This window comes from Parasedimentitalea nitratireducens (assembly GCF_057444295.1).
On record NZ_JBYAXC010000016.1, the window covers coordinates 1 to 53,710 of the forward strand.

48 protein-coding genes, 1 tRNA gene and 1 pseudogene are annotated in these 53,710 nt (G+C 54.2%); 32 read left to right on the forward strand and 18 right to left on the reverse strand.

Annotation, left to right across the window (positions count from 1 at the left end; translation table 11 throughout):
• Nucleotides 1-77 (forward strand) — tRNA-Met (locus tag AC2T28_RS22820).
• Here the strand turns inward: AC2T28_RS22820 and AC2T28_RS22825 are convergent.
• The 6 genes from AC2T28_RS22825 to AC2T28_RS22850 form a co-directional block, all read right to left on the reverse strand.
• Complete coding sequence (locus AC2T28_RS22825) at nucleotides 34-1,737, reverse strand: recombinase family protein (protein ID WP_486750961.1); 1,704 nt, start codon at nucleotides 1,735-1,737, stop codon at nucleotides 34-36. The genes AC2T28_RS22820 and AC2T28_RS22825 overlap by 44 nt on opposite strands.
• A 435-nt stretch (nucleotides 1,738-2,172) precedes the next feature.
• A complete protein-coding gene (locus AC2T28_RS22830) occupies nucleotides 2,173-5,130 on the reverse strand; it encodes a type I restriction endonuclease subunit R (RefSeq protein WP_486750914.1) in 2,958 nt (985 codons plus the stop codon).
• A gap of 15 nt (nucleotides 5,131-5,145) precedes the next feature.
• Nucleotides 5,146-6,027 carry a restriction endonuclease subunit S gene (locus AC2T28_RS22835; RefSeq protein WP_486750915.1) on the reverse strand — a complete coding sequence of 294 codons (882 nt, stop codon included), beginning with the start codon at nucleotides 6,025-6,027 and terminating at the stop codon, nucleotides 5,146-5,148.
• A 398-nt stretch (nucleotides 6,028-6,425) separates the two neighbouring features.
• Nucleotides 6,426-8,261 carry a DUF262 domain-containing protein gene (locus AC2T28_RS22840; protein WP_486750916.1) on the reverse strand — a complete coding sequence of 612 codons (1,836 nt, stop codon included), beginning with the start codon at nucleotides 8,259-8,261 and terminating at the stop codon, nucleotides 6,426-6,428.
• Nucleotides 8,262-8,264: 3 nt separating this feature from the next.
• On the reverse strand, nucleotides 8,265-10,592 hold the full coding sequence (locus AC2T28_RS22845) for a type I restriction-modification system subunit M (protein ID WP_486750917.1): 2,328 nt from the start codon (nucleotides 10,590-10,592) through the stop codon (nucleotides 8,265-8,267).
• A gap of 10 nt (nucleotides 10,593-10,602) precedes the next feature.
• On the reverse strand, nucleotides 10,603-11,019 hold the full coding sequence (locus AC2T28_RS22850) for a helix-turn-helix domain-containing protein (RefSeq protein WP_486750918.1): 417 nt from the start codon (nucleotides 11,017-11,019) through the stop codon (nucleotides 10,603-10,605).
• Between the two features lie 132 nt (nucleotides 11,020-11,151).
• Between AC2T28_RS22850 and AC2T28_RS22855 the strand changes: the two genes are divergently transcribed.
• A complete protein-coding gene (locus tag AC2T28_RS22855; RefSeq protein WP_486750919.1) occupies nucleotides 11,152-11,349 on the forward strand; it encodes a helix-turn-helix domain-containing protein in 198 nt (65 codons plus the stop codon).
• A gap of 20 nt (nucleotides 11,350-11,369) precedes the next feature.
• A complete protein-coding gene (locus tag AC2T28_RS22860) occupies nucleotides 11,370-11,666 on the forward strand; it encodes a hypothetical protein (RefSeq protein WP_486750920.1) in 297 nt (98 codons plus the stop codon).
• A 307-nt stretch (nucleotides 11,667-11,973) separates the two neighbouring features.
• Here the strand turns inward: AC2T28_RS22860 and AC2T28_RS22865 are convergent, their stop codons facing one another.
• Complete coding sequence (locus AC2T28_RS22865) at nucleotides 11,974-12,138, reverse strand: hypothetical protein (protein ID WP_486750921.1); 165 nt, start codon at nucleotides 12,136-12,138, stop codon at nucleotides 11,974-11,976.
• Nucleotides 12,139-12,179: 41 nt separating this feature from the next.
• Between AC2T28_RS22865 and AC2T28_RS22870 the strand changes: the two genes are divergently transcribed.
• The 3 genes from AC2T28_RS22870 to AC2T28_RS22880 are packed head-to-tail and all read left to right on the forward strand — an operon-like array spanning nucleotide 12,180 to nucleotide 13,780.
• Nucleotides 12,180-12,458 (forward strand): hypothetical protein, encoded by a 279-nt coding sequence (locus tag AC2T28_RS22870; protein ID WP_486750922.1) that lies wholly within the window; start codon nucleotides 12,180-12,182, stop codon nucleotides 12,456-12,458.
• 28 nt (nucleotides 12,459-12,486) lie between these two features.
• Nucleotides 12,487-13,485, forward strand: a complete 999-nt coding sequence (locus AC2T28_RS22875; RefSeq protein ID WP_486750923.1) for a hypothetical protein — start codon at nucleotides 12,487-12,489, stop codon at nucleotides 13,483-13,485.
• Nucleotides 13,486-13,543: 58 nt separating this feature from the next.
• Nucleotides 13,544-13,780: a hypothetical protein gene (locus AC2T28_RS22880; protein WP_486750924.1), complete on the forward strand. Its 237-nt coding sequence runs from the start codon at nucleotides 13,544-13,546 to the stop codon at nucleotides 13,778-13,780.
• On the opposite strand, the gene AC2T28_RS22885 is transcribed toward AC2T28_RS22880, so the two are convergent.
• Nucleotides 13,767-14,321 carry a recombinase family protein gene (locus AC2T28_RS22885; RefSeq protein WP_486750925.1) on the reverse strand — a complete coding sequence of 185 codons (555 nt, stop codon included), beginning with the start codon at nucleotides 14,319-14,321 and terminating at the stop codon, nucleotides 13,767-13,769. The genes AC2T28_RS22880 and AC2T28_RS22885 overlap by 14 nt on opposite strands.
• 241 nt (nucleotides 14,322-14,562) lie before the next feature.
• Here AC2T28_RS22885 and AC2T28_RS22890 point away from each other — a divergent pair, with 241 nt between their 5' ends.
• From AC2T28_RS22890 to AC2T28_RS22900, 3 genes are all read left to right on the forward strand, one after another.
• The gene (locus tag AC2T28_RS22890) at nucleotides 14,563-16,260 is read left to right on the forward strand and encodes an RNA-directed DNA polymerase (protein ID WP_486750926.1); all 1,698 of its coding nucleotides are present in this window, start codon (nucleotides 14,563-14,565) and stop codon (nucleotides 16,258-16,260) included.
• Nucleotides 16,261-16,741: 481 nt separating this feature from the next.
• The gene (locus AC2T28_RS22895) at nucleotides 16,742-16,999 is read left to right on the forward strand and encodes a hypothetical protein (protein WP_486750927.1); all 258 of its coding nucleotides are present in this window, start codon (nucleotides 16,742-16,744) and stop codon (nucleotides 16,997-16,999) included.
• A 167-nt stretch (nucleotides 17,000-17,166) separates the two neighbouring features.
• Entirely contained in the window at nucleotides 17,167-17,538 is a 372-nt protein-coding gene (locus AC2T28_RS22900) for a hypothetical protein (protein WP_486750928.1), read from the forward strand.
• A gap of 126 nt (nucleotides 17,539-17,664) precedes the next feature.
• On the opposite strand, the gene AC2T28_RS22905 is transcribed toward AC2T28_RS22900, so the two are convergent.
• Nucleotides 17,665-18,330, reverse strand: coding sequence for a sensor histidine kinase (locus tag AC2T28_RS22905; RefSeq protein WP_486750929.1), 666 nt, complete (start codon nucleotides 18,328-18,330; stop codon nucleotides 17,665-17,667).
• Nucleotides 18,331-18,464: 134 nt separating this feature from the next.
• Here AC2T28_RS22905 and AC2T28_RS22910 point away from each other — a divergent pair, with 134 nt between their 5' ends.
• From AC2T28_RS22910 to AC2T28_RS23015, 22 genes are all read left to right on the forward strand, one after another.
• Entirely contained in the window at nucleotides 18,465-18,605 is a 141-nt protein-coding gene (locus tag AC2T28_RS22910; protein WP_486750930.1) for a hypothetical protein, read from the forward strand.
• Between the two features lie 111 nt (nucleotides 18,606-18,716).
• A complete protein-coding gene (locus tag AC2T28_RS22915) occupies nucleotides 18,717-19,106 on the forward strand; it encodes a response regulator (protein WP_486750931.1) in 390 nt (129 codons plus the stop codon).
• Between the two features lie 249 nt (nucleotides 19,107-19,355).
• On the forward strand, nucleotides 19,356-20,993 hold the full coding sequence (locus AC2T28_RS22920) for a TadE/TadG family type IV pilus assembly protein (protein ID WP_486750932.1): 1,638 nt from the start codon (nucleotides 19,356-19,358) through the stop codon (nucleotides 20,991-20,993).
• A 262-nt stretch (nucleotides 20,994-21,255) separates the two neighbouring features.
• Nucleotides 21,256-21,714 (forward strand): TadE/TadG family type IV pilus assembly protein, encoded by a 459-nt coding sequence (locus tag AC2T28_RS22925; protein WP_486750933.1) that lies wholly within the window; start codon nucleotides 21,256-21,258, stop codon nucleotides 21,712-21,714.
• Nucleotides 21,708-22,343 (forward strand): TadE/TadG family type IV pilus assembly protein, encoded by a 636-nt coding sequence (locus tag AC2T28_RS22930; RefSeq protein WP_486750934.1) that lies wholly within the window; start codon nucleotides 21,708-21,710, stop codon nucleotides 22,341-22,343. The genes AC2T28_RS22925 and AC2T28_RS22930 overlap by 7 nt, the downstream gene beginning before the upstream one ends.
• Nucleotides 22,344-22,524: 181 nt before the next feature.
• Nucleotides 22,525-25,422: a beta strand repeat-containing protein gene (locus AC2T28_RS22935; protein ID WP_486750935.1), complete on the forward strand. Its 2,898-nt coding sequence runs from the start codon at nucleotides 22,525-22,527 to the stop codon at nucleotides 25,420-25,422.
• A gap of 68 nt (nucleotides 25,423-25,490) precedes the next feature.
• Nucleotides 25,491-26,291, forward strand: coding sequence for an Ig-like domain-containing protein (locus AC2T28_RS22940; RefSeq protein ID WP_486750936.1), 801 nt, complete (start codon nucleotides 25,491-25,493; stop codon nucleotides 26,289-26,291).
• 374 nt (nucleotides 26,292-26,665) lie between these two features.
• Nucleotides 26,666-27,055, forward strand: a complete 390-nt coding sequence (gene speD / locus AC2T28_RS22945) for an adenosylmethionine decarboxylase (RefSeq protein ID WP_486750937.1) — start codon at nucleotides 26,666-26,668, stop codon at nucleotides 27,053-27,055.
• 124 nt (nucleotides 27,056-27,179) lie between these two features.
• Nucleotides 27,180-28,355 (forward strand): GNAT family N-acetyltransferase, encoded by a 1,176-nt coding sequence (locus tag AC2T28_RS22950; protein ID WP_486750938.1) that lies wholly within the window; start codon nucleotides 27,180-27,182, stop codon nucleotides 28,353-28,355.
• Between the two features lie 29 nt (nucleotides 28,356-28,384).
• Complete coding sequence (locus tag AC2T28_RS22955; RefSeq protein ID WP_486750939.1) at nucleotides 28,385-28,972, forward strand: hypothetical protein; 588 nt, start codon at nucleotides 28,385-28,387, stop codon at nucleotides 28,970-28,972.
• Nucleotides 28,973-29,050: 78 nt separating this feature from the next.
• Entirely contained in the window at nucleotides 29,051-30,601 is a 1,551-nt protein-coding gene (locus AC2T28_RS22960) for a polyamine aminopropyltransferase (protein WP_486750940.1), read from the forward strand.
• A gap of 257 nt (nucleotides 30,602-30,858) precedes the next feature.
• Complete coding sequence (locus tag AC2T28_RS22965; RefSeq protein ID WP_486750941.1) at nucleotides 30,859-33,051, forward strand: ATP-binding protein; 2,193 nt, start codon at nucleotides 30,859-30,861, stop codon at nucleotides 33,049-33,051.
• A gap of 345 nt (nucleotides 33,052-33,396) precedes the next feature.
• Nucleotides 33,397-34,347 (forward strand): Bug family tripartite tricarboxylate transporter substrate binding protein, encoded by a 951-nt coding sequence (locus tag AC2T28_RS22970; protein WP_486750942.1) that lies wholly within the window; start codon nucleotides 33,397-33,399, stop codon nucleotides 34,345-34,347.
• A gap of 62 nt (nucleotides 34,348-34,409) precedes the next feature.
• Nucleotides 34,410-34,892, forward strand: a complete 483-nt coding sequence (locus tag AC2T28_RS22975; RefSeq protein WP_486750943.1) for a tripartite tricarboxylate transporter TctB family protein — start codon at nucleotides 34,410-34,412, stop codon at nucleotides 34,890-34,892.
• Between the two features lie 6 nt (nucleotides 34,893-34,898).
• A complete protein-coding gene (locus AC2T28_RS22980; protein WP_486750944.1) occupies nucleotides 34,899-36,398 on the forward strand; it encodes a tripartite tricarboxylate transporter permease in 1,500 nt (499 codons plus the stop codon).
• Between the two features lies 1 nt (nucleotide 36,399).
• The gene (locus AC2T28_RS22985; RefSeq protein WP_486750945.1) at nucleotides 36,400-37,572 is read left to right on the forward strand and encodes an L-rhamnonate dehydratase; all 1,173 of its coding nucleotides are present in this window, start codon (nucleotides 36,400-36,402) and stop codon (nucleotides 37,570-37,572) included.
• On the forward strand, nucleotides 37,569-38,483 hold the full coding sequence (locus AC2T28_RS22990; RefSeq protein WP_486750946.1) for a dihydrodipicolinate synthase family protein: 915 nt from the start codon (nucleotides 37,569-37,571) through the stop codon (nucleotides 38,481-38,483). The genes AC2T28_RS22985 and AC2T28_RS22990 overlap by 4 nt, the downstream gene beginning before the upstream one ends.
• Nucleotide 38,484: 1 nt before the next feature.
• The gene (locus AC2T28_RS22995; protein ID WP_486750947.1) at nucleotides 38,485-39,198 is read left to right on the forward strand and encodes a GntR family transcriptional regulator; all 714 of its coding nucleotides are present in this window, start codon (nucleotides 38,485-38,487) and stop codon (nucleotides 39,196-39,198) included.
• A 2-nt stretch (nucleotides 39,199-39,200) separates the two neighbouring features.
• Nucleotides 39,201-40,199 (forward strand): 4-hydroxythreonine-4-phosphate dehydrogenase PdxA, encoded by a 999-nt coding sequence (locus AC2T28_RS23000; RefSeq protein WP_486750948.1) that lies wholly within the window; start codon nucleotides 39,201-39,203, stop codon nucleotides 40,197-40,199.
• A gap of 16 nt (nucleotides 40,200-40,215) precedes the next feature.
• Nucleotides 40,216-41,721, forward strand: coding sequence for an aldehyde dehydrogenase (NADP(+)) (locus AC2T28_RS23005; protein ID WP_486750949.1), 1,506 nt, complete (start codon nucleotides 40,216-40,218; stop codon nucleotides 41,719-41,721).
• Nucleotides 41,722-41,946: 225 nt separating this feature from the next.
• On the forward strand, nucleotides 41,947-43,224 hold the full coding sequence (locus tag AC2T28_RS23010) for a molybdopterin molybdotransferase MoeA (RefSeq protein ID WP_486750950.1): 1,278 nt from the start codon (nucleotides 41,947-41,949) through the stop codon (nucleotides 43,222-43,224).
• Nucleotides 43,225-43,237: 13 nt separating this feature from the next.
• Nucleotides 43,238-43,762 carry a DUF2478 domain-containing protein gene (locus tag AC2T28_RS23015; protein WP_486750951.1) on the forward strand — a complete coding sequence of 175 codons (525 nt, stop codon included), beginning with the start codon at nucleotides 43,238-43,240 and terminating at the stop codon, nucleotides 43,760-43,762.
• On the opposite strand, the gene AC2T28_RS23020 is transcribed toward AC2T28_RS23015, so the two are convergent.
• The 8 genes from AC2T28_RS23020 to AC2T28_RS23055 all read right to left on the reverse strand — a co-directional run bounded on the left by AC2T28_RS23020 (nucleotide 43,759) and on the right by AC2T28_RS23055 (nucleotide 51,593).
• Complete coding sequence (locus tag AC2T28_RS23020; RefSeq protein ID WP_486750952.1) at nucleotides 43,759-44,892, reverse strand: M56 family metallopeptidase; 1,134 nt, start codon at nucleotides 44,890-44,892, stop codon at nucleotides 43,759-43,761. The genes AC2T28_RS23015 and AC2T28_RS23020 overlap by 4 nt on opposite strands.
• A complete protein-coding gene (locus AC2T28_RS23025; RefSeq protein ID WP_486750953.1) occupies nucleotides 44,882-45,277 on the reverse strand; it encodes a BlaI/MecI/CopY family transcriptional regulator in 396 nt (131 codons plus the stop codon). Before AC2T28_RS23025 ends, AC2T28_RS23020 begins: the two co-directional genes overlap by 11 nt.
• A gap of 331 nt (nucleotides 45,278-45,608) precedes the next feature.
• The gene (locus AC2T28_RS23030) at nucleotides 45,609-45,887 is read right to left on the reverse strand and encodes a DUF2160 domain-containing protein (RefSeq protein ID WP_486750954.1); all 279 of its coding nucleotides are present in this window, start codon (nucleotides 45,885-45,887) and stop codon (nucleotides 45,609-45,611) included.
• Nucleotides 45,887-46,684 (reverse strand): carbohydrate ABC transporter permease, encoded by a 798-nt coding sequence (locus tag AC2T28_RS23035; protein ID WP_486750955.1) that lies wholly within the window; start codon nucleotides 46,682-46,684, stop codon nucleotides 45,887-45,889. The genes AC2T28_RS23030 and AC2T28_RS23035 overlap by 1 nt, the downstream gene beginning before the upstream one ends.
• Nucleotides 46,685-46,698: 14 nt before the next feature.
• Nucleotides 46,699-47,562, reverse strand: a complete 864-nt coding sequence (locus tag AC2T28_RS23040) for a carbohydrate ABC transporter permease (protein ID WP_486750956.1) — start codon at nucleotides 47,560-47,562, stop codon at nucleotides 46,699-46,701.
• Entirely contained in the window at nucleotides 47,559-48,644 is a 1,086-nt protein-coding gene (locus tag AC2T28_RS23045; protein ID WP_486750957.1) for an ABC transporter ATP-binding protein, read from the reverse strand. Before AC2T28_RS23045 ends, AC2T28_RS23040 begins: the two co-directional genes overlap by 4 nt.
• A gap of 9 nt (nucleotides 48,645-48,653) precedes the next feature.
• Nucleotides 48,654-49,718: an ABC transporter ATP-binding protein gene (locus AC2T28_RS23050; protein ID WP_486750958.1), complete on the reverse strand. Its 1,065-nt coding sequence runs from the start codon at nucleotides 49,716-49,718 to the stop codon at nucleotides 48,654-48,656.
• Between the two features lie 141 nt (nucleotides 49,719-49,859).
• Entirely contained in the window at nucleotides 49,860-51,593 is a 1,734-nt protein-coding gene (locus AC2T28_RS23055; RefSeq protein ID WP_486750959.1) for an ABC transporter substrate-binding protein, read from the reverse strand.
• 262 nt (nucleotides 51,594-51,855) lie between these two features.
• Between AC2T28_RS23055 and AC2T28_RS23060 the strand changes: the two genes are divergently transcribed.
• Complete coding sequence (locus AC2T28_RS23060; protein WP_486750960.1) at nucleotides 51,856-52,974, forward strand: THUMP domain-containing class I SAM-dependent RNA methyltransferase; 1,119 nt, start codon at nucleotides 51,856-51,858, stop codon at nucleotides 52,972-52,974.
• Nucleotides 52,975-53,360: 386 nt separating this feature from the next.
• Here the strand turns inward: AC2T28_RS23060 and AC2T28_RS23065 are convergent.
• Nucleotides 53,361-53,710: pseudogene (locus AC2T28_RS23065) on the reverse strand (hypothetical protein); the annotation flags it as partial.

A 53,710-nucleotide genomic window follows, 5' to 3' on the forward strand; every position in this document is an offset into this window, starting at 1 on the left:
CGCGGGATGGAGCAGCCCGGTAGCTCGTCAGGCTCATAACCTGAAGGTCGTAGGTTCAAATCCTACTCCCGCAACCACTGAAAGAGTACGCCCGGTCCCATCCAGGACTGGGCGCTCTTCTTTTTGATTGCCTCGGTGTGTGGGAGCCCCCGCAACCACCGATAGCGAACGCCCCGACACGTCTGTGCCGGGGTTTTTGCGTTTCTGGTCCATGATGGTGAGGATCGCCCCCAATTCACCGTTCAGTTCGATGTCAAACCCATCTCCATCAGGAAGAGGTGTGACAGTGATGCTGTCGATCATGGATTGGATCAGGCCAATGGCTTCAGAACGTAGGTCTGGGGACGTAATGCTGCTCATTAAGGATTGGACACGATCCCTGTACAACTGATGAAGGTTGGGCAGAGGGATTATGTCCTGAGTTGCCGTATCGCCTTGTCGGCTCAATTCAGCCTGTTCAGCTTCCAGCCTTGCAAGCTTGTCGTTGATGTTGGCAGGACTGGCTCCTTCCGCGATGGCATCTATCAATCGCTCAATTTGGCGATCTACTTCCGCCAGGCGTTTCCGCCTTAAATGTTCAGTCCGATTGGCTTGTTCACGCGCTTGCTTGAGTTCCAACTGATAGGCTTCCAGGAATACTTCTACCATTTCTGCATCCAGCAGATATGCCTTCAGCCCCGTCAGAACACGCCCTTCGACGTGTTGGCGTGTAGTGGTACGGGAATTGCAACACGTCCTGGATGTTCTGTATGTGGAGCATCCGTATCGGTCCTTGGCCACGATAGACATAGGACCTCCACATTCCCCGCACTTGATAACGCCAGAGAGTAAATGCTTCTTCCTATGAAGCCGGTTTAGCGGGTTACCATCACCATCCCTTGGCATGATGGTTGCCACGGCATTCTGTTGATCCTTAACAGCCTGCCACAGTTCGTCGTCCACGATGCGAAGCTCAGATACTTCAACGACTTCCCACCGATCTTCGGGCTGTGGCCGAGCTACTCGTTTCCGGGTGGTGGGATCGGTTTGGTACTGCGTTTTGCCGAATGTGAGCCTGCCAACATAGGCGTGGTTGTTCAGGATGCCGGTGCCACGGTCTCTTTGGCCACGAATGGTGGTATCCTTCCATTCCCGCCCCTTCGGACCTGGTACACCGTCCCCATTGAGGCCCTGTGCGATAGACCTCGGGCTCATGCCGGATGCGTACTCACTGAAAATACGGCGTACTACTTCAGCTTCTTCAGGAACTACAGAGCGTTCGCCGAGACCTTCAACGCGGTAGCCAAACCCAAGACCTCCGGGTGTTTTACCTTTTAAGAACCGCCCTCGTTGACCGCGTTTGGTCTTCTCCCGGAGGTTGGTGACATATTGCTCGGCCATCAATCCCATCAGGGCGACACGCACTTTGTCGATCTCACCTTCGTCCTTAGTGTAGATGCGTACGCCTCTAAATTGAAGTTCATCAAAGATTTTGGCCGTATCAGACAAACGCCGAGAGAGACGATCCAATGCTTCAGCCACAATGATGTCAACCTGACCGGCGTGTGCTGCGGCCAGCATTTCCTGGAACTTGGGCCGGTGAAAGGAACCACCGCTCAATGCGTGGTCGGAGTATTCGCCGACAACTACCCATCCCTGGCGTTGTGCAAGCTCTCGGCATTCACGGATTTGATCCTCAGCAGATGCTTCACTCTGCATATCAGTCGAATAACGGGCATAAATTGCACAGCGAATCATTGGGAACCTCCACCGGTAATTATGGCACAGTTCTTCGCTTCATCTAACGCGGCCTGCCTGGCGAGAAGTCGCACCAGTTTTTTTGCGGTTTCCGTAGTGACTTCTTCACTGTGGAATGTGGTCTCTACCTTGATTTCTGGACCACGATGTTCAATTGCTTTGTTCATGTCGAACCCTGCTTTCAGGGCCCGGGTTATCCACCCCCGGTACCAGTTGCCGACGTACAGTATCCAGGCCGGTCAACATCATGATGCACCCGGTGCTAATTGCTTTACCTGGAAGTGTCGCGGCTCCGGCTGGTGGCCTAAGCAAATGGAACGTCACATTGAAAGTATTATTGAATTTGGGCGAAATGCGATTGGTTTCAACCCCTGAAACCATTTCCTTGCCGATTTTCTTTTTTCGTCACAAATAGACAGTGAAAATAGAAAAAAGTCACATCGCACTCGGTCTAGAGTTCGATTTCAACATCTGCTCCATCATCCGCATGAGTGCTTCGTGCAGTCCTGATTTGAAGTCTTCATCTGATGCGTATTTCTTGTATAGATCGATCTCTCTGCGACGCTCGTTACGCATTGCGTTTTCGAACAGAGCCTCACTGGCGATCCGGCGGTTCTGCTGATCAGGGTTGGATACCACCTTGTCCTGGAATGCAGGATCGTTCATGGCATGATTCAGAATGTTGATCAGCTTGATCCGCTGTTCTTCCGGCGTCGCATCCCAACCATTGAAGTACCTTTCGTTGAATGCAGCGATGATCATATCCAAAGGGTCGGTCTCCGGGTCGTCATGACCGCCCCTAGGGTTTGCATTTGGCGGATCAATCTCACTGTCACTGTCGTCCAGACCGATTGTATGCCCGATCTTCACTCGTTCTAAGCCGTAAGTGGTGAGGTCCACGCTGTCCAAGAGCCCATCGATCTCTTCTTGGTCTTTGTCTTTGACCTTTAATTCAGGAATCAAAAACTTCAGGAACCAGTGCAGCATTTCCCAATCTGCATTGGCAAACGGGATAATACAGGCCACCTGAGCGTAGATTTTCACAAACTGTTTGGCCTTGATCTTGATGTCGATCTTCTCGTCGTCCTCAAGCTCATCAAACCGGCCAGCCGCTGTATCAAGGATCGGTGATAGCTGATCCGCCTCCACGCCATCAAAGAACAGTTCATTGAACTGAAACACCTCGTCCCACTCATAGATGCCCGTGTCATCAAGGTGATCCTTCAGATCATGCAGGACATTCACGTCGGTCGGCTGGCTCAGTGCCGTTGAGGTGTAGAACGGATCGAAGGCATCCTTGATATCCTCAACCGAGTTGTGGAAATCGAGGATGAAGGTTTCCTCCTTACCAAGCTTCTTGTTGGCGCGATTAAGCCGGGACAGAGCCTGTACCGCCAATACGCCCTGCAACTTCTTGTCCACATACATGGTGGTGAGCATCGGCTCATCGAAGCCGGTGAGGAACTTGTTGGCCACGACCAGGATGCGGTACTCATCGTCTTTGAACTTCTTGGCGATATCGTTGCCTGGGAAGCCGTTCAGGCTGTCCTCAGTGTGCTCCATACCATCCACCAGCTTCTTGCCAGTAAAGGCCACCACGGCCTTGTAGGGGCTCCCTGCGGCGTTCAGAGCCTCTCTGATGGCCAGGAAGTATCGAATGGCTGACTCGATATTGCGGGTGACCACCATGGCCCGTGCCTTGCCCTTCAGCTTCTTGGGGCGAACCACATTGTCACGGAAGTGGTCGAGCATGATTGCAGCTTTGGTCTTGATCGTGTCAGGATGTGCCTCGACGTAGGCCCGCAGCTTGCCCTGGGCCTTCTTGGTATTGAACTCAGGGTTATCCTCGATGGACTTCTGAAGCTCGTAGTAGCTCTTATAAGTGGTGTAGTTCTTCAGCACATCGAGGATGAACTGTTCCTCAATGGCCTGTTTCATCGAATACAGATGGAAAGGTACGAACTTTCCTTCAGCGTTCTGCCGACCGAAGCGTTCCAGCGTGGTATTCTTCGGCGTGGCAGTAAACGCAAAGAACGAGGCATTGTTGCCCATCTTCCGGCGGGCCATCGCCGCCAGGATTTTGTCTTGCAGGTCCTCCGGTTCTTCCTCGTCACCACCACCGCTGATGGCTTCGTTCATCTTGTCTGCGGCACTGCCGGATTGCGAGGAATGGGCCTCATCGATGATCACAGCAAACTTGCGGTCGGATAGGTCAGAAATACCATCCAAAATCCACGGAAACTTCTGGATCGTGGTGATGATCAGCTTCTTGCCGTTCTCCAACGCACTCTTCAGTTCAGACGAATTGTAAGCATGGGCAACGACGTTCTTCACCTCAGAGAATGCCCGGATATTATCCTTCAACTGCTTGTCCAACACCCGCCGATCTGTGACGACAATCACACTGTCAAAGATGTTGGCGGTGCCCTCGGCATTGTAAGTTTCGATCAACTGATACCCGAGCCATGTGATGGAGTTCGACTTACCTGAACCCGCCGAATGCTGGATCAGATACCGTTGACCCACGCCGTTGGATTTCACATCGTTCAGCACCTGCCGCACCACATCCAACTGGTGGTAACGCGGGAAGAACAGGGTCTTGGTCTTCTTGCCGGTCTCTTTGTTCTCTTCCTCCACCATCTTGGCAAAATGTTCGATGATGTTGGTCAGGGACCGCTTCTCCAGCACCTCTTCCCACAGATATGCGGTCTTGTGGCCTATTGGGTTGATCGGGTTGCCCTTGCCGTGGCCATCACCCTTGTTGAACGGCAGGAAGAATGTGCTCTTTCCGGCCAGCTTGGTGGCCATGGATACTTCATGGGTATCCACGGCGAAATGCACCAGACAGCGACCAAATTCGAACAGCGGCTCACGGTGGTTTCGGTTTTGATACTGCTTGCGGGCGTGGTGGACGTTCTGGCCCTTCCACGGCTGCTTTAGCTCCATCGTCACGATGGGCAGGCCGTTGATGAAGAGCACCATATCGACCGAGTCCATCGGCGTGGCGTTGGAGAAATGTACCTGCCGTGTGACCGAGAAGATGTTGGCGTCGAACAGACGCTCCACCTCGGGGTTCAACGTGTTGTAGGGCAGACGGTAGAGCAGCTTGAGATGGGCACTCTCAACGCTCAACCCCTTCTTCAGAACGGTGAGGATACCATCCTTCTTGATCTTGTTGTTGAGACGGTTGAGCACACGGGCCTGCCAATCGGCATAGGGCCGCAGCTTGTCGAGTTCCTCAGATTGCGTAGCCTCAAGGAAAGCCCAGAACTGTTTTGTGTCCAGAGCCAGGTCCGGATCGTAATCCTTGTTGCTGCCCTGGACATAACCAGCCGATAGAAACGCCGCTTCGATTAAATCCTCTAAGGCTTTTTCACTCGTCTCACTGACCATGCCCTATACCCCTGCTTAAATCTTGATTTTCCCCGTGACCGCGTTTGCGATCAGGGTTTGTTTGAATTCGTTGAGTGCCGCTACTTCTCGTTCGGATGACGAAATCGCGTCATCGATCACCGCAGAACTTGCATTTACGGAACGCTCAATTTCGTCCTGTTCAGATTTGGGTGGGAACCCAATTTCCATCGCAAAGAACATATCGGCATATAGCCGCAACCTCGACGAATGCAGGCCGGTAGAACGTCGATTGTATTCCTGAACATAACCCCAGCTTCGCAACAGATGCTCCAGATACCAGTTGTTGAAGAGGTCTCTGCTTTTGGGGCGATACACGCCGTAAGATGGGCTAACGATCCCAACATACTCAGAAACACCTAGTGCCCCCATCCATGCCCACATGATGTTGAAAACAGCATCACCGGGGCGGCAAATTTTTGAACCCGTGTAGTCTTCTGCCATGAACATGTGGATGTTCTTTTCAGACCGAGGCGTAACGCCGGTCGTATGCGAAACGGACAGAAGCTCTTCGGTGCCCGTTTCCGAACGTTCATCGATTTCATTGAACAGGTACTTACCACGCTTCACATCCCAATGAGCCGGTATCTCGCCGATCCAGTCCACACCGCTGTCTTTCATAGGAGCATCGGGGTTGAGGCCCTTGGTCACGGCACGGTTGATTAGGGTGGCCTTTTGTTCGTTCAGCAGATCAATCAACCGCCGCTTCTTGGCAATCGCCGCATCAATCTCGGCAGTTTTTTCGTCAAGAAAACTCACGATGCGGTTCTGGGTATCGCGGTCGGGATGGAAGACCGGAACCCGCTTTAGCTTTGGCCAATAGAGGTTCCGCTGGATGGTTCCCACGCCCTTGGAGCAAACCAAGTAATGGGCGACCATTGAGCTATCTCGAAACAGGTAGTTGGCAAATCGTGGGCTTAGCTGATCAGACAATTCCAATACTATGTATGCTGGGCTTACGATCCCTTGGTGCTCTGAAACCCCGACGGAACCACGCCAAGCCTGCTGGTTGTTCAAGACAAAATCGCCGACCTCAACCACCTGATAATTGGACAGGTCCTCGCTTGTGGCATTCGTTCGTTTTTCATCGACGTCTGAGAATCTGATTACACCTCTATCAAGATAAACAGACAACAGTTCGTAATCAGGGTGCCCGCTGATGCTTCTCGGCTTTGCGAGTGCTATCAGAGGTGATGTAGACCAAGTGCTTGGGACGCTTCCTAACCACCTAACACCGCTGTCAGAATAGTCGTCGTATCTGGGTAGTTCGCCGAGCATCACGCAGCCTCCCCATCCAAAAGGCGATCCGGAGACCAGATCAGTGCGGCCAGTTGGCAATAGAGCCGTGAGCGTTCCTCCAGGTCGGCTTTGGCAAAGCTGTCATGGGACTGAAACGGCAGGTCGTGTTTGGCAATCGTCTGCCGGAAGCCGGGATTGTTGCTGTAGAATTCCTCGTGCAGCGACTGGACCAGGGCGTTCTGTTTCAGGTAGTGCGGCAGCTTCTCATCATAGGTCATATCGTTGAGGCTGGCGTTGATCTTCTTGGGCAACAACAGCAGCCCGCCAATGCGATTGCGATGCTGATCAAAGTCGTTCTGTTGATCGAATTCTTCAGTGAAACGGTCGTAGTGGTTCGCCCAAATATGCTCGACCTCATAGGCGTTCTTACCTGATCGGACGATGTAATCTTCGTAGTGACCAGGCTCGCCTGATTGCTGCTCCAACCAATCTGTGAAACGTGCCAGTTGCCTGTGGATCGTCTTACCGTTGGTCTTGTGCATGCCAAAGACCGATGTAAATCCAAGCGTCTCCATTTCACGGATAAGCCGAGCGTGAAGAATGGTTCGGACTTCTTGCAAATCCTTGCGACGAATTTCCTTCATGAAATTGAAGATCGTGTACTGCACTGTCGAATAGTCGTTCGACTTGTAGTTCCACTGCCGCATGTTGAGCCAACTGTCGAGAAAGTCTGTTACCACCCCCACCTTGGCTGTCGCGGTTTCTGTATCATCCGCCGGACTGATCGCCGCCATGGACACATGATGCTGCAATGTGAAGCCAGCATCAGCGTTGTACTTTACACTCTCTAGCCCCTCGGTGCGTGTGCCTGATGCTTCCAGAAGCCGCAAAAACAGGTCTGCAAAAATCCGCATTTCATTGATAACGAACCCGTAAAAATCATCACTGTTATTGAGGCCCAGGACTTTTTCGTTGTGGCGAACCCAGCGGTGGTATTCCGTGCCAATCTTGTCGAAATCCTCGGGCTTGGCGTCCTTCTTTCTCGCCCGAATTTCCTGCGCATGCTGCGACCTGAGCCAAGCCTTGAAGAAGTCGGCTTCGGTTTCTTTGCCGTACTCAGCAAACTTGCCCAGGTATTTCTTGATGAGCGTGTCCGCTTCCAGTCGTTTGGCGGGGTTCTCGATGTTGGCCAACAGATAGCCCTTGAGCATGTCTGTTGGTGACAGGGACAGGCCCCGGTCGTTCATGGTCTCGAAGATCGTGTAGGCATCGCCATCATCATGGGCGGTGATTTCGATCAGTTTCACATTGCGGATGATCCACCAAATGAACATGTGGAGGGCGTCGTCGTTCATGTCCTTGGGGAAGATTTCACCAAGGTCATCGTAGCGTTCGACCAGGTTGCGAACGGAGTCAGACTTGCCTTCGGGGTTGTAGCTTTCACCCTTCAGAAGAGCCGCCATGCAATCGTTGCGTTCAGGGATATCAAGCTTGAACTTGTAACCGCCTGGGTCCTCATCAAACACGAGTGACTCGATCTTTTTGACCTTCTTGTCCATGTCGTTTTGGAGGTGATTTAAGTAGATCAGGAGCAGAGTTAGCGTGGTGATGCGTTGCTGGCCATCAACGATGTTTCGTACATCGCCTGCCTTGCTGATCACTATGGAGCCGAGAAAATATCTGGATTGCTCATCCAGCGGCGCGTCCGGCTTGTTGGGGTTCCAGGTCTGGAGAAACTGCCCGTGGAGATCGTCCACCAATTCCTGAAGCTGTTTGCGTTCCCAGCGATATTCGCGTTGGTAATAGTCGATGCCAAAGGCAGCACCGGACAACAGGACTTCGAGTGTTTTGTCGTCGCCTTCAATGTTCTGCATCGATCAAGCCTCCTCACCAGTAAGGCTGACCAGCCGTTTCAACAGACCTTCGGTTTCTTTCTCAAGCTCCAGAATATCCTGTGCGACCTCGTTCAGATCACGCAGCGGTTTGTGCTGATAGAAATAGCGGTTGAAGCTGATCTCGTAGCCGATCTTGACCGATGTGATATCCAGCCAAGCATCGTCCACATGCGGACGCACCTCCCGTAGGAAGTAGGCGTGGATATCGTCCTTCAGCGGCACATTCTCACTGTCACGCAGATCGCTGTCGGCCTCGTACTCAATGTACTCACCGGCGTTATTTGTGGGCCAGTATCCGTGATCGGGCAACTCTTCTGCGGTGGTGTCGAGCTTGGTCAGCAGGTCATCCAGCTTGGAGCCGGTAAGTTTATGCACCTTCTTGATGACTTTGGCGGCATCCTCATCTCGCCAGGAGACTGCGTTCAGGATTTGGTTTTTCTGCGCAGCGACGAGCTTCACCTTCCGGGCCTTGAGATCGGCATCGACCTTGGCCTTGAAGATGTTGAAATCATCATAGAGGTCCTGCCCGATGGATGCCATCAGACGGTCAGCCTCTGCCATCAAGTCCCGCTGTGCGATCCAAGTCCTGGGATCAAGCAGGGCTTTGCGGTTTTTGGGCGATAGGGTGATCTCCTCCCGCTCAAGATAGTCCTGGATGGCTTGGTTGTGGTTTTTGAGGTTGGTGTAAACTTCATCACCATACTTGTCATAGACCCAGCCCATGACCGCCTGCATGCCGCTGGTGAAGCGTAGCGTGGCGATGCGTTCTGGCGTGAACTGTGCCTTCTTCCGCAACGGACGTTCGACGGTGACCTTGTAGTAGCCAAAGTCGGCATTATCGAAGACCTTGGATACGCCCTCATCGGCCAGTGACATGTAAAGATCGGTGATCGTATCGATGTGATCATCGCTCAGATCGCAGTTCTTCTCACCGAGGTTCTTGCGTCTTTTAGTGTACATCTCAGACGCATTGATCAGTTGGACCTTACCCTTGCGATGGGTGGGTTTGTTGTTGGTCAGGACCCAGATGTAGGTGGTGATGCCGGTGTTGTAGAACAGGTTGTTAGGAAGCTGGATGATCGCCTCAACCATGTCCTTTTCGATCAGGTGGCGGCGGATGTTGCTTTCACCCCCGCCAGCGTCGCCGGTGAACAGGGACGAACCGTTGTGAACCGACGCAAACCGCGAACCCTGCGGGTTGTTGGCGAGCTTACGCATCTTGTCGGCCATTTCCATAAGGAACAGAAGCTGACCATCGGATGAACGTGGCGTGGCATCACAGGTCTCGATGTCCCCATCATAATTGGCAAGCTCGACCTGGAAGCGGGTATCGAGAACGTCCTTACCATCCTTGATATACTTCTGGTCGGTCTTCCACGATTTGCCGTAGGGTGGATTCGACAGCATGAAGTCGAATTTCATGGTCGAAAAGTCGTTCGTGGCGAGGGTCGAGCCGAGTTTGATGTTTTCGGGATTGTTTCCCTTGATCATCATGTCTGACTTACAGATGGCAAAAGTTTCTGGGTTCACTTCCTTGCCGTAGATGTAGACATCAGCGGTAGATTTGATCCCGCCATCGGGATCGGTGATGAAGTTCTGTGCCTCAGTCAGCATACCACCAGAACCACAGGCAGGGTCATAGACCGTCAAAACCGGTGGCAGGTCATCTTTGACCGGATCGAACAACAGGTGGGTCATCAGCTTGATCACCTCACGTGGTGTGAAGTGTTCACCGGCTTCCTCGTTGTTCTCTTCGTTGAACTTCCGGATCAGTTCCTCAAACACATATCCCATGCCGAGGTTGGTCAGAGCAGGCTGGACACGGCCATCAGGGCCACGTTTGTCGTGAGGGGTAAGGTTGATGTCTTCGGAGACGTACTTCTCAATCACATCGAAGAGCACATCAGAAGCGATCATCTTACGTACCTGGGTCCGCAAATCGAAGTTGACGATGATCTCTTTCACGTTGTCGCTGAAGCCGTTCAGGTAGGCATCCATGTTGGCTTCTAGCTGCGAAGGATTGCCCAGCAGTGATTTCAGGGTCCATTCAGATGTGTTGTAGAACACATACCCAGATGCTTCACGTAGCCCCGCTGAATCCAGTTCAGTCAGACCCGCGTCTTCGGTCTGGAACTTTAACTCATCGCGGACTTCTTGCTTTGTTGGTTCCAGCAAACAATCCAAGCGACGCAGAACAAACATTGGAAGGATGACATCGCGGTATTTACCGCGAACAAAGACATCGCGGAGGCAATCATCCGCGATAGACCAAATGAAGCTTGCAATTTTGTTGTGGGATGTATGATCCATTATTCCTGCTCTATTTTTTCGTGATCAAAACGTTAATGAGATCGCGATATCGTTCTGGATTGAAGGCCGCACCAGTCTCCCACGCCGAAGCACTTTCCTGGCGAAAAATGGCCAGAATGGTGTCACGGATTACTTTTGGGGACGGACGTGGATTTTGAACCGCTGCGGAGCCTTCAACAAACTCTATCACAGCGCCAATCCGGTCGAGATCGGCTTCGGACATTGAGCGCACTACTGCGCCATCCAAAAGCTGACTGGGAGACACTCCGTAGGCTGCCGCAATTTCTACAAGACGTTGAGCGGTAACGGCTGTCTCACCAGTTTCTATTCGGCTCATGGTGCTCTGCGATAGGCCCACTTTTTCTGCGGCCTGATCCAATGTCAGCCCAGCCTCCAATCTGGCCCGTTTGATAAGTTCATTTAGCACAACATTGCCCGGTCATAGGTGAAGTCCTCACCCACATTGCACAAAATGCAAGATGCGAAAAGATCAATCAACTCGCGCAAGCAAAACATCCCATAGTTGCGAATCATGCAAATCCCGCATAATGGGATATTCATGACATTGGATGATTACCTGAAAAAACACTCTGTTTCTGGACCAGTCTTCGCCGAACGCATCGGCGTTGATCCCGCCACGGTTTACCGCATTCGCAAGGGAAAGGTGCTGCCGCACCGGCGCACGATCATTGCAATCATTAAGGCCACGGATGGGCGGGTTGGATTGAGTGACTTCATCCCAGTCGAGACACCGTAACAACCTGGAGAACCCGCAGAATGACACCAGAAACCTTTGCCATCATCACCGCATATTTTGCCTGTTCTGCAACTGCAGAAAAACGTGTCATGTCTCGCACCGAGGTTGAGACCTGTTCGGTACTCTATATGGACACCAAACTGTCTTTCCTGCCAGACGTGGACTCAGCGGCATACGCCGCTATGACCACAGAACAGCGGGCAGAGACAAACAGGCAGGGATATGCGGCCTATGTGGCGTGGAAAGCTGCAAACCCGGCATTGGTGGCCGAGATGGAAGCCAAAGCCCGATCTGCTACGGATGGGCCTGCAAGCTGAGAATTCTGCAGCGCATATTTGCTCGCACTGCGGCCCCACTGCTGGCTTGCGCCCCACCGGCACCGCCGCCCTCTAACACCATGGCGATGGTGGCGGCCATCAGTGGCGCATTTTCCCAACGGTCTCCCACATCCGATCTGATCTGGTTCCACCGCAGGTGGTCACAGATGCTACCAGATCAGCGGTACCGATGGGTGGAGCGGCGCATGGCCCCCTTGCTGATTATCTGGGCCAGAGGCGGACGATCCGGGTTCCCCGGGCTGGGAGCAGAAGTTGATGCCGCTCTCCACTTGATTGATCGATGAGATCATCTATCTGCTTGCTCAGACGGGTCTTCGAAGATTGCTTCCCAATACTCCCGGATGGCATCGCTCACGATTGCCCCAACAAATCGGCGCTCTTCCTCCCGAAGCTCGGCCAGCATTTCGATAGCATCTTCGTCCACGTGACGGATAGAAATTCGTTTCCGCATAATCAGTCCTCCTCTTGTATATAGAGCAGGAGGACCCCGGCATGCCCCAGTTTGCGGAGGTTTTCCGGGAAATTCGCGTCATCCTGTCAAAACCTGCGGAAATTGGCCGCGCAGACGCAAATTTAACCTACATACCCCTGCTGATCACCAAAAGTCATACTGGTGATCGCTTCATTTCAACGGAGGGTTCAGGGGATGTGCCGCAACCATACGAAAAACAACATCAGCTACGGACCAAGCATGCAGGTCCGCTCAACAATAAGCCCCCTTGCGTTCAACATCGCGAACATGCGGCTGGCACAGCACAAGATCGGCTCTGAAGCGTGGTGGCGATCTTTTTGGCTCCAGATGACCGCACTGGGCTACCGGGAGCTTGAGGGCCTACTGAGCGCCACTGAAGGGGCATCCCAGCTTCGCGCCGCTATCGAGACCAAGGGACACCTGTCCACAATGCGCGTCAAGCGAGCCAGCACCAAGCTGTTGGAATGCCCGTCGCAGGACGTCAGCTTTGTCACCGTGATCACAGACATTGCCCGCACCAAAGAAGAGGCCCTTGCCTTGCTAAAATCAACCGGTGACCAGCTTGACCGCTTCATTCGCCGACGTTTCCCCAAAGCCATCTGGCTGATGATCCCCGAGGTGGATACCCTGCTGGCAGACGACATTGCCGATGGTCTCGTTGTGCACAGCGGGTGGCGAACTGGGCTGCGTGGGGACCGACGGGTCTACAAGGTGCATTTTCATGGGATGATCTACGTCCCGGGATTGACCCAAAGGCAGGTTGAACGGGCTTTCCGCTTCGGGCGCAATGGAAAACGCTTAAAGAGATACTCCGGCCACAATCAGGTCCGGGCTAAAGAGATGAATGCAGACACCAATGGTGCGCCCGATGTGGAGGGCATCAAGGGCTATGCCACCAAGTGTCACTACAGACCACCGGTCAAGTCCCGAATGCTGGAAGGTGCCGCTGAATGGGTCTGGCTCACCTATCACATCCTGTCCGATGACAAGTTGATCAAGATCGGCGGAGTCAACGGTCACCGTGTTGTAGCTGAAGCCCAGACAGCCCCTTGTGACATTCATAATGACGCCATTGCTAACAGTGACTTTGAATATGGGACTTGTTCGTCAACTGCTCTGTCAGAGTCCCTTATGGGAATGTCTGTTTCTAACCCATTTGCAAAGGTTCCTGTTCCTAAGTCTATAAAATATCTAAACTCTGATCCTGTAGGTGCATCAAAAATATACGATATTCGAGGCAAAGTGAAAAAAATCCGGCGACCCGGATCGCGGCTGCACAGCATGCAGGAACGGCGACGAACACCGTGCAATCCGGCAGCGCCATGAGGGAATTGCACCATGGCGGATCGCCGCAAACCGGCTTGCCCCTCTCAGAAACAGGTCAATGTTCGGTGCAGCCGCCCGCTTCACGGTAAATACTCCCGTGGAGGAAATTGACATGCCAAACAAACAAAGCCGCCAGTCGTGGCCGCTCATTGAACAGATCAGCCCAAGGGCGGCTGCACTGCTGCGAGAGGCCGGTGAACTGGAAGAACGAACAGATTTCGCCGAAATGTTTGAATGGGAATGTCAGAAATCCCACTCATACGATAGCTTGGGAACCCTGCTCAACGGCGGCTAGCGGGAATGGTTCGATACAGGGTAGGAACCGACACCCCGAACGCCGATGCAATTTCGGCAGCGGGTACTTCCTTGGCGAACATCGCTTTGGCCGATGCAATCTGAACATCAGTCATTTTCCTGGGGCGACCACCTAACCGGCCACGCTTCCTTGCGGCTTTCAGCCCGGTGTTGGTCCGCTCGATGAGCAGGTCGCGCTCCATCTGTGAGCAGGCGGCCAAGACAGTGAACAACATGCGTCCTGCCGGAGTGGTCGTGTCGATGGTCTCGGTCAAAGACTTGAAACCAATATCTCGCTGTTCGAAGTCTGCGACGACTTGAATAAGGTGCTGCACCGACCGCGCGACCCGGCTCAGACTAAGGCAAACGAACGTATCTCCGGCGCGGCAGAAGCTCAAAGCCTCATCCAGAACAGGCCGGTCCACCTTGGCCCCGGAAGCGACTTCTTCGAATATGCGGTCACAGCCCGCTTCACGCAGCCGGTCGATTTGGCCATCCAAGTTTTGGCCCCCTGTCGAAATCCTCGCATATCCAATCAGCATTGCACCTCCATTGATTCTTGAAACTCATCGCAAGTTACCACGGCATAACACATGTTTCGAGAATGAGTTTTGAGAATTGGAGAACCGATTAACTGCTACGCCATTCACCAGCCGGGTTTCGAGATGCAAGAACGACCGTTATCGAGAAGCGACTCGATGATCCGATAATCATCTGATACGTGTTGTGTCAATAAGTGCATTTGCACCAATGCGTTAAGAATAATCTGGGCGGTCAGGGTTAATGAAGATTTATCAGGCACTGTTAACCAAAGGGTATTTCCCCAAAGAGCTTCCTCCTGTCTTCACCACTCAGGACTTCGGTGAGCATGTGGATGATATCCTGCGGCACTGGGAGAAGGCCGGTATTTTCCGGAAGAAAAAACTGTCGGATGAATTGCCTGGAGGAAAGAAGCGAAGCGGGGCTTACACTTACACGCTTGATGATGCAGAAGCTGAAAGACTCTCCAAGCCCAAACGTGGATATGAAAGGCGAGAGGTACATATCACTCACCCGCTGCCCCAAGCGTTGCTTTCAAGGGAGATCGGCGACCATTGGAGATCAGTTCAGAGGTGGCTGTCTCGACAAACTTACTCAGTTGATGAAATCCGCGTTGGTAATGACTACGAACGAGCTATCAAAGGGATTAACTTTGCTCTCCACGAGGCCAAGAAATCCTACCTTCAGGCTACATCTGATTGGGTGGTAACCACCGACATCACCCGCTTCTATCCATCCATATACACGCATTCGATTGCATGGGCGGCCTATGGTAAGGAACGGGTGAAACGAAACCTGAATGCTTACAAAGGGTCATTTGCAGATCGGCTCGATTTACTGGTTCGTTCATGTAATCGGAATCAGACTGTTGGAATTCCAGTTGGTCCTGAAACCTCCAGAATCATAGCGGAGACGATTTCTGCACGAATAGATCAGAGTTACCATGTCCGGTTTCCAGATTCCGACAAGGACAATATCGATCGTTTGCAGGACGATTGGATGGTTGGAATAGGTACCCTTGAGGGGGCTGAAACAGTGCTTTCAGCAATCAGTGGGCTCTACCGGGAGTATGGCCTCGACATCAATGGCAGTAAAACCTCAATAGATCGGATTGTTGGTGAACGTGAGAGTGCGTGGATTTCTGACATGAAAGCCTTTTTGTCTCACCGTAGTAGCAGTCTGGCTGGGTCACGGCTTCGCGAGTTTCTTGAGCTTACCCTGATCCTCCAATCACAAAACCCTACTGCATCGGTGGTAAGCTACGCACTATCTGTTGTTGAAGGTGTGGCAATTGAAGCAGTCGATATTCCCGTGGTGGAATCGTTCCTCATCAAAGCGGCTGTAGTCGCCCCAGGCTCCATGGATCGCATTTGTCGTGTTGTATTAGATGTTCAAAACCGTACTAACGCTCTTTCGGCCAAGCGTATCGGTTCAAGATTTATCAATCTGGTGAGAGTGGCGATGGAAAAAGGGCACCACTACGAGGCGATTTGGTTGTTATACACCTTGCGGGGTCTGAAGCGTCCCGTGGACATCAGGCCCATAAAGGAACTGATTGCTGACGTGGAGTCTGCGGCAATCGCGCTGATCCTACTCGACATGAAGTCTAAGGGGCTTTGTATCGGCAAGCTTCCTACACAGGTCTGGGAAGGTAAGATTTCCGAAGACAGCGTGAAGTCGGATTGGACTTGGTTGCTTGCATATGAAGCGTATCGTCACGGCTGGATGGTTGATCACAACAAGCTTCTGAATAAACCACTTTTTAAGGCCATGGCCTCCCGTAAGGTGGTTTTTTATGATCCCAAGCGGAACATAAACACGTCTTCCAGCGAAGCTGACAACAGAAGCACCAGACGTAAAAGAAGCATGGTTGAAGTCAAAAAGCTCCTCGAAGGCCTGCGTAGGGTCGCCGCAGCGGGGCCACAGTCGGGAGACTATTAAACAAGTAACCTGAATTGTCTTCGCTTACGGTGTGCAAGGGCTCCCGCAACCAATAATATAAACCACAGAACAACATGTTAAACCTCGCCTCGGCGGGGGGGGCGTTGGGGCGGTTTGGGGGCATTTTCTCCCAAATCCGAACCATAACTCGCAACACTTCAGCGCATTCCTGTCCTGAAACATTGGGCGATTGTGTGAACCGGCGGCTGTTCTGAAGCCTCCTCAAAACAAAAATCCAAAGAAACAAAATCACAGTGCCGCCAGGCATGTTTTGTCAGTTTTGCAGGTTTTAGAAGTTTAAAGGGTTCGTTCTCTCCATGCCTTCAACCACTTGAACCCCAATTTTGGAAGCGATGAACGGCTTTGACAGAATGATGTACGCCCGGGCCGGAACCATGCCTTCATATCCATATTGTGGTCAACAGGGTGCACCCCCGAGACGGGGCGAGCTTGGGATATATGGAAGGACGTGTTTCGGATCATGGAGAGCCTGGAACGTCAGGAACAGGAACTTGGTTTTCGGATTGTGGATCGTTCTGATCTCGAGGACCTGCGAACAGGAGAAAGAGACCCCGACCGGGAGAACGGCCCGTCCCGAGAGGAAAAGAAACGGGCTGAACGGGAGGGTGAAGGACCGATTGCAAAATTGTCTGAGGCCATGATGCGAATCGTGCGCAGCAAAATCAACCATCACTTCAAGGAGGCGACCAGTTGGACAGAGCTGGAAGCCCGATTGTAAGATCAGTGATCGCATTTGAGACGCGCGGGGCAGGGGCTCCGCATAACCGATGGAAAGCTCTTCAAGACCCTGTCCAAGGTTGTCAAAATGCCCGCCAAGATCGGCTAGAAAGTCGGTTTCAAGAGACTTTGGGGGACTATGAGGTTGATCGGGACATAGCCCGAAATATGGCCAATCTGCTGGAACCTCCGGATTATGAGCGCCCCGAGTCCATACTCGATGAACTGGATCAAAGAGCGGAGCGCCCAAAAGCCCAGATAAAGGCGGAAGCTGAGGGACGTGTGAAACACGCGCTATCGGCTACAAACAACTATGCGCATTTTCGCGCAAAGGAGAAGGAAGCTGCAGAGTTCGGTTCTAAACTTGTTCGTGACCAGCGTGCCTTGAGACAAAATCAGTTTATAGCGGAGCGGATCAAAACTGACATTGAAAATGCAGATGAAAATGTCGATGGCGTCTGCACTCAGCTCTATCGGAACCCTAAACGGCCTGTCCGTTCATCTGCTACAAAGATGGTAACGAAGTCGAGTATGGCATAACAACAGCAACATTGGACGCTGGAGCTGCAACCGATATCGGCTTGCAGCTTTGTCTAACCGCTTTGCAACTGGCACTGGATGCGCGTTCTACAATGAAACCGTCTAGATAGTCGCAAGTGGCAAGAGCTAGGCAGAAACATCTACCGGGAGCTGAACACGAAAAACCGTATTTTTGCCTGGCTCAGACTGTACAGAAATGTCACCGTCCCAGGACTTGGCTATTTTCTTGACTACAGCCAATCCCAGCCCGCTTCCTTCGACTTCATCCCTGGGTTTCAGGGTGACAAAGGGTTCGAAAATGCTCTGGTAAAACTTTTCTTCGATCCCAGGCCCGTTATCTTCAACCGTAAATACAACCATATTGCCTTCGAGACGACCTGTGATACGGACGTAGGCATCGCCTTTGCCATGGTGGTGTGTTGCGTTGAAAATCAGGTGGCGGAACAGGGTACGAAAGTCTTCTTGGACAACGTCCAGCCCTGATAGCGCAGGAACAATCGTGATTTTATACGAACCAGCCTTCAAAGATGATTGTGCTAACTGTTCTATCTCTGTTTTTGGATCAAGACGCGTGGCAGCAATCTCTGGATTTGCCACCAGAGCGTACTCCAGCAGGCCAGACAACAGACCGTCCATCTGACTGGCCTTGTGTTTAATCATATCCATATATTCGCTGGCCTGAGATGGGATCTTGGTCTCGGCCTCCTCAAATTCTTCAGCAATCCAATCTGGTAGGATTTGGAGTGCACGAAGCGGCCCGCGCAGATCATGCCCAATGCGGCGCATAAGCATGTTCGTCTCGCTGCGGACTGGGCAAATCTGACACTCCTGAGAGAAATTTGATCCATCTGATGCCATCAATTGTATATCGTCTCAACTGTATTGTAAATTTTGAAAGGTGTTCCCTAGGGGGGGGCGGGTTGGCAATGCATGTTGAGGTACGGCAGCGTCTGGTTGCTGAACAGCAAAAGGCCATGAAAAGCGGGTATTTTGACAAGTTTATCGTCACAGTCGCATCTAAAGCGCTATGTGGTGGCAAGACGAAGAAAGGAAACTTTGCCGAATAACGGGTGTCCCGATGTAAGTGGAGCTTTCAAAGGTCTGTTTGAAAAGCCCGTACAAGGGTTGCTCTCTGGGCGTTTCCAAAGCTGAAATAAACCAGATAGGGTAAGAATGTGATGCGCACGAAATTTTCGGATCCCATACTGAAGTGTCTAATTGTGGATGACAGTTCCTTTGATCAGGAAATGATGTGTCGAGCGGCAAGAATTGCGGTTGCGAATATGGAACTGCAAACCGTGAGCACGCTTCAAGCTGCCCGCAAGGCCTTGATGGAGGGGCCGGTTTCACTCATCGTCTTGGACAATTCTCTGCCAGATGGAAAAGGCGCAGACTTTGCATTGGAACTGTCTCAGCACCGCAAATCATCCACTATTCCAATTATCATTGCCTCGGACTGGCCCTCACCTTTTATGTGGGACAAGGCCAGTGATGCTGGCGTGATGTGTGTGGTCACAAAGTCCGACTTCAAGCCAGAACTAATTCGCAGGGCGCTCAAGCTTGCTTGATTAAGTGTATGTCTGATCTCACCGTATCCAAAGTGGACATGGCACTGACACGATCGATCCGTATTTGTCCTAAATCGCCTTATAGCCTTAACAGGGAACAGCAGCGACAACTGCTGTTGGCCTTATGCTGCGACGCTGCTGCAACTCAGTTTCTCTGATGTCTTCACGAAGGTTTTAGCCAATCCCTTGGCAAAAAACTTGCTTTGAGATGTTTCAGGATCATGTGAATCCCTCGAAAGGGTATTTGATATGCGTTCATTCAAGCGTGACGAAGACGGATTTGTATTGGTTATGGCTATACTGGCGCTGCCAGTTTTTTTTGGTTTTGCCTTTATCATTTTGGACATCGGGCGCGGCAACAACGCCCATTCCGACCTGTCAGCCGCAGCGGATGCGGTGGCGCTGGCAGCGGCGGCTGAATTGGACGGTGGTGTTGACGCAATTCCGCGGGCCAAGGCGGCGATGGCGAATATACAGACCAATGTCAGCATGCTGGCCCGCAGTGGCGACGATACGGAAATTAGCCTGGTCTACGAGGATGCCGATGACAACGAATTCAGCGTTGTCTTTCTTGAGGATATCCCTGCCGAAGATACAACTCCAATTACGGCTGCATTTCTGGCAGCCAACAGTACAACCATCAGCACCGAGGCCAAATATGTATTTGTACGGGCGCAATCGCGCGACTTGGATACCGCGTTTTTTAACCCGGCCAATATGTTGCCGACGTCGGTTCCGGTAGCTGCGGTTGCAGTGGCAAAATCAGTTTCGGCAATTTGTGATATCCCCCCGTTGTACATCTGCAACCCGTTTGAGTTTGACAGCAGCGGAAATTACGTCGGAGACGCGTTGCAGACGCGTTTTGCCCAAGGCGATTTACACGGCCGGATGGTCAGGTTGCATCCCAAGGGGAGCGGCACCCATGCGCCCGGAAATTTTGGGTTCTTGTCCGTCAATGGCAGTTCCAGCGCAGATGCAATCAGAGACTTTTTTGCTGGTAACCGAAACCCAACCTGCGTTGCCACAGATACAGTACGTACAAAACCCGGGGCAGCCACCTCAATCTCGCAGGGGATCAATACCCGGTTTGATATCTACGAAGGGCCGTTTAGCAATTGGAGAAATGCCAGTCGCCCCTTTGTAATTGGCCCTGCGGTGAACGTGCGCAAGGGGGTTCGCCCTGACGTTTCTGTTAGCGGACCACATGTCAGAATAGATGACTGTGTCGGCCAAGGCAGCAGCGGCACACCTGGGGATGACCATCTGAATGATATCCTCGCCGGTTGGAATGCCAATTCCACAAATGACTATGTTTATGGTCTGGCCGATAATGACGCGATGGCGGCTCCGAATTTGGGAATTCCAGGGGCATCAATAGGTACAGGTGATTGGCCGATCGAGGATTATCTGGCCGAAAACTATGGCATAGCAGCTCCGCTTGTCAGTGCTATTCCCAACTCCTTTCCCGCCAGCTCATCCCTGGTTGGGGCGCATGTTCCGTCGCGTTATGACGTGTATCAGTATGAAATCAGCAGCGGCCTGTACACAACGCGCCATCCCGGAGAAATGGTCGGTGGTAGCGCATCTGGTGAAAGTGGCGAGACAATGTGTGGCCCTTACAAGACACACCCGATTGATCCCATCACCAGCCCTGATCGGCGGGTGGCCGTGGCGGCAATTATCGATTGTGGCACTGTTGGAGATGGCGGCGGTGTCAATGAGTATCCAGTCAACGCTTTTGCCAGTATCTTTCTAACCCGGCCGATGGAGCGGACTGCGCCGAGTGTGGATTCCACCATTGATGTTGAGATTATCGACATCACCGGATTTGGAGGAAACGGCACGCTAGAGAATTTCATCCGCGCCGAAGCTATCCTGGTGCGGTGAGATGCTGAAAGACTAATTTTGATTGGCTATGCGGATATGCGGGCTAGTTTAATGTTCAGATAGGGTTCAATCGAGCCGGAATTTGCAAAAACAGTATTGTTGATCAGTGAAATATAACCCGGCCACAGAATGTGGAAACCATACACATAAAGCTTAGCGTCTATCGCTCAGGGGCGTTCGATAGCAGTACTGCAGGCCGAGTTCGGAGTAACGTGTGCCTTGGATTTAGACCGTTGATGGAAGGCAGAAGGAGGCATTTGGGGTGATAGCCCGGTCAGTTAAAGAGTTTTCCCAGGACGAAAGTGGCGTGGTTTTGGCCGAGGCTTTGCTGGCCCTGCCGCTGCTCTCACTAGTGACATTTGGAATTCTGGAGTTCGGCAATATGATGTGGCAGCGCCAGCAGCTGCAGGTCGGAGTCCGAGATGCGGCACGCTATTGGAGCCGCTGTCGCCCGAGCTTTCACGACTGCTCTGCCGAAACGGCCCGCAATATCGCCTTTTATGGAAATCCGGCGGGGGCAGGAAGCCCACGCGTTCCGGGGTGGGATGCAGCCTCAGAGCTGGTGATCACACCGGTCACCCCTCCTACCACACCTAGTGCGTCCGACATCGTTATCGTGCACGGGACCGTAACATATCAGGGCTCGCCGCTGTTTTCTGCGGTGTTAAATGAACCTGTGTCACTCGGTTACTGGACCACCATGAGGTATCTGGGATGGTGACGCCGTTGGACCGAGAACAGTTCTGGCAGGACACGAGGGGGATTTCCCTGGTTGAAGCCTTGTTGGTCACCCCCGTTGTCTTGCTTGTTCTTGTTGCCATGATCGAATTTGGCACCGCTGTGTTCCAATGGAACCAAGCAACAAAGGCAGTTCAGATTGGCGCGCGTCTTGCGGCGGTCTCATCGCCGATAACAGGGGATGCTGCCTATGACGGCCTTGTTGCTGATCACTCAGGTATTCCCGAAGGTGATCCAACCCCCACGACCTCGGTTAGCGTGGCCTGCGGGGCTGGAACAGTCGCTTGTGACACCTCCCGCTTGGCCCGGTTGCTGGATGGTGGCGATGGATCCTGCGTGCCCAGTGGAACGCCGTCGATGATGGGGATGTGCGACTTTGCACCGTTCATCACAGCTGACAATGTTCGGGTGACATATTACCGGTCTGGTTTGGGGTATGTTGGGCGCCCATTTGGCCCGGTGTCGACGATCACTGTTGAGCTGCGAGAGCTGTCGTTTGATTTTCTCTTTGCGGATGAGCTGATCCCAGGTTTGGCGTCGTTGACGATCCCAGCTCAGCCAGTCAGCATCACAAGCGAGGATGTGAATAACTGCCGGGATGTCTGCCCTTAAATTTTGATCCGGCGACTATTAGCTGGCTGAATGTGTTTCTACATTTATCTTTTCAGGCAGAACTGATCACCGCCAGAATGACATGGCTCTTCTCGCTCATTGGCAGGTCGAGCGCCGCGTCTGCCCGCGGTTTCACCGTTCTTTGCAACATTTAATTCGCGGCTGTTGTTGTGAAAAAGCAGTGTGTCCATCCCCTTCAGAGCACAATAAAATCACTGCGGGACACGGCAGAAATACGATCACTGCGGGGGACGGCAATAACCAGATCTCGGCTGGCAAAGACAGCGATCGGATTACTGTCGGTGATGGAGGCAACACCATCGAGGCAGGGGATGGTGCCAATCGTATCATGGCTGGCAAAGGCAATAACACCATCTCTTCGGGTAAAGGTCGGGACGACATTCGCGCAGGCGATGGACATAACGTGATTGCAGCCGGCGATGGCGACAACAAAGTCAGCGTTGGCGATGGTAACAGCCAGATCTCTACTGGCAGCGGTCGAGATGCCGTTGTTGTTGGCCAAGGGGCGAACTCAATTTCAGTAGGGCATGGATCCAATCGTGTTACGGCGGGCGATGGCGACAATGTGATCACCGCAGGCGATGGCAAAGATCAAATTAGAGCTGGAGATGGCAACAACAAAATTAGTGCCGGTGGCGGCAATAACCGCATTACCGTTGGCGACGGTTTCAACGAAATTGAAACAGGCGATGGCACAGATATCATTCACGCGGGCAAAGGTGATAACCTGATTGACGCTGGAGGTGGGCGTAACACGGTTATTGTGGGTGACGGATATAATGAAATCAAAACAGGAAATGGTGAAGACAGGATCACTGCCGGGGATGGGAATAACATCATTACCGCTGATGAAGGGCGTAACCGAATTGCAGCTGGTGACGGTGAAAACTTGATCCATTCAGGATCGGGCAACGATGATATTCGCCTGGGGGATGGTCGCAATATCGTCTGGTCCGAGGGCGGTAACAACAAAGTCACCAGTGGGAACGGCGATAATTTCATTGTCACGCATGATAGAAATGACCGGATCAAGGTTGGCAATGGGAACAATGATATCTCGGCTGGCGGCGGGCGAAATCACATAGTCGCCGGAACAGGTGAAAACAGGATCACCACGGGTGATGGCGATGACACCATCCAAGTCAAAGGCCGAGAGAACACAATCGACGCAGGTGGCGGACGCAATTCCATCACTGCTGGGAATGGCCAAAATAACATCAAAACCGGAAATGGCGACGACACCATCAAGCTGGGTGACGGGATCAGTGCTATCCAGGATGAAGGCGGTAATAATCGAATTTCGGTAGGGGACGGATCGACTTATATCGAAACCGGTGACGGCAAGGATAATATCCGTGTTGGAGACGGCTATGCCACCATTTCTACTGGGCATGGCAATAAAAAAATATCAGCTGGCGATGGCAAAATGAGCGTTTTTGCCAGCAATGGGTCTAATTCCATCACGCTTGGCGATGGCGAAAATGAAGTTTTCAGCGGCCATGGTCACAACCGGATTAAAGTCGGCGATGGCTCCAGCTTTATCCTTGTCGGACATGGGAACAACAGCATCAGCGCTGGTGATGGTGATGGTTTCAACCAGATTTCAACTGGAAACGGCAACAATAAGATTTCCGTCGGTGGCGGAAGCAGCGCTATCTCGACGGGCGCTGGCAGGGATGACATTCGCACCGGTGATGGTGACGGAGATACTTCTACTGGTGCTGGAAACGACCGGATCCGAACTGGCGATGGCAACGACAGAATTTATGGTGGTGCCGGCAACGACACGATCCAGACCGGCGGTGGTGACGACCGGATTTGGGGCGGTCAGGGCAACGATAGTATTTCCGCTGGAGAGGGGTATGATATTGTCTACTACACAGGCTCGTTTGCTGACTATCAAATAGAACGGTCCTCGTCTCGTATCGAAATCACGTCCGTAAACTCAGGTGTGCCTGACACAGGATCTGACATGCTCAGGGGCGTTGAGGGGATCTACTTCCAAGGGGATGATTATTTTCTTGATCTGACTTGGCAGGGCGACCCCACTTTGATTGACGACCACGTGGCGTCCGATCAAGAAGGTCCCCTGGAGATTTCCTTATCGACCTTGCTGGAAAATGATGAAGGCCTAGGAGATCGGCTTCCAGGCTTCACCGTGAGCGAATACAGCACATCGGGCATTCGGGTGACATATGATGGCGAAAGCATCACCTATAACGCCGATGACGTGCTGCAACACCTTGGTGCGGGCGAGGTGTTTGAAGACAGCTTTACCTATTCAGTAATCGACCCATATGGAACAGTTTTTGACGCCACCGTTACTGTCTCGTTGATCGGAGGAAATGACGGGCCAGTTACGGGTGATGATCTGCTGGTCGACGAGACGGCCCCTCCTGCTACGCTCGAAGCAAGCGACGTCATCCTGGTCAACCAAGGCACTCCAGGCCGGCAAACAGACTCGTCAATAATTACTTTTGACGACGGGACCTATCTTGTTGTTTGGCAAACCAACGAAAACACCGAAGACGATCAGTACGGCGGTATCCTAGCGCGGAGTTTCAGCCCAGGTGGTCTGCCAACTAGTCATGAGTTTCGGATAAACAGCCAGACCGACGGTCGACAATTTGATCCAGAGGTCACGATGCTTGAAAATGGCAACTACGTTGTCATTTGGAAAACAGCTGAGACCGGCACAACATATCCCTTTAATATCGTGGCCAGAGTGTTTGAGCCAGACGGCAACCCTACTTCGGAAGAGTTCATTCTTAATGATGTCAGTGGTCCGAACTTAAACGAACCAGAGATTGTTGGACTGGCCGGAGGCGGTTTTGCCGTAACTTGGGGCAAACTTACTTCGCAGGGTCCGAGCTGGTCTATGACGTTGAGGTATCGGTTTTCGATTCCGAGGGTGGCCAAGTTGGTGCGCAGACCACGATTGCATCTGGCCCAAATGTCCAAAACACGCAGCCGAGCATTGATGCCCTTCCTGACGGAGGTTTTGTTATTGCTCGAATGTCTCGAGTGGATACGCCTGGCGACGATCATAATATCATAGTGGATTTTTTCGATGCCACCGGCGCGTTGGTGTCCACGCAAGCGTTGACCAGCAATGGCTCGGAGGGGGTGAGTAATTATTCTCCTACTGTTGCAGTTGGCCCTGATGGCCAGACCATTGTTATTTGGTCTACCGACGTTACCGACAATACTGATGGAGCAACCTATCTGGCGACCATTTTCAATGCAGACGGGTCTGTAGCTGTGAGTGATTTCCAATTGGAAAACTTGCCGGATAATTCATACCGGGACACTGCGGTGACATGGCTCGAAGATGGCCGGTTTGTTGTGACGTGGCCAGACGACAACGAGATCCGTGCGCAGGTCTTCAACCCGGATGGAAGTGAAAACAGCAGTGTTTTTGCAGTCACCACAGCGAGTTCTGCCAACCCTGATGTTGCGACACTGGCTGACGGACGTTTTGTCATTTCCTGGCAAGGTGAGTTCTTAACCGAAACAAATGAATACGATATCGCGGTTCGCATATTTGATGTGAATGGAGACATCACAAGTTCGGCTTACACAGACGAAGACAGCCCTGCGGTGATTGATGTCGCTGAGTTGTTGTCGAATGATGATGACCCAGACGGCGACGAATTTGTTTTCTCGCAGGACAGTGGTACCAGCGCGTATGGGGCAAGTGTTACATATGATGCCGAAACAGGGACCTTGGTCTATGACTTTACGATGGCTGAAGAAATCCAAGCCCTCAATTATGGCCAAGCTCTGGAAGACACTTTTACCTATACCATCACAGACATTCATGGCGGCACGGATCAAGCCACCGTTACGATTGTGGTTGGCGGTGCCAATGAACCAACCGAGGCAGTAAGTGCCCTGGCTCTTGCCGATGACGGTTTCATGCTCTGAGATAGCGATACCTGCTTTCAATAGGAAAATCAGAGATTTCATACGTCTTTGAGGAGAGCCACCTGCAAACATAATGTGCCTGCAGGTGGCTCTTTTGTTATCGTTTCGCGGCGGCTGGCTGTGATTGTTCGGGCAATTGATTTGCTGCCCGGGGAGGGATTTGTGAGGGAGGTTGGTGGATTGTACCATTAAGAAAAAAGGCGTATTGTTCTGCACAATAACAGGTAGTTAAATTGATGATGCGCTACTTTGTCCGGGGGGATGTTCCTTCCGCAACTCCAGCTTGCGTTTAGAACGGAAACGGCGTATTCAACGGGCATATTTGTTGCCTAACTATCTAAGAATAAAAGACTGATTTTGGTTCTCGACGACGCATGGAAAATTCTATTTCTCCGCTGGGACAACACCTGATAGCCGATTTTTTTGAGGCTAAAGAGCTGTTTGACCCGCTACCAGCTAAGGGAGTTCTGATACGCGCCGCTCAAGCGGCGGGTGCAACTCTGCTTGATGTTAATATACATGATTTCGGAAACCGGTCCGGGTTTACCGGAGTTGCGTTATTGGCCGAGTCTCATATCTCGATCCACACGTGGCCAGAGCACCAATATGCCGCGATCGATATCTTTATGTGTGGCGATGCCAATCCAAAGCTTAGCCTGACCGTTCTGGAAGAGTTTTTTGCCCCCGTGCGTACCGAGGTGCAGGTGATCACACGTGGGCTTGTTGGTCAGGTCCAACCCAAGCTTGCAGTTGCAGGTCTCTGAGTGAAGGATGAGGGAGCTATCAAGATGTTTGGTCACGATATCACTCATTGTTCTAGCAGTCTTAGTTTACGTTGTTTTGGGTCCCGCTCAAACCGCGGTTGGACTGGTATCCTTGCCAGACCATATGTTCGGGGTTTTGCTCCATGGCAACCTGAACCATCTGCTGCTCAATTGTCTGCTGATCGCGGGTGGCGGCTGGCTGACAGAACCGCGCATCGGCCCCGTCAGAACGGCAATGCTAGCAGGTCTCTGTGCCACGCTGGGCACCGCCGTCGAACTTCTGCTCGTGGGCCCCGGCTTTGTCGGACTATCGGGCGTGGCCTATGGGTTAGTAACCTACGGGTTACTTGCATCGACACCGCCCAGCCAACGGCTCTTTACCAGTGGCATCATAGCGATCACGCTGATTGCCGAGGCGACCATATTGCAGCGAGACATCGCCGTATTCACCCACATCACATCCGCAATGATCGGAGGAGGTTTAGCCATGTTCGGCTCGTTGTTTGGCTCTAAGGGGCCATCCCTTAAACCCATGGAGTGGCGTCACACGTCACGGGTGATCGAAATTATTGCGCAGACAGATGAGGACGACGCCCGCGAGGCCGAAGACACCTTTGTCGACGGTGGAATGGACAACATGTTTGTTCTGCAAGAGCGCGGCGAAGTTCTGGGTGTGATCGGGTTCGGCTTGGACGAGCAAGTGCCCGATCTGGCTTGGCTGTCCTGGACCTATCTGGACCAATCCAAGACGGGGCAGGGGCTGGGGTCTCAGATGCTCAACGATCTTTTGGGGATGCTTGCCAAAAATGGCGTCCGCAAGATTTTCGTGGAAACCAGCGATTACCAAGAGTTCGGCAAAAAGATCTATGCCAGTGCGCATAAGCTTTATGAAGAATTCGGGGCCAATGTGGAGCTGACAGTGCCTGGCTATCACAGCCCGACCGAGGCAAAAATCATCTATGGCCTGAACAATCCCGAAGCCCCCGCTGCGACCACGCCAGAGGTGAGCTCGAATACCGGGATTAAAATCACCGGTGTCGACAAAGCCGCCGAGACCGAAGATGTGGCAGGTTTGAGCTGGGATGAAGACAGTGGTGGTTTGACCGGTTTAGATTACCATCTGGAACAGGCCCGCAAGAACAAGTTCCGCATGGCAGTTCTGCCACTGCCCTCTGATGTGTCAGAGGCCAACCGATCTGCACTGGAAAGCCACGGGTTTAGTATTTGTGGCAAGCTCAACGACTACTACGCCGCCGAGGTGCACCAAGAATGGTGGACCTGCGACCTTGGCAAAACATAACTCCAAACTCTGATTGATAGGAAAATTACATGCTTGGAAATCTTAAAACTATCGCCATCGTTGGCGTTCTTGGCTTTGTTGGCTATTCGGTGTTCTTGGCGCCCAAGTCTGAACAGACAGCTGATCTGGGTCAGGCTCTGGACCGCACCGAATTTGCGATCAATACCTACCAGGAACACTTGAACAGCAACGGTATCACCGAGGCCGCTGATGATCAGGTTGACGAATTCACTGGATACCTGACCCAGGTGTTGAATTCTGAGCCCAAGTTTTATGACAAACAGCTTGGCTTGGAAATTCAGTCGGACGCCAAATTCCTGGGCTTCGCCGATACCAATGCCAATGGTGTCAAAGACGGTGAAGAAGGCGACGTCTTTACCATTGAAATTGACGAGGCCAACAACCGTTTGATTGCAACTGATATGGCTGGGTCTTCAGCTGGTCTGCGTTTTTCTGGAACCGGTTTCTTGGCAGGTGCTCTGATGGGCAGCCTGCTGAGCCGTCAGCGCGGGGCAGGGATCACGTCCTCCAGCTTCAACAACCGTAAAGTTACACCACGCTCCAGCTATTCGGCACCACGAAGTGCGCGTTCCGGCGGTCTGCGTGCTGGCAAATAAGCCCTTGCGTCCCTAACCCCATAGCGGGGCCCGGTGCGACATTCGCACCGGGCCCTCTTGTTTCTACTGGATGAAAAAATGACTCAACCTGCTACGCTCCGCTACGAAGACCTGCCCAAGAAACAAGCGATGGTCCTGCTGGGGGCAATTCTGGTCGTCGCACTTTGCGGCATCGTCTACGAGCTGATTATTGGTACGGTCTCCAGTTATCTGCTGGGTAACTCAGTCTATCAGTTCTCGCTCACCATTGGGTTCTTCATGTTCGCAATGGGCGTCGGGTCTTATGTCTCGCGATTTTTCATGGGCAACCTGATCCAGACCTTTATCTGGGTCGAGATGATCCTGGCCCTGATCGGAGGCCTGTGTAGTATCTCCCTGTTCATGCTGTTTCCCTATGCGCCCTGGTTCTACACAGTTGGCATGTTCAGCTTCATTTCAGCGATTGGCTTTTTGGTGGGCTTGGAAATACCTTTACTGACGCGGGTTTTGTCTGAACGCAGCACCACACGGGAATCTCTGTCGGATGTCCTGTCACTCGACTACATTGGCGCGCTGTTGGGCTCTGTTTTGTTCCCAATTCTATTGCTGCCATCTCTTGGCTTGATATCAGCCTCGTTTGCGATCGGGCTGACGAATGCAGCTGTGGCACTGTTAAGTGTCTTGTGGTTGTGGGACTATTTGGATGCCCCAAAGCGGATGATGATCTGTGCGATCGGCACCATTGTCATGCTATTTGTACTGACCCTGTTGGCCGGACGTATCACTGCGTTTGCCCAAGACCATCTGTATTTTGACCGTATCGTGTGGAGCAAGCAGTCACAGTACCAATCACTGGTTGTGACCAATACCTGGCAAAAGGGCGACGTGCGGTTGTATATCGACGGCCACTTGCAGTTCGCCGAGGTGGACGAGCATCGTTATCATGAATCTCTGGTCCATCCCGCCCTATCCTGGGGGGAGAATGCCCCCGACAAGGTTTTGGTTTTAGGCGGTGGTGATGGCTTGGCTGTACGTGAGATCCTGAAATACCCAAGCGTAACGCGCATTGATCTTGTTGATCTTGATCCCGAAATGACAAAGCTCGGGCGTGACTTCGCTCCGGTGGTCAAACTGAATGGCAACAGCATGGCTGCCTCGGTGTTAAATGTTCACAACACGGATGCCTTCAACTTCGTCAAGTCAACGGATCAGACCTATGACCGGATCATCATCGATTTCCCTGATCCGCATAACGAGGCTCTTTCCAAGCTTTATGCCATCGAGTTTTACGCAATGGTCGACAATATCCTTGCTGAAGAAGGGATTTTGGTGACCCAAAGCAGTTCGCCGTTTTTCTCACCGCATACCTATTGGACGGTGTCAAAAACCCTGTCCGAGCTTTTCCCGCAAGTGGTGAACTATCAGATGTCGATCCCGTCTTTTGGGGTTTGGGGATATAACTTGGCAAGCAAACAGCCAGAGGCGGATTTGGGAGATCTGCCAGATGGTTTGCGATTTCTGACGCCCGAGGTGTTTACAGCAGCACGTATCTTCCCGGCAGATTTGCAGCCCCGTCGCGATTTGCAGGTGAACTCGATATTTAACCCAAGCATCTACCATGAATACGCCCGTGATATTGCCGGGTACTGAAGGCAGCTATCATTGGCCGTGTTCCCTTTGCTGCTCTGCCCCCTCAGTAAAAAATCTGCCAGCCTAAAACTGGATTTCAACCTTGCCTTGCTCGCTGCAAGGCATTCTTGCCTTAGCCCCACTGCCAGCGCGGTTGGGCAGTAAGAAATATCCTGTCCAAAGCAATAAACCAAACTAAATACGGCCTAGGGTAGAGTTACGACTGCCTGTTTCACTCTGTATCGATTTCTCGGGATTTGTGCTAGGATGGGGGCGAGATGAAACAGTTGAAAACATCAATCACTGTGGCCGTCTTCTCGATGGTTGTCTTGGCCAGCTTGGTCATGCTCTCAATTATTGTGATGTCCAGATATACCCATGATATCGGAACCAGGGCGCAAACCAGTGTCCTGCGCGTTGGCGAGTTGAATTTCACCATTGGCCGTTTTGAAGTTGATTTTCTTTCTGCGCGGCGGGCCGAAAAAGACTTCCTGCTTCGTAAAGATGAAAAATATGTGCAAATACATGCCGATACGATGGTCAGTCTTTTTGCAGAGCTGGACGAAATTAGGGATCTGTCCGCTCAGATCGGAGAACTCGAGAATACATCCGGTGAGATTGTAGGCCTTAGATCTGCAGTTGCCGAATACCAGAATGCCTTTGATGCACTGGTTGCCAGTAACCTCAGATTGGGGCTGGATGAAGATTCGGGACTTCAGGGTGAGCTGCGCCAGTCCATTCATGGTATTGAGGCGGTACTCGAGCAGTCTGCACGCCACGAGCTAACTGCAAAGATGCTGATGATGCGGCGGCATGAGAAAGATTTTATCCTACGAAACGATGTCGCATACCTTGGGGCTTTGAACACCCGCGTCGAAGAATTCCGCAGCTTCCCGCCCAGTTTTTTCGAAAGCCCCATTCAGCAAGCAGAAATTTATAAACTCTTGTCTGCATACCAAGCGGCCTTTGCAGCGTTTGTTCTGGAAACAGTAAAGGAGAGCGACCTTCGCAAGACTTTGTCAGCGAAGTTTGCAGAGGTGGAACCACTGCTAAATGTTGTTCATTTCCATGCCCTGGATCGTCTCAAGAGTATTCTGGCCGAGACCGCAGCCAGAAACCAATCTGTTCAAACACGGTCTTTGGTGGCTGGCATGGTTGGTTTGACTGTGTTTGTATTGATTTCCCTCTTGGTGGCTCTGGCGATATCTCACCCTCTACGTCGCGTGAACGAAGCCTTGCAAGAAATGCTGAAAGGTGACTTTTCACGGGTTCTTCCGTCGTCGCGGATCACCGAAATATCGGCTGTAGCTGGCGCCGTCGAAGACTTTCGCGGTGCCCGTGACAAAGCGCTTGCTGGTGAGCGTGCGAAATCTAACCTGCTGACAGTGATGAGCCACGAAATGCGGACACCGCTGACTGGGGTTTTGGGCTCTCTGGAGCTGCTGGACGATACCGAGACCACTCAGGAGCAGGATGATTATGTGCAAGCCATGCGCGTGTCGGGCGAATTGTTGCTTCATCATGTCAACGAAGTGCTGGAACTGTCGGGTCTGGATGCCGACATTTCAGCAAGAAAACCTGTTGCCTTTAATTTGGAAGAATTGATGCGGGGGCTGGTAAGCAGCCAAAAGGCTAACGCCCGTGCACGTGAAAATACTCTTGAATTGCACTGCCGTTTGAAAGACACGGCCAATGTTCTTGGACGCCCAACTCAAATCCAGAAGGCCATGCTGAATCTCATCGGGAACGCACTAAAGTTCACTACTAAGGGCGTGGTCACGGTTGACGTCAAACGTTTGATAGATGGCAATTGGGTCGAGTTTCTGATCCGAGATTCCGGCATTGGAATAGCTCAGGATGATCTACGGCGCATATTTGAGGACTTTGTTACTCTGGACGCCAACTATGGACGTACCAACGGGGGCACGGGCTTAGGACTTGCGATCACTCGGCGCGTCGTCGAGGCAATGGGGGGCGTCATTGAGGCTGAAAGTATCCCTGGGCAGGGCAGCCAGTTCCGGGTGGTTTTGCCGCTGCCAGTGGCACCAACACAACAAAAAAGTGAACCGATTAAGCCCCAGAAGCTCTCTAATGCAAAGCACTTGTTGATTGTGGAAGACAATGACATCAATCGCGTGCTGCTAGATAAAACGTTACAAAATATGGGGCACCGGGTCACTTCTGCAATCGGCGGCGCAGAAGCAGTAGAGGCCGCACGCCACGGTCAGTTTGATCTGATCTTGATGGATATCAGCATGCCCGAGGTTGATGGTATCGAAGCGCACCGCCAGATACGGGCACAGAGGCTGGCTGAAGGGGTCAACATCGTCGCCCTGACCGCACATGTTGCAGATGAGGACCGACGGCGCATTATGGAAGCGGGTTTTCAGGACATGGCAAGCAAGCCAATCAGCCGGGCCGAGCTAGCGAAACTGATATCACGCTACGCTGGATCAAAAGCGCCATCGTAGGCTAGGAGTCGAGGTTAATCCTCCAGACTCCAGTTGGCTTACTCCATACAATTCAGCAAAGCCTTTGTTGATCACATTCCATCAACTTCTGTAGCCCCAATTAGGCGGGCTGTTCACCATTCAGTGCTGATCAGAAGCGCTCTGCGTAAGGGCAGAGGACTTGGTTGAGTGTTTTGAAGGGCTTCCAACCTGTCAGGGCAAGCCAAAAGGGCAATTGACACAATCTGGTAAGTCAACGAAATAAAATTTGGTATACCAAATTCCAAATACCTGCTAGACCACCCCTATCAGATACGAATCGACTGTGGAGGAACGGTCGAGTTTGAAGCCCTGAGGAGGAAATCAATGAATAAGTTTCTAACCGCAGCTGTGGCGGCTACGATGGCGTTTGGTGGCGGTGCTGCCAGCGCCGACGAATTCCCTGCCAAGACCATCGAAGTTGTGACCCATGCCGGTAATGGCGGCGGTACTGACGTTACCACCCGGATGATGATGCTGCGTGCCCGTCGCGTGCTCAAGGCCGACATGGTTGTGGTCAACAAAAAGGGCGGCGGCGGCGCTGTTGCGATGGATCACTACCTGACGCTGCCTGCTGACGGTCACTCGATCCTGACATTCACCATTGGCCACGCTGCGACATTGTCCAAAGGCAAGACCGAAATGACATTGGACGACATTCGTCCAATTGCCCGTGGCACCGACGATCCGCAGATCCTGATGGTTCGCTGCGGCACCTATGACAGCGCTGAAGCCTTTGTTGCGGCTCAGAAAGAGGCTCCGATTTCTTACGGCACCACGCACTTGGGCAACATCGATGACGTATCAGCGTTTATGTTCACCAAAAAAGGCGACATGCAGACACCAAAAATCGTTCCGTTTGACGGCGGCGGCGAGCTGGCAACCCAGTTGGTTGCAGGCGCAGTTGACGCAGCGGTTCTGAACTTGGCCGAAGCCGGTTCGCAGATCGATGCGGGCGACGTTTGCCCAATCGTCGTGCTGGCGAACGAGCGTATGGCAGGCCTGCCGGACGTATCGACCGCCAAGGAAATGGGCATCGACGTCAGCTTCTCGACCGTGCGTGGCTTTGTGGTTCACAAAGACACTCCCGACGCTGTGGCCGAGCAGATCGAAGCCGCGCTGATGAAGTCGATGCAGCACGGCGTTTACCAGGGCTTTCTGGAGTCGGTTGGCCTGGATGCAACTTCGGTTGTTGGCTCCGAAGAATGGGGCAACCAGATCACCACCATGGTGACAGATATGGAATCCGCTCTGAAAGAGCTGGGCTTCATCGAATAAAATAACCTGTGTGGTGTGGCGGTCCAATGGGCGGCCACACCCATCTTCAAGAAAGTAATCCAGTGCAACCTGTTTTGGACAAATCCCAAAAGCCCCGCACCAATATTTCACGATATGCCGTTCCTGCGGGCATCATCGTGTTTTGCGCCTGGGCCTATTGGCTCAGCACTCAGTTCGATCGTGTTCCGCCCATCCTGAAACGCGGCATGCAGCCTGAGGATTTCCCGCAGCTGGTGATCGGCTTGATCATCATGTTGGCGGTCTACCTGATCTTTCGCGATGACAGCAAAGCCCCTGAACCGCTCACTAGAATGGTGCAGATGACCATCGGTCTGCTGATTGGCTTCTTGCTGATCGCCGAGATTGACCTGTTCCTGGGTCTGGGCCTGTTTGCCGTGTCGCTGACCGCCCTGTGGGGGGAACGCCGTGCCTGGGCCTTGGTCCTTGTCGGCATTGTCGCTCCCGTCGTCGTGTTCTTCCTGTTCGACGGCATCTTCGAAGTCCGCTTCCCGCGCGGTCTCCTAACTAACCTCTGGTACGAGTAACTAACTATGGACGCAGCTCTTTCCGGACTTATAGCACTGGCAGACATCAATCTGCTGTTGCTTATCGTAGCCGCAACGCTTGGTGGCGTTTTGGTCGGGGCCCTGCCGGGCCTAAATGCGACGACCGGTGTCGCACTTCTCCTTCCCTTTACTATCACGATGGAGCCGATCCCGGCCATCGCGATCCTGACAACCATCTATTGTGCGGCCACCTTTGCCGGCGCAATCACCGCCATTCTGATCAACACGCCGGGAACCTCGGCCAGTGCCACCACCTGTCTTGACGGTTATCCGCTGGCGCAGCGTGGCGAAGCTGGCAAGGCCTTGGGGATGGCGGCTGTGTCGTCGACCATTGGTGGCATCGTCTCGGTTGTTTGCCTGATGGCAGCGGCCCCCTTGATGGCCCGCGCCGCCTATAACTTTGCACCGCCCGAGTACTTTGCTCTCACAGTGTTTGGCCTGTCGATGCTGGCCACCATTGGTGATGGCTCGCCTATCAAGAACATCCTGTCCGGCGCCTTTGGCGTGCTGGTAGCAACCGTGGGCATCGACCTGCTGACCTCAATCGAACGCTTCACCTTTGGCATGAACGAACTGAGCGAGGGCATTCCCTTTGTGCCGGTGATGATCGGTGTCTTCGGTATTTCCGAGCTGCTGATCCAGGCTGACAACCTGCATGTGGAACGCAAGCAGGTGATCATGAAGGCGATCAAACTGCCGAGCCGTGCGGACTATAAGAAGGTCTGGCGTACCATCCTGCGCTCATCCGGTATCGGTACCTTCATTGGCATCCTGCCAGCCGAAGGGGCAACCGTGGCCTCGATGATTGGCTACAACGAGGCCAAGCGCTGGTCCAAAACGCCCGAAGAATTTGGCAATGGCTCGCTCGAAGGCATCGCTGGGTCCGAGGCGGCCAACAATTCGGCTACTGGTGGGGCTATGGTGCCGACCTTGGCGCTAGGCATTCCCGGCAGCCCGACGGCGGCTGTGATCCTGGCTGGCTTGATGGTGCACGGTTTGCGCCCCGGTCCAACCATGTTCACTGAACAGGCCGACTTCGCCTTTGCCATCTTCTGGTCGATGATGCTGGTCAACGTACTGTTCTTCTTTATTGGCCTGTTTGGCGCCAAGCTGTTTGCCCGCGTCACCCTGATCCCGATCCAAATCCTTTGGCCCATCGTATTCATCTTCTCAATCGTCGGTGCCTATGCACTGGAACAGTCGATGATCGACGTGTTGATCGCCGTTGGCTCGGGTATCCTTGGCTTCTTCATGCGTCGTTATGGGTTCTCGGTTGTGCCCATGGCCATCGGCCTGATCTTGGGTGGCATGCTGGAAACCCGTCTGGGCCAATCCATGGTGATGCTCGACGAACAGTGGTGGCTGATGTTCACCCGACCGCTTGCTCTTTTCTTCTTTGTCCTGACCGCGCTGGCCCTGTTTGGCCCGCTGGTTTGGGGCCTGATGTTCAAACAACGCTCACCTGTCGAGTCGACTGGAGAATAAAATGACAAAAATAAAATCAGTCCGTACCCGCGTCTGGAACTGGAAAGGCAAGACAGTTCCACCCCAGGGCAACTTCTGCACCAACGCGTCAGATGCCCTGTATGATCGTGGCGATGCCATGGGCAGCTTTCGCTTTCACCAGTGGTTGACCTGCGAGGTTGAAACCGAATGCGGGATGATCGGCATTGGCAACGCGGCGCTAGCGCCCAACTTGGTCAAGGCGGCGATTGACGAGTACTATGCCCCAATTGTGATCGGCGAAGATCCGTTTGATTATGCTTATCTGTGGGAAAAAATGTACCGCCGCACTCATGCTTGGGGCCGTAAGGGTGTTGGCATGACCGCGATCTCAGCCGTGGATATCGCGATCTGGGACCTGATGGGCAAGCTGACCAACAAACCGGTATTCAAACTGCTGGGTGGCCGGACCAAGGAAAGAATCCCGGTTTATTACTCCAAACTTTATGCCGACAGTGTCGAGGCGATGCAGGCCGAGGCTGAAGAGGCGATGAAACACGGCTATCAGGGCTTCAAAACCCGCTTTGGCTATGGTCCCAAGGATGGCATGAAGGGCATGCGCGAGAACCTGAAACGGGTCGAAGCGGTGCGTGAGGTGATCGGTTACGACACCGACCTGATGCTGGAATGCTATATGGGTTGGAACCTCGACTACACCAAACGCATGCTGCCCAAGCTCGAGAAGTTTGAGCCGCGTTGGCTGGAAGAGCCGGTAATTGCTGACGATATCCACGGCTATGCCGAGCTGAACAAAGGCCCGATCCCGATCTCTGGTGGCGAGCACGAGTTCTCGCTGATGGGTTTCCGTCAGTTGCTGGATCTAAAGGCTGTGTCTGTCATTCAGTATGACACCAACCGCGTTGGCGGCATCACTGCGGCGCAAAAGATCAACGCGCTGGCCGAGGCCTATCAGGTGCCAGTGATCCCGCACGCAGGGCAGATGCACAACTATCACCTGACCATGGCCAACGTGAACTGTCCGATCTCCGAGTACTTCCCAGTCTTCGACGTCGAGGTCGGAAACGAGCTGTTCTACTACATCTTCGAGGGCGATCCCGATGCGGACGATGGCTATCTGGATCTGGACGACACCAAGCCGGGTCTGGGGATTTCGATCTCTGACAAGTACCTAGCAGATTTTGAGGTGACAGAATGAGCCGCCCTTACAAAGGTATCTGGCCGGTTGCGCCAACCCCGTTCAACCCCGATGGCACCCTTGACCTCGAGGGCATGACACGGGTGCTGGATTGTATGATTGATCAGGGCGCAGATGGGATCTGTATTCTGGCCAATTTCTCGGAACAGTTTCTGATTTCCGACGCCGAGCGGGAAACCCTAGCGCGCCTGTGCCTGGAACACGTCGCGGGCCGTGTGCCGGTGATTGTCACCGTCAGCCACTTTGCGACTGAGATCGCGGTTGAGCGGACCCAGTTTGTCAAAGACCTGGGTGCTTCGATGGTGATGATGATGGCGCCGTACCATGGGGCCTTGATGAAGGGCACACCAAGCCAGACGTATGAGCAGTTCAAGGTTGTTGGCGATGTTGGCTTGCCGATTATGGTACAAGATGCGCCACTGTCGGGAGTTGACCTGCCGGTTCCTTTGCTGGTGAAAATGGCCACCGAGATTGAGATGGTCAAACTGTTCAAGATCGAATGCGTCGGTGCCGCAGCCAAATTGCGTGCACTGATCGAGGCGGGTGGCGATGTTATCGAAGGCCCGTTTGATGGTGAGGAAGCCATCACTTTGCTGGCCGATCTGGATGCCGGTGCAATCGGTGGCATGACCAGCGCCATGATCCCGGATCAAATCAAGCCGGTGATTGAAATGCACTTGGCTGGCGACAGGGCAGGGGCCACAGCCGCCTATGGTCGAGTTCTGCCCGCCATCAACCACGAAAACCGCCAGTGTGGTTTCCGCGCAGCCAAGGCTGCCATGGTTGAAGGTGGTGTAATCAAATCGGAATTCTGTCGCCATCCAATTGAACCATTGCATCCGGACACTCGATCTGGGTTGATGGATCTGCTACGGCCACTGGATCCGGTTGTATTGAATTGGGGCAAATAGCATGACACAGGGCGGTTGGATTTCAACACTCAAAGAAGAAGGGGCCGTGCGCCCCCGCCGCACCCTGGCCGAGGAAGCGGCGGATAACCTGCGCGAGTTTATCCTGCTGGGCAAACTTGAACCGGGCACCTCGATCCCCGAACGGGAACTGGCCGAGGCGCTGGGCATTTCGCGCACCCCGCTGCGCGAAGCGCTCAGGCTTTTGGAAATCGAAGGTCTGGTGGAATATTCCGTCACCCGTCGCCCCCGCGTGGCCGATCCATCGCTGCAGGAACTGACCCAGTACATCTCGGTTCTTGGTGCACTCGAAGCCCTGGCGGGTGAAACTGCCTGTGTCGAGGCCACAGATGCCGAGATTGCCGAGATCCAGAAACTGGGTCACAGTATGGCCGAAGGCTCATCCGAGATGACGGCCCTGCAGTTCTTCCAACTCGACATGCGGTTTCATTCCTCGATTGTCGAGGCCAGTCGCAATGAACCGCTGATCGAGACGCATCGCCAGTATAACGCGCGCCTATGGCGGGCGCGGTTCCTGTCGTCGCAACAGGTGGATCGGCGCGATAACACCCTGTCGCAGCATGCCGACATCACAACAGCCCTTGTCGCGCGCGATGCCAAGGCCACCCGGCGCGCCTTGCGCGATCACCTCAAAAGCACCATTTCCAATATCACTCGCATCCACGAAGCCCGTGATGCGGCGCAGACCGAGGACTAAATATGAAACCCAAGATTGGCATTATCCCCGGTGACCCCAGCGGCATCGGGCCGGAACTGATTGCGCGCCTGTTGAACCAGGATGACGTAACGGATGCAGCAGATATCCTGCTGATCGGCGACGCCCATGTGTTTGAGGCAGGTCAGAACGTGGCCGAACAAGACTTTGCCCTGACCCCAGTGGATGTCCGCGCAGATGACTGGAGCGTGAGCGAAGGCGTGGCCTTTCATGCGATGGAGACTATCGCGCCAGAGCAGATCGAGGTCGCGACAGTGACTGAGGCTGGCGGTGCATCTGTCTTGAAAACCCTGGATCAGGCGCTGGAGTTCGTCCAGTCCGGCGTAATCGACGCGATTGTCTTTGGCCCCTTCAACAAGGCCTCGATGCATTTGGCCGGTCTGGGCCACGATGATGAGCTGCACTACATGGCCGAAAAGCTGGGTGTGACCAACTACATCTCGGAACTGAACACGCTCGACGGCATGTGGACCAGCCGCGTCACCAGCCACATTGCCCTGCGTGATGTTGCCGATACGATTTCCGAGGAACGTGTCAGTGAAGCCGTTCACCTGATCCACAACGTGTTACGTCGCTCAGGCCTAGATCGCCCACGCATTTCGGTTGCAGCAATCAATCCACACGCGGGCGATGGCGGCAACTTCGGCACCGAGGAAATTGATATCCTTGAACCAACCGTCAAAAAACTGGCGCAGGGCCAGATGGCGGTGGATGGTCCCTGGCCATCAGACACGGTCTTCCTCAAGGCAGTGGCCAAGGAAATTGACGCGGTTGTGACCATGTATCACGATCAGGGCCAGATTGCCTTGAAACTGCTTGGTTTTGATCGCGGCGTCACGGTTCAGGGCGGCCTGCCAGTGCCGGTTTCTACCCCCGCACACGGGACAGCATTTGACATTGCCGGTCAGGGCAGGGCAGATGCGGGTGCAACCCGTGCGGCATTTGATATCGCCTGCACCATGGTCACCCATTGGGATAAGTAAGAGAAAGATTTTTGACATGACGTTCACCCCACACGGAAAACATCTGATTGCCGGAGAATGGGTTGCAGGCGACGCAACTTTCCTGTCCGAGCCAGCACATGGCACCGCTCACACGTTTTCAATCGGTTCCACAGCCAATGTCGACGCCGCAGTTGAAGCCGCAGAAGAGGCGTTTTGGACCTTTGGCTATTCAACCCGCCAGGAACGCGCGGATTTCCTGAATACCATCGCCGACGAGATCGAAGCACGCGGTAATGCGATCACCCAGATCGGTACCGAAGAGACCGGCCTGCCCGAAGGCCGCCTGCAGGGTGAGCGTGGCCGTACAACTGGCCAGCTGCGCCTGTTTGCTTCGCACATTCTGGCTGGCGATTATCAGGACCTGCGCCACGACGAGGCGCTGCCAGATCGTGCACCGATGCCACGCCCAGATCTCAAGATGGTTCAGCGTCCCATTGGCCCGGTTGCGGTCTTTGGTGCCTCAAACTTCCCGCTGGCCTTCTCGACTGCAGGTGGTGACACCGCTGCCGCACTGGCTGCTGGCTGCCCGGTTGTGGTCAAAGGCCACTCGGCCCACCCAGGTACAGGCGAAATCATCGCCGAAGCCATCCACGCAGCCATCGCCAAATGTGGTGTGCATCCCGGCGTCTTCTCACTAGTGCAGGGCGGCAAGCGTGATGTTGGTACCCGTCTGGTGCAGCACCCGCTGATCAAGGCGGTTGGCTTTACCGGCTCGCTGGCCGGTGGTCGCGCACTGTTCGACCTGTGCGCCCAACGCCCCGAGCCGATTCCATTCTTTGGCGAGCTGGGCTCAGTCAACCCGATGTTCCTGATGCCTGAGGCTGGCGGCGCACGTGGCGCTGAAATCGGTACTGGCTGGGCTGGATCGCTGACCATGGGCGCAGGCCAGTTCTGCACCAACCCTGGCATCGCGGTTGTGCTCAAGGACCAGGTTGCAGCCTTTGCGGATGCTGCCAAGGCAGCGCTGGACGGCGCTGCGTCGCAGACTATGCTGACAGACGGTATTGCTGCGGCTTATCGTGACGGACAGGCCCGGATTGCGGGCGGTGCCGGCGTTCAGGAACTGCTGTCCACCAGCTGTACCGGTCGCGAAGCCACTCCATTCCTGTACCAGACCACCGCGTCTGACTGGATGAAGGCTGAAGAGCTGGGTGAAGAAGTCTTTGGTCCGCTTGGGCTGGTTGTTGTTGCCGACGATCTGGATCAGATGCGTGACATTGCCAAGGCTTTGGAAGGCCAGCTGACCTGCACCCTGCACATGGACGACGGCGACACAAAGTCTGCCCAGACCCTGATGCCAGTGCTCGAACGCAAAGCTGGCCGGATCCTGGTCAACGGCTTCCCAACAGGTGTTGAGGTGAGCGACACCATGGTTCACGGCGGGCCTTACCCTGCCTCGACCAATTTTGGCGCAACATCTGTTGGTACCCTGTCGATCCGTCGCTTCCTGCGCCCGGTTTGCTATCAGAACCTGCCAGACGCGTTGATGCCGAACTCCTAAGTTCGTTGCCTCATTTCGAGGTCGTACAAATCAAAGAAACCGGGGCGTGTAGCGTCCCGGTTTTTTGTTTCCGGCGGGCGCAGGTTGCAGCTTTCCCCTGCGACTGGAAGCAGAGAAACCATCGCTGCGAGGTCGCATTGCGTTTGACCCAGAACAAAGACAGCCTCAGCAGTTTTGTGATCCTTGGGGCATTGGCCGCAATCTAACCCCAAAGGAGACCATGCCATGACAGTGATGCAACCTTTCGAAGCTGTAGGCTGCGGCTGTGACACGCTGGATGTGGCACAAGATTTGGTCTCCATTCCGGAAGCACTTGAGGTGATTTCAAGCTGGGTATCGAATAACGAAAACCACGAGACCGTTCCGTTGGATCAGGCGCTGGGCAGAACGCTTGCTCGGCCTGTACTGGCGCAGGGCATGACCCCACCATTCGATAACTCAGCTATGGATGGCTATGCGATCAACACAGCCAGTTTGGTGGGTGAGGGGCCATGGACACTGACTGTGACAGACTGTGTTCGCGCAGGCCGATCTACCAAAACGCCCATCGTGTCAGATCAAGCCGTGCAGATCTTTACCGGTGCGCCGCTGCCACAAGGGGCAGACAGTGTTGTGATGCAAGAACACGTTCTGCGCGAGGGTGGTCAGATCACCCTAAAGCAGCGACCTGCAACTGGCGCTCATGTACGCCTAACCGGCGAGGATATGGCAACCGGTCACGAGGTAATGCCTTCGGGCCGGAAAATCGGCCCAACCGAGGTGGCAGTCTTGGCGGCGGCTGGCTGTGCCACAGTGCCGGTGCAACGTCGCCCCAAGGTGGCTGTCCTGACAACCGGGGACGAGGTGCGCGTTTCGGGCAGAGAGCTCGAAACGTCAGCAATCTGGGACGTAAACTCGCCGATGCTGGTTGCAGCCATTCAAAACGCGGGGGGAGATGTTGTTCAGGTGTCCCATGGGGCCGACAACTTGCCCAACCTGTGCAACACACTGGCGGCACTGGCAAAAGCTGCGGATGTTGTGGTGACCACAGGTGGCATATCCGTAGGTGCTGCTGATTATGTCAAACCTGCAATCCAAGAACTGGGCGGCGATATTTGGTTCTCAGGCGTTGCGGTGAAACCCGGAAAACCGGTCTCCTTTGGCCGTGTCGGCGCAGCTTACTGGCTAGGACTTCCGGGTAATCCTGTTTCTGCACTGGTCACATGGACTCTCTTTGGCACCCAGATCCTGAACGGGCTAAGCGGAGCCGACACCCGGCCTTCAAAACGTCGCCATGTGGTCGCGTCATCTGAGCTGAGCCACAGGGCTGGGCGTTGTGAACTTCGCCTAGCGACCCTGTCGGGTTTCGATGGCTTGGGGCGTGAACTGGTGGATTGCCCGCCCGACACCCAATCGGCACGGGTGTCACGCCTGACAGATGCGGATGGGCTGGTGTTCATCCCCGCTGAAACAGAAAGCATTAGCAAGGGGGGATTGCTTGAATTCCTGCCCTTCACCAACTGAGGAAAACTTGAACATGAAGATTGCCTATACCATGGCCTCAGGCCGGGGTGATACCGATCTGCTGCTGGCCGACGTGGCCCAAGAGCTGTTGGCGCGTGGGGTTAAAACCTGTGGTACGGTTCAGATCAACACTGATCGCCCCGACACCCATCGCTGTGACATGGATGTAAAGGTTCTGCCTGATGGTCCGGTTGTCCGTATATCGCAATCCTTGGGCAAAGAGGCGCGGGGCTGTCGCCTGGACCCCAGTGCGCTGGAAACCGCCGTTGTGATGGCCTCCGAGGCCCTGCGCACCGGGGCGGATGTGTTGATCGTCAACAAATTTGGCAAACACGAGGCCGAGGGCCGGGGATTTCGCGATCTCATAGCCGAGGCACTGGCACTGGAAATCCCGGTCCTGGCGGGCACCAACGCGCTGAACAAAGAGGCTTTTGAAGAGTTTACCGGCGGCGAAGCTGTGGCCCTGGCACCGGTCGCCAGTCAGTTGGTGTCTTGGGTGCTAGGCCCTGATGCCGTTGCTGCAGAACTCGCGAGCTAGTCCAGCGTCACCAGAAACCCGCCTTGAAAAGCGCTGACTTCGGCATCATTGCGGCTGTTCAGGCGTTCCAAGTTGACGATGGTGGACAGCATCAACCGGTCATGGCTCCAGTCGCTGGGGCGTTGCATCAGAAGGGTTGTGGCCAGCACCGCACCAACCAGCAGACCCGACAGCAGCATCCAGCTGATCCTGTGATCCCCAGTGGACTGTTTCGCCGTTACTGCCAGAATGCGCTGCTCTAATGTGGCGCTGCGTCCGACCTCGCGACGATCAACCAAGGCAACGGCCGGGCTGCGGCGGGTAAAGAACATCCGGTCCTGTGCGGCCATGGCACAGGCGCGGATCAGGCATTCACAATAGGCCCGTGCATCAAAATGAGGCCGCGCCATCAGGGCTTGATCACAGGCATGTTCACGCAGAACACGGACTTCGCTGCGCCACAGAAAAAACGCCGGGTTCCAGAACAGAATGGGCCGCAGCACTTCGAGCAGGAATTCACATTCGATGTCGCGCTGGCGGAAATGCTGTAATTCATGCGCCACAGTCAAACGCAAGTCCCGGCTGTCGGCCAGCAAGGTCGAGGGCAGGACGACATAGAGATTGAACAGCCCGCGGGTGGAATAGGCCACCGTTGCCGTGTCGCTGATGCGCAGCTGTACCCGCCCGATCTGTTTCCACAAAAACGCACTGCGCAGGCTGTTTTGCAGCCGCCAGATGGATGTGATGACATGTAGGGTGCAGAGACTGGCCCCAATCACAAAGAGGATTGCAATGGTCTTGGTCCAAGGCATCTGTTGGGTGAGCAGGTTGCGCACTAGATCCTCGCGCAGGCCCAGAATGGTCTCAAAATGGCTGGCGCTCATGCTGACATGGCCCTGCAGGTACTGCGACACCAGCAGATCGGAAATGTTGGGCGGATGTGGCACAATCCAAGTGGTGAAAGCCAGCGCCAGCAGGGGCGCGGCAACCAACAGCACCGTCAAGCGGTTGAGCAGTTTCAGCTGAGACAAGAAGGCATTGCCCAGCCCCTTGCGCATCAGCAATCGTCGCAACCCAAGCCAGATCCCTGCACCAAACAGCAGCAGCAGATTCAGGTCGATATAAGCGTTTAGCAGTGCTTCAGCTTGCATTGTCCCCCAGCCTTTCATTCAACAGCGCCCGCATTTCTACGAGCATATCGTCGGTCACCTCCTCGTCGTCGACCAACCGCGCCACCAGCGCCGCAGGTGTATCGTTGAAGAGCTTGCTCGAAAGGTTCTTGAGAGTTGTTTTTTGATAGTCTGATTTGGGCACTGCAGCGCGATATATCAAAGAGCGGTCTTGGCGTTCGCTGGTCAGGAAACTTTTTTGCTCCATGATCTTGAGCACGGTCGCCACTGAAGTATAGGCGCGTTCCTGAGTTTTGTTAAGTTCAGCCAAGATGTCACGCACAGTGCCACCACCGGTTGCCCAGACCACGGTCATGAATTCGAGTTCAACCTCGGTCAGTAGCGAATTGTCCTGCTTTTTTCGCATAGGGTCTGGTGTCCGGTCCGTTTTTTTCGTTTCGCCATCTTAGGCAGGGGAGGGGTGTTTGAAAACTAAATTTTTAGATGATGGGTGGCAGGGCGTGGTGGTGATCAAATTGAGCGCTACCGCGCGCTTTATCCAGAGTGCGGCGAGGTGACGTGACATAGCCATGGTCCTCGCTGGAGCAAGAGTGAAAAGACCTGCTGAGAAGGCCCTGAAGGGCAGGTCTGCCCTCTGGAGCCGGTTTCTAGTGTAAAGACACAGCAGCCGCGTCAAGGGCAATGGCCGCCTGCAGCGGGGGCTTTGCTCCCTTGACTCGGCTGCTGCGCCACTTGGGTTACACCTTGCGAAAGCAAAACACCCCCCAGCCAATGGATAGAACCAGCGGTCCCCACAGAGGCATGCCGATCAGCCCCAGCCAGGCCAGAAAGATATAGCTGGTGCCCAGCAGGCTGATGAACAGCCGGTCGCCGCGAGTTGTGGTTAGTCCCAGTACACCTTTGCGTTCGTCGCCGCCTGGGGTGCGGATTTCCAATGCGATCAACACGCCAATGGCAGAGAAAATCCCGATAAAGACCAGCGCTGTGGGCCAGGTCCAGGCCATCCATGAAAGCATTACACCCTCCCCATCGCGAAACCCTTCGCGATATAGTTGCGGACGAAGTAGATCACGATTGCGCCCGGAATGATTGTCAAAGTCCCTGCCGCCGCCAGCAGTCCCAGCTCATATCCTGCACTGGATGCGGTTTTGGTCATGGTTGCGGCAATGGGTTTTGCTGCTACGGCGGTCAGGGTTTTGGCCAGCAGCAGTTCTACCCACGAGAACATGAAGCAGAAGAAGGCAGCCACGCCTACACCGGCCTTGATGGAAGGGATAAAGATTGTGGCAAAGAAGCGTGGAAAGGAATAGCCGTCCACATAGGCGGTTTCATCCAGTTCTTTGGGCACGCCGCCCATAAATCCTTCGAGGATCCAGACCGCCAGCGGCACGTTGAACAGGCAGTGTGCCAGTGCCACAGCCAGGTAAGTGTCGAACAGTCCTACAGCCGAGTAGAGCTGGAAGAAAGGAAGGGCAAACACCGCAGCTGGGGCCATCCGGTTGGTCAGCAGCCAAAAGAACAGCTGCTTGTCACCCAAGAACCGGTAGCGGCTAAAGGCATAGGCGGCCGGCAGGGCCACCGCGATTGAGATCACGGTGTTCAGCGTCACATAAGAGATCGAGTTGATGTAGCCCCAGTACCAGCTCGGATCGGTAAAGATCACCGCGTAGTTTTCCAGCGTAAAAGTCTGCGGGAACAGCGAGAATCCGCCGAGGATCTCGTTGGTGGTTTTGAAGCTCATCGCCACCAGCCAGTAGATCGGCAGCATGAGAAACAGGATATAGACAATTGGGACGATGGATCGTTTTTGCATCTCAAGGTCCTCCTTTAGTTCAGGTCGTCTTTGGTCATCAGCGTATAGAACAGCCAACTAACCAAGAGAGTGATTGCAAAGTAGATCAGCGACATCGCTGCAGCAGGACCAAGGTCAAACTGGCCAAGGGCGATTTTCACCAGATCAATGGACAACAGCGTGGTGGAGTTGCCGGGGCCGCCTCCGGTCAGCACAAATGGCTCAGTGTAGATGTTAAAACTGTCCATGAACCGCAGCAGGATGGCGATGGTCAGCACCGATTTCATCTTGGGCAGCTGGATAAAGCGGAACACCGACCAGTTAGAGGCGCCGTCGATCTTGGCCGCCTGATAATAGGCATCGGGGATCGACACCAGTCCGGCATAGGCCAGCAGCACAACAAGCGAGGTCCAGTGCCAGACATCCATGGTGACAATGGTGATCCAGGCCGCGATTGGGTCTTGGGTCATGTCATACTGAATACCCAGAGTGTGGTTCAGGAAATAACCCAGCAGGCCGATATCGGGCAGGGTGAAAATGTTCCACATGGCGCCAACCACGTTCCACGGGATCAGCATCGGCAGCGCCATCAGCACCAGACAAACCGGCACCCAGATGCCCTTGCGTGGCATTGACAGGGCAATAGCAATGCCCAGCGGTACCTCGATGATCAGGATCAGGAATGTAAACAGGAATTGACGCCCCAGTGCCGCGTGAAAGCGTTCAGAGCGCAGCAGCTGTTCGAACCAGTCCAGGCCCTGCCAGAAGAACTGGTTGTTACCAAAGGTTTCTTGTACCGAGTAGTTGACCACCGTCATCATCGGGATCAGCGCGTTAAAGGCGACCAGCAACAACACCGGCAGCACAAAGAACCAGGCTTTTTGGTTTTCGGTTTTCATGACTGCGCCTCTTGCGGTTGGGTGGCAATCCAGCCGTCGACATAAAGCCGGGTCTGAGACTGTTGGAAGTTAAGGTGAACAGTCGCGCCTTTTTCTGGGCCAGAACCGTCGATGATAGCGCTGATCCGGCTGCCGTGTGCTTCACATTCAACCACCGTGTGGCGTCCGATGTCCGACACCTTGGTGACGGTTGCGGGCAGACCGGTGTCTTCTAGCGACACAAATTCAGGGCGAATGCCAATCTCAAGCTGACCAGATGGCGAACCCAGAACGGGGCCTTCAAGGGCAATCACCTGATCACCAAAATAGGCAACACCATCTGTCAGCGTGCAGGGCAGAATGTTCATGCCGGGCGAGCCGATGAAATGGCCAACAAAGGTGTGCGCTGGGCGATCAAACAGTTCAACCGGGGTACCGATCTGAACAATCTCGCCATCCTGCATCACCACCACCTGTTCGGCAAAGGTCAACGCCTCGGTCTGGTCGTGGGTCACATAGATCATCGTTGCGTTGATGCGTTGATGCAGTTCTTTCAGCTTTGAGCGCAGCTTCCATTTCAGATGCGGGTCGATTACGGTCAGCGGTTCGTCAAACATCACCACATTGACGTCTTCGCGCACCAATCCGCGCCCCATCGAGATTTTCTGCTTGTTGTCCGGGCTCAGGCCAGCGGCCTTTTGGTCCAGCATCTCGGTGACTTCCAACATCTCGGCAATCGCCATGACACGTTTGTTGACGGTGTCCTCGTCGCGGCCACGGTTGCGCAGCGGAAAGGCGAGGTTGTCGTAAACGGTCATGGTGTCGTAGATCACCGGGAACTGGAACACCTGCGCGATATTGCGCTGATCTGGCGGCAGATCAGTGACATCCTTACCGTCAAACAGGATCTGCCCCTCAGACGGAACCAGCAGGCCGGAAATGATGTTCAGCAAAGTCGACTTGCCGCAACCCGATGGCCCCAACAAGGCATAGGCACCCCCATCGGTCCAGTCCAGGTCGATTTCCTTCAACGCATAATCCGATGGTTGCTTCGGGTTCGGGTAATAGCTGTGACGCAGCTTGGAGAGTGTAATTTTAGCCATTGGTGCGCCTCACGCCACGCGAGAGCCATCGGGGGCAAAAACATAAGCCGCCGTTGGGTCCATATAGAAGTTGTGCATTTCGCCCACCTGATAGGGGTGAACACCGGGGGCCAGGGACACCCAACTGCCTGTGCCCATTTCAAAGTGAGCGCTGCTTTCAGAGCCGGAAAGCTCGGTCACCTGGACGCGGCCAGACATGCGGACTTTGCTTTTGTCGTTGGCGATTGGCAAAACATGGTGCGGGCGAATTGCGATTGTGTAATCGCCATCCGACAGACCTGCTGCATCGCCGGTCAGCTCCCAGCTTACCCCTGCGTTCAGGGTGGCCGTTGAACCTTGTTTGACAATAGCGGCCGTATTGATTGGCGGGTCCGAGAACACAGCAGCGGCAGATACATTGGCCGGATTGCGGTAGATGTCGGCAGTGACACCAAATTGGGTCACATGACCATCTTCCATCAGCGCGGTCTGACCGCCCAACAGCAGGGCTTCTTCAGGTTCAGACGTGGCATAGACCACCACGGCACCACGCCCGGCAAATAGCTCGGGCAGCTGGTCACGCAGTTCTTCGCGCAGCTTGTAGTCCAGGTTGGCCAGTGGTTCGTCCAGGAACACAGCCTTGGACTCCTTGGCAATGGCGCGGGCCAGCGCGGTCCGCTGCTGTTGCCCACCGGACAGTTCGTGCGGCATCCGTTTTAGCATCGGACGCAACTGCAAGATATCGGCGGCTTCTTCGACGCGGCCCTGAATTTCGGACTTTGCCATGCCTGCAACCTTGAGCGGCGAGGCGATGTTTTCATACACAGTCATGTGCGGGTAGTTGATGAAAAACTGGTGCACCAGACTGATGTTACGTTTCTGGGTGTTGAGCTTGGATACGTCCTGACCATCCATCCAGATCTCACCGCTGGCAAGCGGGTCCAGCCCGGCCATCAGTTTGATCAGAGAGGTCTTGCCCGATCCGGTTGCGCCCAACAGGACATTGAAGTGACCGGGGTGCAGAACAAGGGAGGTTTCCTTGATATGCAGGTTTGCGCCAACGCGCTTGGTCACGGATTTTAGTTCGAGTGCCATCGTGATGAGGCTTTCCGGCAGGCGGCCTGTTGCGCGCAAGGGTGCGCAGTCTTGGGATAATTAGCCCCAGAGATCGAGGAGGATCTCCGGGGCAAGAAGGGCTGAACAATTTGCTGGGTTCAGCCCATCAGGGAGGCCCGTTTACTGAGAGGCCCAGCGCGCAACCAACTCGTCATAGTTGACGGTTTGGCCCTGTGGCTTCTCGTTCTCCAGCAATGGCTTGGCGCCACCGTTGGCCATCCACCAGTCCGCGTCTTTCTCGTCGTTCAGACGTGGACCGCAACCGCCATAGACGTTGGCTGCTTCATCGGCACGCTGCATGCGGGCCATGGTGATGTCCATTTCTTCGGCTAGACGATCCATCGCTTCTTGTGGAGTGAACGCACCCGAGTTGACGTCACCAATCTGCTGCCACCAGATCTGGGCCAGCTTTGGATAGTCAGGAACGTTGACGCCTGTTGGCGACCAAGCAACACGATCAGGCGAACGGTAGAATTCTACCAGACCACCCAGATTGTCAGCACGCTCGGTAAAGCTCTCGTGGTTGACCGAGCTGTCACGGATGAAGGTCAGACCCACGTGGGACTTCTTCACGTCAACAGTTTTCGATGTCACGAACTGAGCATAGAGCCATGCAGCCTGAGCACGATCAGCTGGAGTCGACTTCAGGAAAGTCCAGGAACCCACGTCCTGATACCCAACCTTCTGGCCTTCTTCCCAATATGGGCCGTGCGGGCTTGGCGCCATCCGCCACAGTGGCGCGCCATCTGCGTCAACTGTGTTGTTGCCTTCAGACTGTGGCTTCACCATGTCGGCGGTGAATGCTGTGTACCAGAAGATCTGCTGGGCTACGTTGCCCTGCGCCAAGGCTGGCAGCGACTGATAGAAGTCATAGCTCGCAGCGCCCGGAGGAGCATAGGCCCGCAGCCATTCGTCCCACTTGCGGATCGCGTATACAGCCGCTGGGCCGTTTGCAGCACCACCGCGAGTGACAGATGCACCAGCTGGGTTACAGGAACCGGCTTCCATGCGGATGCCCCATTCGTCGATTGGCACACCGTTTGGCTCGCCTTTCGAACCAGCACCAGCCATCGACAGCCAGGCATCAGTCATCCGCCAGCCAAGGTCAGGCGCGCGCTTACCATAGTCCATGTGACCATAGATGGCTGTGCCGTCGATTTCCTTGACGTCATTGCTGAAGAACTCAGCGATGTCTTCATAGGCTGACCAGTTGACTGGCACACCCAGATCATAACCGTACTTGGCTTTGAACGCTTCCTGCAGGTCTGCGCGGTCAAACCAGTCCTTGCGGAACCAGTACAGGTTCGCAAATTGCTGATCTGGCAGCTGATACAGGTCGCCATCCGGACCAGTTGTGAACTGGCTGCCCATGAAGTCACCCAGATCGAGTGTAGGCGATGTTGTACCAGACCAGTCGCCTGCCATCATGTCGGTCAGGTTGTACGCCAGTTGCAGACGCGAGTGGGTGCCAATGAGATCCGAGTCATTGACGTAACCGTCATACAGGTTCCGCTGAGTTTGCATTTGGGTCTGAACCGCCTGCACAACTTCACCTTCACCGAGGATCTGGTGGTTCACCTTGATGCCGGTGATTTCCTCAAACGCCTTGGTCAGAACTTCCGACTCGTAGCTGTGAGTTGGAATGCCCTCGGACAGCACGTTGATTTCCATGCCCGAGAATGGCGCAGCAGCTTGGATGAACCACTGCATTTCCGCCAGCTGCTCGTCCTTGTTCAGAACCGAGGGCTGGAATTCCTCGTTAATCCATTTATTCGCGGCTGCCTCATCGGCATGCCCCATCGATCCCGCAATCACAGCAGTCGCTGCAACAGCGGAGAGAAGATACTTGCGCATCTTGTCACCTCCCTAAGGTATAAGATGTCAGAAATGCTCTGCGGCACCTGACTGTCACCTAGCTTTCACTTGATCTTCGTTTCTGTCAAACTAATTTTTTAGTAAGTGATAAAGTATTGTTTTTTATCGTAAATTTACGAAGAATATCGAAGGTGAAAAGAGTCGCCCTGTGGCTCTTGAGAGGGATTCTCTGATTTTGGACTGCAGCGGCCCCCTTTAAAAAGAGGTCGCTGCCCCCCTGGTTTCCCTCTATGCAGGCCCCATGATGACAGAGACAGAATTCGAAATTTTCCTCGTGGCAGCGCCCGGAACCGAAACAGCCCTGCGGGACGAAGCCCGCGAATTGGGGTTCAATTCGCCCAAGATCCTGCCCGGTGGGGTTACGATCACTGGCAACTGGACCGAGGTCTGGCGTGCCAATCTGCATTTGCGCGGTGCGGCACGCGTGTTGGCGCGTATCGGTGAAATCCGTGCCTTCCATTTGGCGCAACTCGACAAACGTGCCCGAAAATTTCCCTGGGGCGACGTGCTGCGCACCGATGTGCCGGTCAAGGTAGAGGTCACGACCAACAAGAAGTCAAAAATCTATCACGCCGGGGCCGCGACCCAGCGGTTTGAAAAAGCCATCACCGAAGAACTTGGCGCACCAATCTCAGCCGATGCCGAGGTCCGCATCAAGGTCCGTATCGACGACAACCTCTGTATCATCAGCGTCGATACCTCGGGCGAGGCCCTGCACAAACGTGGCCACAAGCCCGCCGTGGGCAAGGCCCCGATGCGCGAAAATCTGGCCGCGATGTTCCTGCGCCAATGTGGATACACCGGTACTGAAACCGTGCTGGATCCCATGTGCGGATCCGGCACCTTTGTGATCGAAGCCGCAGAAATCGCCATGGGCCTTGTCCCCGGCCGCAGCCGCAGCTTTGCTTTTGAAAAACTCGCCAACTTTGATGACGCCGCTTGGCAGAATATGCGCAGTGCAGGGCAGGGGGCCGAGACGGAACTCCGCTTCTACGGCTCCGACCGCAATGCAGGTGTGATCGACAGCACCATAACCAACGCCGAACGTGCCGGGGTTGATGCCTGCACGGTTTTCACTCATCAGGCGGTTAGTGATCTGACGCCGCCGGATGGCCCTCCGGGACTGGTCATCGTCAACCCGCCCTATGGTGCGCGCATCGGCAACAAGAAACTGCTTTATGCTCTGTATGGCGCTTTAGGCAAAACGCTCAGCAGCCGCTTTTCCGGCTGGCGCGTGGGCATTGTCACCAGCGAGGCCGGGTTGGCCAAGGCCACAGCGTTGCCGTTCTTGCCAACTGGCGTTCCGGTTGCCCATGGCGGTATTAAAATCCGACTATTCCAGACCGCGCCACTTCCTTGATGATAAGGGTGTTGCGCACCCAGCGCACGCTCTGGTTACGCAACATTCGCCAATTCATGACACATTGCCCATGTCGCGCGATAACCGCCGGGCCTTACACCCCCGGCACTTGGAACAGGGCCCCCGTTGGAACGGGGCGCTATCGGGATGCATCTACGCTCGGGGGATAAAGTCCCCGGCCGCTTCTGCTTTGGCGACGTCGCCACTCGTAACTGAAATTGGCAATAGGCCGCTTTGATAAGTAACAAACCGACGGTGCCAAGGCTCCAGCGGCGTTTTCGCTTGCACAGTTAGAAACGCAAAAGGACGACCCAAACTGGGCCGTCCCGTTTTGCTACACTGTGCGAGGCGGCACCTCCCCAATACCCCCTCGCTCAGACGATCGTTTACATGAATGCAGACGGATCGTCGTCCTGATCACCCCCACTGCCAGAAGCAGGAATGTGGTCTTCCGGATCCTGGTTCATCACTGCGATGATGTCCTTGGCGCTGGGGGATTTCCAACCCTCCCCACCGGTTCCGCCAGATCCGCCCGAGCCGCTGGCATAGACCACGTCATCACCACATTCGGTGTCATCGGGTTCGCCGCCATAAGCAGGTAGATCTCCGGTGTTCTTCCAAGGCACATCACTACAGGTTCCTGAACCAGATCCTTTAGAGCCCCCCGAGCCGGAGCCCTTGCTGCCCCCCGAGCCGGAGCCCTTGCTGCCCCCCGAGCCGGAGCCCTTGCTGCCCC

What these genes read in the sequence shown, in the direction of transcription:
- AC2T28_RS23015 (WP_486750951.1), top strand. Translation starts at nt 43,238, where the DNA reads ATGAAGATTGCCTATACCATGGCCTCAGGCCGGGGTGATACCGATCTG.
- AC2T28_RS23055 (WP_486750959.1), bottom strand. Translation starts at nt 51,593, where the DNA reads ATGCGCAAGTATCTTCTCTCCGCTGTTGCAGCGACTGCTGTGATTGCG.
- AC2T28_RS23035 (WP_486750955.1), bottom strand. Translation starts at nt 46,684, where the DNA reads ATGCAAAAACGATCCATCGTCCCAATTGTCTATATCCTGTTTCTCATG.
- AC2T28_RS22845 (WP_486750917.1), bottom strand. Translation starts at nt 10,592, where the DNA reads ATGGATCATACATCCCACAACAAAATTGCAAGCTTCATTTGGTCTATC.
- AC2T28_RS22885 (WP_486750925.1), bottom strand. Translation starts at nt 14,321, where the DNA reads ATGCTGATTGGATATGCGAGGATTTCGACAGGGGGCCAAAACTTGGAT.
- AC2T28_RS22855 (WP_486750919.1), top strand. Translation starts at nt 11,152, where the DNA reads ATGACATTGGATGATTACCTGAAAAAACACTCTGTTTCTGGACCAGTC.
- AC2T28_RS23045 (WP_486750957.1), bottom strand. Translation starts at nt 48,644, where the DNA reads ATGGCTAAAATTACACTCTCCAAGCTGCGTCACAGCTATTACCCGAAC.
- AC2T28_RS22860 (WP_486750920.1), top strand. Translation starts at nt 11,370, where the DNA reads ATGACACCAGAAACCTTTGCCATCATCACCGCATATTTTGCCTGTTCT.
- AC2T28_RS23050 (WP_486750958.1), bottom strand. Translation starts at nt 49,718, where the DNA reads ATGGCACTCGAACTAAAATCCGTGACCAAGCGCGTTGGCGCAAACCTG.
- AC2T28_RS23010 (WP_486750950.1), top strand. Translation starts at nt 41,947, where the DNA reads ATGACAGTGATGCAACCTTTCGAAGCTGTAGGCTGCGGCTGTGACACG.
- AC2T28_RS22830 (WP_486750914.1), bottom strand. Translation starts at nt 5,130, where the DNA reads ATGGTCAGTGAGACGAGTGAAAAAGCCTTAGAGGATTTAATCGAAGCG.
- AC2T28_RS22900 (WP_486750928.1), top strand. Translation starts at nt 17,167, where the DNA reads ATGGCCAATCTGCTGGAACCTCCGGATTATGAGCGCCCCGAGTCCATA.
- AC2T28_RS23025 (WP_486750953.1), bottom strand. Translation starts at nt 45,277, where the DNA reads ATGCGAAAAAAGCAGGACAATTCGCTACTGACCGAGGTTGAACTCGAA.
- AC2T28_RS23005 (WP_486750949.1), top strand. Translation starts at nt 40,216, where the DNA reads ATGACGTTCACCCCACACGGAAAACATCTGATTGCCGGAGAATGGGTT.
- AC2T28_RS22980 (WP_486750944.1), top strand. Translation starts at nt 34,899, where the DNA reads ATGGACGCAGCTCTTTCCGGACTTATAGCACTGGCAGACATCAATCTG.
- AC2T28_RS22960 (WP_486750940.1), top strand. Translation starts at nt 29,051, where the DNA reads ATGACTCAACCTGCTACGCTCCGCTACGAAGACCTGCCCAAGAAACAA.
- AC2T28_RS22895 (WP_486750927.1), top strand. Translation starts at nt 16,742, where the DNA reads ATGGAGAGCCTGGAACGTCAGGAACAGGAACTTGGTTTTCGGATTGTG.
- AC2T28_RS22875 (WP_486750923.1), top strand. Translation starts at nt 12,487, where the DNA reads ATGACCGCACTGGGCTACCGGGAGCTTGAGGGCCTACTGAGCGCCACT.
- AC2T28_RS22905 (WP_486750929.1), bottom strand. Translation starts at nt 18,330, where the DNA reads ATGCTTATGCGCCGCATTGGGCATGATCTGCGCGGGCCGCTTCGTGCA.
- AC2T28_RS22880 (WP_486750924.1), top strand. Translation starts at nt 13,544, where the DNA reads ATGTTCGGTGCAGCCGCCCGCTTCACGGTAAATACTCCCGTGGAGGAA.
- AC2T28_RS22965 (WP_486750941.1), top strand. Translation starts at nt 30,859, where the DNA reads ATGAAACAGTTGAAAACATCAATCACTGTGGCCGTCTTCTCGATGGTT.
- speD (WP_486750937.1), top strand. Translation starts at nt 26,666, where the DNA reads ATGGAAAATTCTATTTCTCCGCTGGGACAACACCTGATAGCCGATTTT.
- AC2T28_RS22955 (WP_486750939.1), top strand. Translation starts at nt 28,385, where the DNA reads ATGCTTGGAAATCTTAAAACTATCGCCATCGTTGGCGTTCTTGGCTTT.
- AC2T28_RS22870 (WP_486750922.1), top strand. Translation starts at nt 12,180, where the DNA reads ATGCCCCAGTTTGCGGAGGTTTTCCGGGAAATTCGCGTCATCCTGTCA.
- AC2T28_RS22890 (WP_486750926.1), top strand. Translation starts at nt 14,563, where the DNA reads ATGAAGATTTATCAGGCACTGTTAACCAAAGGGTATTTCCCCAAAGAG.
- AC2T28_RS23000 (WP_486750948.1), top strand. Translation starts at nt 39,201, where the DNA reads ATGAAACCCAAGATTGGCATTATCCCCGGTGACCCCAGCGGCATCGGG.
- AC2T28_RS22930 (WP_486750934.1), top strand. Translation starts at nt 21,708, where the DNA reads ATGGTGACGCCGTTGGACCGAGAACAGTTCTGGCAGGACACGAGGGGG.
- AC2T28_RS22910 (WP_486750930.1), top strand. Translation starts at nt 18,465, where the DNA reads ATGCATGTTGAGGTACGGCAGCGTCTGGTTGCTGAACAGCAAAAGGCC.
- AC2T28_RS22990 (WP_486750946.1), top strand. Translation starts at nt 37,569, where the DNA reads ATGAGCCGCCCTTACAAAGGTATCTGGCCGGTTGCGCCAACCCCGTTC.
- AC2T28_RS23060 (WP_486750960.1), top strand. Translation starts at nt 51,856, where the DNA reads ATGATGACAGAGACAGAATTCGAAATTTTCCTCGTGGCAGCGCCCGGA.
- AC2T28_RS22970 (WP_486750942.1), top strand. Translation starts at nt 33,397, where the DNA reads ATGAATAAGTTTCTAACCGCAGCTGTGGCGGCTACGATGGCGTTTGGT.
- AC2T28_RS22915 (WP_486750931.1), top strand. Translation starts at nt 18,717, where the DNA reads ATGCGCACGAAATTTTCGGATCCCATACTGAAGTGTCTAATTGTGGAT.
- AC2T28_RS23020 (WP_486750952.1), bottom strand. Translation starts at nt 44,892, where the DNA reads ATGCAAGCTGAAGCACTGCTAAACGCTTATATCGACCTGAATCTGCTG.
- AC2T28_RS22835 (WP_486750915.1), bottom strand. Translation starts at nt 6,027, where the DNA reads ATGGTCGCCCATTACTTGGTTTGCTCCAAGGGCGTGGGAACCATCCAG.
- AC2T28_RS22995 (WP_486750947.1), top strand. Translation starts at nt 38,485, where the DNA reads ATGACACAGGGCGGTTGGATTTCAACACTCAAAGAAGAAGGGGCCGTG.
- AC2T28_RS23040 (WP_486750956.1), bottom strand. Translation starts at nt 47,562, where the DNA reads ATGAAAACCGAAAACCAAAAAGCCTGGTTCTTTGTGCTGCCGGTGTTG.
- AC2T28_RS22865 (WP_486750921.1), bottom strand. Translation starts at nt 12,138, where the DNA reads ATGCGGAAACGAATTTCTATCCGTCACGTGGACGAAGATGCTATCGAA.
- AC2T28_RS22985 (WP_486750945.1), top strand. Translation starts at nt 36,400, where the DNA reads ATGACAAAAATAAAATCAGTCCGTACCCGCGTCTGGAACTGGAAAGGC.
- AC2T28_RS23030 (WP_486750954.1), bottom strand. Translation starts at nt 45,887, where the DNA reads ATGCTTTCATGGATGGCCTGGACCTGGCCCACAGCGCTGGTCTTTATC.
- AC2T28_RS22825 (WP_486750961.1), bottom strand. Translation starts at nt 1,737, where the DNA reads ATGATTCGCTGTGCAATTTATGCCCGTTATTCGACTGATATGCAGAGT.
- AC2T28_RS22840 (WP_486750916.1), bottom strand. Translation starts at nt 8,261, where the DNA reads ATGCAGAACATTGAAGGCGACGACAAAACACTCGAAGTCCTGTTGTCC.
- AC2T28_RS22950 (WP_486750938.1), top strand. Translation starts at nt 27,180, where the DNA reads ATGTTCGGGGTTTTGCTCCATGGCAACCTGAACCATCTGCTGCTCAAT.
- AC2T28_RS22920 (WP_486750932.1), top strand. Translation starts at nt 19,356, where the DNA reads ATGCGTTCATTCAAGCGTGACGAAGACGGATTTGTATTGGTTATGGCT.